This window comes from Streptomyces agglomeratus, assembly GCF_001746415.1.
Taxonomy (GTDB): domain Bacteria; phylum Actinomycetota; class Actinomycetes; order Streptomycetales; family Streptomycetaceae; genus Streptomyces; species Streptomyces agglomeratus.
The window spans coordinates 7,518,003-7,575,055 of the sequence record NZ_MEHJ01000001.1 but is presented as its reverse complement, the minus strand read 5'-3'; the positions used below and the strand labels follow the sequence as shown (position 1 = coordinate 7,575,055).

At 70.9% G+C, this 57,053-nt stretch carries 51 protein-coding genes and 2 pseudogenes (1 of these 53 only partly in view); 22 read left to right on the top strand and 31 right to left on the bottom strand.

Annotated elements, in window-relative coordinates; genetic code table 11:
• Positions 1 to 91 precede the first annotated feature (91 nt).
• The 5 genes from AS594_RS44860 (at position 92) to AS594_RS33135 (ending at position 5,091) form a co-directional block, all read left to right on the top strand.
• Positions 92 to 229, top strand: a complete 138-nt coding sequence (locus AS594_RS44860; RefSeq protein ID WP_167368067.1) for a hypothetical protein — start codon at positions 92 to 94, stop codon at positions 227 to 229.
• Positions 230 to 404: 175 nt separating this feature from the next.
• Entirely contained in the window at positions 405 to 1,583 is a 1,179-nt protein-coding gene (locus AS594_RS33150) for a polyprenyl synthetase family protein (protein ID WP_069774937.1), read from the top strand.
• Entirely contained in the window at positions 1,580 to 3,061 is a 1,482-nt protein-coding gene (locus tag AS594_RS33145; protein WP_069931972.1) for a phytoene desaturase, read from the top strand. The genes AS594_RS33150 and AS594_RS33145 overlap by 4 nt, the downstream gene beginning before the upstream one ends.
• Before the next feature lie 13 nt (positions 3,062 to 3,074).
• A complete protein-coding gene (locus AS594_RS33140) occupies positions 3,075 to 4,073 on the top strand; it encodes a phytoene/squalene synthase family protein (RefSeq protein ID WP_069775045.1) in 999 nt (332 codons plus the stop codon).
• 13 nt (positions 4,074 to 4,086) lie between these two features.
• Positions 4,087 to 5,091, top strand: a complete 1,005-nt coding sequence (locus AS594_RS33135) for a DUF5914 domain-containing protein (protein ID WP_069775046.1) — start codon at positions 4,087 to 4,089, stop codon at positions 5,089 to 5,091.
• 54 nt (positions 5,092 to 5,145) lie between these two features.
• Here AS594_RS33135 and AS594_RS33130 read toward each other — a convergent pair whose 3' ends face one another.
• The 6 genes from AS594_RS33130 to AS594_RS33110 form a co-directional block, all read right to left on the bottom strand.
• Positions 5,146 to 6,645, bottom strand: a complete 1,500-nt coding sequence (locus tag AS594_RS33130; RefSeq protein ID WP_069936030.1) for an FAD-dependent oxidoreductase — start codon at positions 6,643 to 6,645, stop codon at positions 5,146 to 5,148.
• A gap of 56 nt (positions 6,646 to 6,701) precedes the next feature.
• A complete protein-coding gene (locus tag AS594_RS33125; protein WP_069774942.1) occupies positions 6,702 to 7,436 on the bottom strand; it encodes a class I SAM-dependent methyltransferase in 735 nt (244 codons plus the stop codon).
• Positions 7,433 to 8,620: a lycopene cyclase family protein gene (locus AS594_RS33120; RefSeq protein ID WP_069930954.1), complete on the bottom strand. Its 1,188-nt coding sequence runs from the start codon at positions 8,618 to 8,620 to the stop codon at positions 7,433 to 7,435. The genes AS594_RS33125 and AS594_RS33120 overlap by 4 nt, the downstream gene beginning before the upstream one ends.
• Positions 8,621 to 8,703: 83 nt before the next feature.
• Entirely contained in the window at positions 8,704 to 9,006 is a 303-nt protein-coding gene (locus tag AS594_RS44020) for a hypothetical protein (RefSeq protein ID WP_141746816.1), read from the bottom strand.
• 170 nt (positions 9,007 to 9,176) lie between these two features.
• Positions 9,177 to 9,521 carry a DUF3140 domain-containing protein gene (locus AS594_RS33115; protein ID WP_069774943.1) on the bottom strand — a complete coding sequence of 115 codons (345 nt, stop codon included), beginning with the start codon at positions 9,519 to 9,521 and terminating at the stop codon, positions 9,177 to 9,179.
• On the bottom strand, positions 9,518 to 9,745 hold the full coding sequence (locus AS594_RS33110; RefSeq protein WP_069774944.1) for a hypervirulence associated TUDOR domain-containing protein: 228 nt from the start codon (positions 9,743 to 9,745) through the stop codon (positions 9,518 to 9,520). The genes AS594_RS33115 and AS594_RS33110 overlap by 4 nt, the downstream gene beginning before the upstream one ends.
• Before the next feature lie 349 nt (positions 9,746 to 10,094).
• Between AS594_RS33110 and AS594_RS33105 the strand changes: the two genes are divergently transcribed.
• The 3 genes from AS594_RS33105 (at position 10,095) to AS594_RS33095 (ending at position 12,946) form a co-directional block, all read left to right on the top strand.
• Positions 10,095 to 10,631, top strand: a complete 537-nt coding sequence (locus AS594_RS33105) for a Dps family protein (RefSeq protein ID WP_420877909.1) — start codon at positions 10,095 to 10,097, stop codon at positions 10,629 to 10,631.
• On the top strand, positions 10,628 to 11,503 hold the full coding sequence (locus AS594_RS33100; protein WP_069775052.1) for an SDR family oxidoreductase: 876 nt from the start codon (positions 10,628 to 10,630) through the stop codon (positions 11,501 to 11,503). Before AS594_RS33105 ends, AS594_RS33100 begins: the two co-directional genes overlap by 4 nt.
• Positions 11,504 to 11,761: 258 nt before the next feature.
• Entirely contained in the window at positions 11,762 to 12,946 is a 1,185-nt protein-coding gene (locus AS594_RS33095; protein ID WP_069936029.1) for a spore photoproduct lyase family protein, read from the top strand.
• A 187-nt stretch (positions 12,947 to 13,133) separates the two neighbouring features.
• On the opposite strand, the gene AS594_RS33090 is transcribed toward AS594_RS33095, so the two are convergent.
• Positions 13,134 to 14,708 (bottom strand): carbohydrate-binding protein, encoded by a 1,575-nt coding sequence (locus AS594_RS33090; protein WP_069935695.1) that lies wholly within the window; start codon positions 14,706 to 14,708, stop codon positions 13,134 to 13,136.
• Between the two features lie 294 nt (positions 14,709 to 15,002).
• Here AS594_RS33090 and AS594_RS33085 point away from each other — a divergent pair, with 294 nt between their 5' ends.
• Positions 15,003 to 15,644, top strand: a complete 642-nt coding sequence (locus tag AS594_RS33085) for a hypothetical protein (RefSeq protein ID WP_069775056.1) — start codon at positions 15,003 to 15,005, stop codon at positions 15,642 to 15,644.
• Between the two features lie 102 nt (positions 15,645 to 15,746).
• On the opposite strand, the gene AS594_RS33080 is transcribed toward AS594_RS33085, so the two are convergent.
• Entirely contained in the window at positions 15,747 to 16,718 is a 972-nt protein-coding gene (locus AS594_RS33080) for a TauD/TfdA family dioxygenase (RefSeq protein WP_069775058.1), read from the bottom strand.
• Between the two features lie 305 nt (positions 16,719 to 17,023).
• A complete protein-coding gene (locus AS594_RS46450; protein ID WP_240509138.1) occupies positions 17,024 to 17,647 on the bottom strand; it encodes a GDSL-type esterase/lipase family protein in 624 nt (207 codons plus the stop codon).
• Positions 17,648 to 18,320: 673 nt separating this feature from the next.
• On the opposite strand from AS594_RS46450, the gene AS594_RS33070 reads away from it, so the two are divergent.
• From AS594_RS33070 to AS594_RS33050, 5 genes and pseudogenes are all read left to right on the top strand, one after another.
• Positions 18,321 to 19,004, top strand: coding sequence for a TetR/AcrR family transcriptional regulator (locus AS594_RS33070; protein ID WP_069935694.1), 684 nt, complete (start codon positions 18,321 to 18,323; stop codon positions 19,002 to 19,004).
• Between the two features lie 208 nt (positions 19,005 to 19,212).
• A complete protein-coding gene (locus AS594_RS33065) occupies positions 19,213 to 19,731 on the top strand; it encodes a hypothetical protein (protein WP_069935693.1) in 519 nt (172 codons plus the stop codon).
• 244 nt (positions 19,732 to 19,975) lie between these two features.
• Positions 19,976 to 20,227 (top strand): annotated as a pseudogene (locus tag AS594_RS48020) (peptidase inhibitor family I36 protein); the annotation flags it as partial.
• Between the two features lie 421 nt (positions 20,228 to 20,648).
• On the top strand, positions 20,649 to 21,188 hold the full coding sequence (locus AS594_RS46445) for a hypothetical protein (RefSeq protein ID WP_069774977.1): 540 nt from the start codon (positions 20,649 to 20,651) through the stop codon (positions 21,186 to 21,188).
• A 189-nt stretch (positions 21,189 to 21,377) separates the two neighbouring features.
• Positions 21,378 to 21,794, top strand: coding sequence for an ATP-binding protein (locus AS594_RS33050; protein WP_069774983.1), 417 nt, complete (start codon positions 21,378 to 21,380; stop codon positions 21,792 to 21,794).
• Between the two features lie 106 nt (positions 21,795 to 21,900).
• On the opposite strand, the gene AS594_RS33045 is transcribed toward AS594_RS33050, so the two are convergent.
• From AS594_RS33045 to AS594_RS33030, 4 genes and pseudogenes are all read right to left on the bottom strand, one after another.
• On the bottom strand, positions 21,901 to 23,346 hold the full coding sequence (locus AS594_RS33045) for an FG-GAP-like repeat-containing protein (RefSeq protein WP_069933756.1): 1,446 nt from the start codon (positions 23,344 to 23,346) through the stop codon (positions 21,901 to 21,903).
• 304 nt (positions 23,347 to 23,650) lie between these two features.
• A pseudogene (locus AS594_RS33040) lies at positions 23,651 to 24,601 on the bottom strand (IS481 family transposase).
• Positions 24,602 to 24,724: 123 nt separating this feature from the next.
• A complete protein-coding gene (locus AS594_RS33035; RefSeq protein WP_069933757.1) occupies positions 24,725 to 27,529 on the bottom strand; it encodes an alpha/beta hydrolase in 2,805 nt (934 codons plus the stop codon).
• Positions 27,530 to 27,736: 207 nt separating this feature from the next.
• Positions 27,737 to 29,122, bottom strand: a complete 1,386-nt coding sequence (locus AS594_RS33030; protein WP_240509137.1) for a pyridoxal phosphate-dependent aminotransferase — start codon at positions 29,120 to 29,122, stop codon at positions 27,737 to 27,739.
• A 305-nt stretch (positions 29,123 to 29,427) separates the two neighbouring features.
• Here AS594_RS33030 and AS594_RS33025 point away from each other — a divergent pair, with 305 nt between their 5' ends.
• Positions 29,428 to 30,768 (top strand): S1 family peptidase, encoded by a 1,341-nt coding sequence (locus AS594_RS33025; protein ID WP_069774989.1) that lies wholly within the window; start codon positions 29,428 to 29,430, stop codon positions 30,766 to 30,768.
• A 133-nt stretch (positions 30,769 to 30,901) separates the two neighbouring features.
• Here AS594_RS33025 and AS594_RS33020 read toward each other — a convergent pair whose 3' ends face one another.
• The 5 genes from AS594_RS33020 to AS594_RS33000 all read right to left on the bottom strand — a co-directional run bounded on the left by AS594_RS33020 (position 30,902) and on the right by AS594_RS33000 (position 38,345).
• Positions 30,902 to 32,734: an urease accessory protein UreH domain-containing protein gene (locus tag AS594_RS33020; RefSeq protein WP_069935692.1), complete on the bottom strand. Its 1,833-nt coding sequence runs from the start codon at positions 32,732 to 32,734 to the stop codon at positions 30,902 to 30,904.
• On the bottom strand, positions 32,731 to 34,143 hold the full coding sequence (locus AS594_RS33015) for a tetratricopeptide repeat protein (protein WP_079148071.1): 1,413 nt from the start codon (positions 34,141 to 34,143) through the stop codon (positions 32,731 to 32,733). The genes AS594_RS33020 and AS594_RS33015 overlap by 4 nt, the downstream gene beginning before the upstream one ends.
• An 83-nt stretch (positions 34,144 to 34,226) precedes the next feature.
• Positions 34,227 to 35,777 carry a DUF4331 domain-containing protein gene (locus tag AS594_RS33010; protein ID WP_069774996.1) on the bottom strand — a complete coding sequence of 517 codons (1,551 nt, stop codon included), beginning with the start codon at positions 35,775 to 35,777 and terminating at the stop codon, positions 34,227 to 34,229.
• A gap of 385 nt (positions 35,778 to 36,162) precedes the next feature.
• Positions 36,163 to 37,152, bottom strand: a complete 990-nt coding sequence (locus tag AS594_RS33005; RefSeq protein ID WP_069930947.1) for a BtrH N-terminal domain-containing protein — start codon at positions 37,150 to 37,152, stop codon at positions 36,163 to 36,165.
• A 209-nt stretch (positions 37,153 to 37,361) separates the two neighbouring features.
• A complete protein-coding gene (locus AS594_RS33000) occupies positions 37,362 to 38,345 on the bottom strand; it encodes an aldo/keto reductase (protein WP_069931981.1) in 984 nt (327 codons plus the stop codon).
• 99 nt (positions 38,346 to 38,444) lie between these two features.
• Here AS594_RS33000 and AS594_RS32995 point away from each other — a divergent pair, with 99 nt between their 5' ends.
• The 4 genes from AS594_RS32995 (at position 38,445) to AS594_RS32980 (ending at position 42,010) form a co-directional block, all read left to right on the top strand.
• Positions 38,445 to 39,047, top strand: coding sequence for a TetR family transcriptional regulator (locus AS594_RS32995; RefSeq protein ID WP_069931982.1), 603 nt, complete (start codon positions 38,445 to 38,447; stop codon positions 39,045 to 39,047).
• A 161-nt stretch (positions 39,048 to 39,208) separates the two neighbouring features.
• A complete protein-coding gene (locus AS594_RS32990; protein WP_079148792.1) occupies positions 39,209 to 40,105 on the top strand; it encodes a DUF817 domain-containing protein in 897 nt (298 codons plus the stop codon).
• A 204-nt stretch (positions 40,106 to 40,309) separates the two neighbouring features.
• The gene (locus tag AS594_RS32985; RefSeq protein ID WP_069775088.1) at positions 40,310 to 40,768 is read left to right on the top strand and encodes a nuclear transport factor 2 family protein; all 459 of its coding nucleotides are present in this window, start codon (positions 40,310 to 40,312) and stop codon (positions 40,766 to 40,768) included.
• A 324-nt stretch (positions 40,769 to 41,092) separates the two neighbouring features.
• The gene (locus AS594_RS32980) at positions 41,093 to 42,010 is read left to right on the top strand and encodes an NADP-dependent oxidoreductase (RefSeq protein ID WP_069933760.1); all 918 of its coding nucleotides are present in this window, start codon (positions 41,093 to 41,095) and stop codon (positions 42,008 to 42,010) included.
• 257 nt (positions 42,011 to 42,267) lie between these two features.
• Here the strand turns inward: AS594_RS32980 and AS594_RS32975 are convergent, their stop codons facing one another.
• The 8 genes from AS594_RS32975 to AS594_RS32940 all read right to left on the bottom strand — a co-directional run bounded on the left by AS594_RS32975 (position 42,268) and on the right by AS594_RS32940 (position 51,308).
• Positions 42,268 to 42,930 carry an HAD family hydrolase gene (locus AS594_RS32975; RefSeq protein WP_069931983.1) on the bottom strand — a complete coding sequence of 221 codons (663 nt, stop codon included), beginning with the start codon at positions 42,928 to 42,930 and terminating at the stop codon, positions 42,268 to 42,270.
• Positions 42,931 to 42,995: 65 nt separating this feature from the next.
• Positions 42,996 to 43,700 (bottom strand): GntR family transcriptional regulator, encoded by a 705-nt coding sequence (locus AS594_RS32970; RefSeq protein WP_069775011.1) that lies wholly within the window; start codon positions 43,698 to 43,700, stop codon positions 42,996 to 42,998.
• 135 nt (positions 43,701 to 43,835) lie between these two features.
• Complete coding sequence (locus AS594_RS32965; RefSeq protein ID WP_069931984.1) at positions 43,836 to 44,837, bottom strand: proline racemase family protein; 1,002 nt, start codon at positions 44,835 to 44,837, stop codon at positions 43,836 to 43,838.
• A 36-nt stretch (positions 44,838 to 44,873) separates the two neighbouring features.
• Positions 44,874 to 45,785, bottom strand: a complete 912-nt coding sequence (locus AS594_RS32960) for a dihydrodipicolinate synthase family protein (protein ID WP_069931985.1) — start codon at positions 45,783 to 45,785, stop codon at positions 44,874 to 44,876.
• Between the two features lie 87 nt (positions 45,786 to 45,872).
• Positions 45,873 to 47,333 carry an FAD/NAD(P)-dependent oxidoreductase gene (locus AS594_RS32955; protein WP_069935691.1) on the bottom strand — a complete coding sequence of 487 codons (1,461 nt, stop codon included), beginning with the start codon at positions 47,331 to 47,333 and terminating at the stop codon, positions 45,873 to 45,875.
• Positions 47,317 to 47,646 (bottom strand): (2Fe-2S)-binding protein, encoded by a 330-nt coding sequence (locus AS594_RS32950; RefSeq protein WP_069933761.1) that lies wholly within the window; start codon positions 47,644 to 47,646, stop codon positions 47,317 to 47,319. The genes AS594_RS32955 and AS594_RS32950 overlap by 17 nt, the downstream gene beginning before the upstream one ends.
• Positions 47,647 to 47,723: 77 nt before the next feature.
• The gene (locus AS594_RS32945) at positions 47,724 to 48,899 is read right to left on the bottom strand and encodes an NAD(P)/FAD-dependent oxidoreductase (protein WP_069931987.1); all 1,176 of its coding nucleotides are present in this window, start codon (positions 48,897 to 48,899) and stop codon (positions 47,724 to 47,726) included.
• A gap of 57 nt (positions 48,900 to 48,956) precedes the next feature.
• Positions 48,957 to 51,308, bottom strand: coding sequence for a collagenase (locus AS594_RS32940; protein ID WP_069935690.1), 2,352 nt, complete (start codon positions 51,306 to 51,308; stop codon positions 48,957 to 48,959).
• 484 nt (positions 51,309 to 51,792) lie between these two features.
• On the opposite strand from AS594_RS32940, the gene AS594_RS32935 reads away from it, so the two are divergent.
• Positions 51,793 to 52,473, top strand: coding sequence for an HAD family acid phosphatase (locus AS594_RS32935; RefSeq protein ID WP_069931989.1), 681 nt, complete (start codon positions 51,793 to 51,795; stop codon positions 52,471 to 52,473).
• Between the two features lie 309 nt (positions 52,474 to 52,782).
• Here the strand turns inward: AS594_RS32935 and AS594_RS32930 are convergent, their stop codons facing one another.
• The 4 genes from AS594_RS32930 to AS594_RS32915 form a co-directional block, all read right to left on the bottom strand.
• On the bottom strand, positions 52,783 to 53,709 hold the full coding sequence (locus AS594_RS32930) for an anti-sigma factor RsbA family regulatory protein (protein ID WP_069935689.1): 927 nt from the start codon (positions 53,707 to 53,709) through the stop codon (positions 52,783 to 52,785).
• A complete protein-coding gene (locus tag AS594_RS32925) occupies positions 53,709 to 54,002 on the bottom strand; it encodes an STAS domain-containing protein (protein WP_079144278.1) in 294 nt (97 codons plus the stop codon). Before AS594_RS32925 ends, AS594_RS32930 begins: the two co-directional genes overlap by 1 nt.
• A gap of 203 nt (positions 54,003 to 54,205) precedes the next feature.
• Complete coding sequence (locus AS594_RS32920; protein ID WP_167368064.1) at positions 54,206 to 54,583, bottom strand: STAS domain-containing protein; 378 nt, start codon at positions 54,581 to 54,583, stop codon at positions 54,206 to 54,208.
• A 194-nt stretch (positions 54,584 to 54,777) separates the two neighbouring features.
• On the bottom strand, positions 54,778 to 55,203 hold the full coding sequence (locus AS594_RS32915; protein WP_069775095.1) for a contact-dependent growth inhibition system immunity protein: 426 nt from the start codon (positions 55,201 to 55,203) through the stop codon (positions 54,778 to 54,780).
• 285 nt (positions 55,204 to 55,488) lie between these two features.
• Between AS594_RS32915 and AS594_RS32910 the strand changes: the two genes are divergently transcribed.
• Positions 55,489 to 56,085, top strand: coding sequence for an RNA polymerase sigma factor (locus tag AS594_RS32910; protein ID WP_069775024.1), 597 nt, complete (start codon positions 55,489 to 55,491; stop codon positions 56,083 to 56,085).
• Complete coding sequence (locus tag AS594_RS32905) at positions 56,066 to 56,365, top strand: hypothetical protein (protein ID WP_069775025.1); 300 nt, start codon at positions 56,066 to 56,068, stop codon at positions 56,363 to 56,365. Before AS594_RS32910 ends, AS594_RS32905 begins: the two co-directional genes overlap by 20 nt.
• Positions 56,366 to 56,447: 82 nt before the next feature.
• Here AS594_RS32905 and AS594_RS32900 read toward each other — a convergent pair whose 3' ends face one another.
• Positions 56,448 to 57,053, bottom strand: the 3' portion of a protein-coding gene (locus AS594_RS32900) for an inositol monophosphatase family protein (protein WP_079144280.1). 246 nt of this gene lie beyond the right edge of the window; only the last 606 of its 852 coding nucleotides appear in the window; its start codon lies off the right edge, out of view; its stop codon occupies positions 56,448 to 56,450.

Here is a 57,053-nt window from a genome sequence, read left to right as displayed (position 1 = left end):
GGTTCGGAGTACGGTTCGCGGGCTCTGGCCGGGCGCGACCCCGCCACCGGTGGTTGCCTGACATCAGTAACCCGCCGCGCGAGGAGCGACCGTGACCCACCAGCTTGTGACGCACCGGACCATGACGCCCCGGACCGTGACGCCCCGGACCATGACACGGCAGGCCGCGAAGCCCCGGACCGTGGGAACGTCCGCTCCCTTGAGCGGCTCGGCGGACGCGGGCGGCTGAGCACAGCGGTACCTCGTGCGGACCGGACAGCCGAGCAGGCACGCGGCAAACCCCGACACATCGGTGTGCAACCCCTCATGACATCGGTGTGCAACGCCTCAGGCGCATCCGGAAGCGCCTTCCGAACGGAAGAAGCGGTGTCCGGTGACGCGGTCGGAAAATCGGAAGGGGGCTCATGCTCGGCATTCAGGCGACCGAAGACGACCCGCCCACGGCGGTCGGCGGAAGGCAGGCAGGTGAGTTCATCTCCACGGGACGGGTCGACCATGACGTGACCGGCGCGGTGGAAGACGTACTGCGCGCGTATCTGGGCGAACGGCTGGCGGAAGCCGCCCGGACGGACGCGGTGGCCGCCGACGAGCTGGCCGGCCGGCTGCGCGACATGGCCCTGCGCGGCGGCAAACGGCTCAGGGCCCGGTTCCTCTGGTGGGGCTGGCGGGCCTGCGGCGGCGACGCCCGGGGCAGCGAGGCGGAGCAGGTGCTGAGTGTCGCGGCGGCGCTCGAACTGATCCAGACCTGCGCCGTGGTCCACGACGACGTCATGGACCGCTCGTCGGTGCGCCGCGGGGCCGCGGCCGTACACGAGGACTTCGCACGACAGCACGCCCGGGCGGGGATGCGCGGCTCGCCGGCGTCCCACGGCACCGCCGGAGCCATTCTCGTCGGCGACCTGGCCCTCGCGTGGGCCGACGATCTCCTTGCCTCCACTGCCCTGTCCTCGCCGCGGGGTGCGCCGCTGCACCGCGAATGGCGTGCCATGCGGTGGGAGATGGTGGCCGGCCAGTACCTCGACGTACGAGCGGCGGCCACGGGTGCGACGACGCTCGACGAGGCCGTTCGCATCGCCCACCTCAAGAGCGCGCTGTACACCGTCGAGCGTCCGCTCGCGCTCGGCGCCGCGCTGGCGGGCGCCGCTGACCGCACCCTGGGCGTACTGCGGTCGGCGGGCCGGTGCGCCGGTATGGCGTTCCAGCTCAGGGACGATCTCCTGGGCGTGTTCGGTGATCCGGGGCGTACGGGCAAGCCCGCCGACGACGACCTGCGCGACGGGAAGCTGACGTACCTGCGCGCGATCGCGCTGCGGCTGGCCGACGAGTCGGGCGACGTACCGGCCGGTGAGGCGCTGAGGGTGGCCGACCCGCCGCTGACCGATGAGCAGGTGAGGCGGGCGCGGGCGGCTGTGGAGGGCACCGGTGCCCGGCGGGTCGTCGAAGCCGAGATCAGCCGGTTGGTCCGGCTCAGTGAACGCCACTTGGCCGCACTGCCCGGCGAGGCGGCAGCGGTCGCAGCGCTCGGCAGTCTGTTCCGTACCGCGGCGGGTCTGCACCCGTCGGGCGAGGAGGGCTCCCGATGAGAACCGTTCCCGGCCGTACGGACCATGTGGTCGTCGTGGGCGCCGGGCTGTCCGGGCTCGCCGCCACGCTGCATCTGCTGGGCAGCGGCCGCCGGGTGACCGTGGTGGAGAGAGGGGACCGGCCGGGCGGCCGCGCGGGACGCACCCGTTTGGGCGGCTACCTCCTCGACACCGGCCCGACCGTGCTCACCATGCCCCACCTCGCCGACGAGGCGTTCGCCGCGGTGGGCGACTCGCTGGCCGGGCGGGTCGACCTCGTCGAGCTGCATCCCGCGTACCGGGCGCGGTTCGCCGACGGTTCCGGCCTCGACGTGCACACCGACGGCGAGGCGATGGCCGAGGAGGTCCGGGCCTTCGCCGGTCCGCGGGAGGCGGAGGGCTACCGCAGGCTGCGGCAGTGGCTGCGGTCGCTCTACGAAGCGCAGATGCGGCGGTTCATCGACACGAACTTCGACTCACCCTTCCAGCTCCTGCACCGCGATCTGGCCCGGCTCGCCGCGCTGCGGGGATTCGGCCGGCTGGACGCGCAGATCGGACGGTACATCAAGGACCCCCGGCTGCGGCGGGTGTTCTCCTTCCAGTCGCTGTACGCGGGTGTCCCGCCGGCCCGGGCGCTCGCCGCCTACGCCGTCATCGCGTACATGGACACCGTGGCCGGCGTGTACTTCCCCAAAGGCGGGATGCACGCGCTGCCCGAGGCGATGGCGGACGCCGCCCAGGACGCCGGGGCGGAGTTCCGTTACGGCAGCGAGGTCAGCGGACTCAGGCTCTCGGGAGGCCGCGTCACCGCGGTGCGGCTCGCCGGTTCGCCGGACCTGGCGTGCGACGCGGCGGTCCTCACGCCCGATCTCCCGGTCGTCTACCGCCTGCTGGGCCGCACGCCGCGCCGCCCGGTCCGCCTGACGCACTCGCCGTCGGCGGTCATCCTCCACGCGGGTACGCGCCGCACGTGGCCGCAGCTCGGCCACCACACCATCTCCTTCGGGCACGCGTGGGAACGCACCTTCGACGAGATCACCCGTACCGGGCAGCTGATGAGCGATCCGTCGCTGCTCGTCTCCCGGCCCACGGCTCACGACCCGGCGCTGGCACCGGAGGGCAGGCACCTTCACTACGTCCTCGCTCCCTGCCCGAACACGGCGGTCGGCCCGTCGGCCGCCGCATGGGGAGAACTCGCCCCCCGCTACCGCGACAGCCTCGTTCAAGAGCTGGAGAAACGCGGGCTGGACGGATTCGGTGACGCCATCGAGGAGGAACAGCTCATCACCCCCGCCGACTGGACAGCCCAGGGGCACGCGGCCGGCACCCCGTTCTCCGCGGCCCACACCTTCGCGCAGACCGGCCCGTTCCGGCCGCGCAACCTCGTCGCGGGCATCGACAACGCCGTACTGGCCGGCTGCGGAACGACTCCGGGCGTGGGCGTACCCACCGTGCTCATCAGCGGAAAGCTGGCGGCGGCCCGCATCACCGGATTCTGAGAGGCGTGCGTTCATGACACGACGGGAACTCGACTCCGCACGTATCGCGGACCCCGGCCTGCGCGCGGCGTACGCCCACTGCCGGCGGCTCAACGCCCGGCACGGCAGGACGTACTTCCTCGCCACGCGCCTGCTGCCCGCCCGCCGGCGGCCGGCGGTCCACGCGCTGTACGGTTTCGCGCGCTGGGCCGACGACATCGTGGACGACCTGGCGTCGGAGCAGGCGCCCGGAGTACGCGACAAGCGGCTCACGGAGCTGGAGGGAGAGCTCGGCGCCGGGCTGCGTACCGGCCGGAGCGCGGAGCCCGTGGTGCGGGCCCTGGCCGACACGGCACGGACCTACGGCATCCCGCACGAGCACTTCGCCGACTTCATGACCTCCATGCGCGACGACCTCACCATCACGGACTACGCGACGTACGACGATCTCAGGGCGTACATGCACGGGTCCGCCGCGGTCATCGGCCTCCAGATGCTGCCGGTGCTCGGCACGGTGGTGCCCCGGGACGTGGCGGCACCGCACGCCGCCGCCCTGGGCGTCGCGTTCCAGCTCACGAACTTCCTGCGCGATGTCGGAGAGGACCTCGACCGGGGGCGGGTGTATCTGCCCGCCGACCTGCTCGCGGCGCACGGAGCGCACCGTGACCTGCTGGAGTGGAGCCGCGCCACAGGCCGGACGGACCCACGGATCCGCGCCGCGCTCGAAGCCGCGGCGGCCCTCACGCGGAGCGTCTACCGGGAAGCCGAACCGGGCATCGCCATGCTCGAACCCCGCGTCCGCCCCTGCATCCGGACGGCGTTCACGCTGTACGGCGGCATCCTCGACGCCATCGCGGGCGACGGTTACGCCGTCGTCCAGCGGCGGTCGGTGGTGCCGCGGCGCCGGCGGGCGGCCGTGGCACTCACCGGGCTCGCCGGCATCCTCTGCGCGCGCCTGCGCCCGCCGCCGCTCCGCTCCCCCAGGGCCGCCCCGGAAGGCCACCGCCGGCAACTCACCCATCGCAGGCCGTAGGAGGCAGGTACACATGACGGACAGTCCGAGGCAGCGGCGCCGTGCGCTGCCGTTGCGGTCGGCGCGCCCGGTCCGCTGGGAGCACCAGACGCCCACCTGGCGTGACGCCAGACCGTCGATCATCGCGGACGCCCTCAAGCGCTCGGCGGCACGGCCGTCGGGCAACTGGTACGTGCTCGGGGCCTCGCGCGACATCGGTCGCGGCGGGCGGCCGTTCGGGCGGACCGTCGGAGGGGTGGAGGTCATCGCCTGGCGCACCGAGGCGGGCGAGCTGAGGGCGGGGCCGGGAGCGTGCCCCCACCTGGGGGCGCCCCTGCGGGACGCGCGGGTCGTGTGCGGCACCGTCGTGTGTCACTGGCACGGGCTGTCCCTGGACGGTGGGCCCTTCGCGGGCTGGGACCCGCTGCCCGCCCACGACGACGGCGTACTCGCCTGGGTGCGCCTCGACGCGCTCGGCGGGGAGCCGCCGCTGGAGCGTCCCGTCGTCCCGGAACGTCCGCGTGAGGGGGCCGTGGACGCCGTGTTCGCGACCGTGGGCCGCTGCGAACCGGAGGACGTGGTGGCCAACCGCCTGGACCCGTGGCACGGTTCGTGGTTCCACCCGTACTCCTTCGTCGGTCTGACCGTCGCGAAGGCGCCGGACGACGACGGCGACGACGCGTTCACCGTCGACGTGTCCTTCAAGGTCGCGGGGCGGCTGGTCGTCCCCGTTCGGGCCGTGTTCACCGCGCCCGGCCCACGCACGGTGGTCATGCGCATCACCGAGGGCGAGGGTGTGGCGTCTGTCGTGGAGACCCATGCCACGCCGGTCGGCCCCGGCCCGGACGGCGCGCCCCGCACTGCGGTGACGGAAGCGGTCCTCGCCGTCTCCGACCGGCGTGGGTTCGCCGTGGCGCGGGCGGCGGCTCCGGCCCTTCGGCCGCTGATGCGGTGGGCGGCAGGACGCCTGTGGCGTGACGACCTCGCGTACGCGCAGCGGCGCTGGCTGCTGCGCAGCACCGGCCGCTTCCCCGGCTGAGGGCGTACGCGGCCGGGGCGCAGGGCGGCAGCGGCCCTGCGCCCCGGCTCGGTTTCAGGACCGGTTCGAGGACAGCGCGGCGATGCCGCGAAGCACCGGCGAGCGCCCCTTGCGGGGGACCGTCCACAGCAGGTGGCCGCGTACGCCCCAGCGCCGCAGCAGCGCGTTGGCGGCGAGGAACCCGGTGGTGGCCGCGCGTTCCATGAGCGCCACAGGAAGATCGCTGCGGACCAGGTCGCCGGCCATCATGAGGGTGGGGTGGGGGGTACGTACCCCGGGGCGGGACGCGTATCCCCCGACGGGGAACAGGGGGCAGTCCGCTCGCCACTCGTGGCGGGCGTCGACGATGCGCGCGGCCCTGGTCTCGGGGTAGAGGCCGTGGAGCTGCCGCAGCAGGGTGTGTTCGACCTCCTGGCGGGCGGTTTGTCCGTCGACCGCGTACGCGTGCAGTTCGACGACGCTGCCGCCGGTCTTCTGCGCCCACCTGGCCGCTTCGCCCTCCCAGCGGTCCAGGACGCTGACGTTGTCGAGGCCGTCGAAACCGCTGGTGCCGAGGAACCCGGCCCGGTGCGGGGCGACGGGCCGGTCGAGCCACAGCCGGGAGACAAGGAAGGGCGGCGCGGTGCGCTGGGCGGCGATGTCCGCGCGCCACGCCGGGTCGCCCAACTGCGGTGAGGAGGCGACGAGGCGCCGCAGTCCGCCCACGTCAAGAGCGAGAACGACGGCGTCGTAGTCGGTGGACGTGCCCCCGGTCTCGACACTCAGAGTCGTAGCGTCGACGGTGCGTACGCGGTCCACGGGGGTGCGGATGCGGATGCGTACGCCCAACCGCTCCAGATAGCGGCCCAGGGGCTCCCACAGTGCCAGCGGGAAGGGCTCGTCGGGTACGTCGAACAGCAGCCCCTCGGACGAACCGAGGAAGTAGATGTGGAACATCAGCAGGAGCTCGGCCGCCGACAGTTCGTCCGGGTCCGAGAAGAAGCTGCGGGAGAACACCTCGAACGCCAGGTGGTGGGCGGCTTCGGGGAAGTTCACCGCACGCAGGAAGGTTTGCGCACTGACGGAGTCGAAGCGCTCGTACACCTCGGGAACGCGGACGTCGAAGAGCGGGAGAGCCGCTCCCGGGCTCATGGCGGCGAGGTCGCGCCAGCCGAAGGTGGGGCTGAGTGCCGCGAAGCCCATCGCGCTCCAAGGCGGCGTGCGGGGCACGTGGGCGAAGCTGTCGGTGAGGCCGTTGCGGTGGCGCAGCGGGTAGTCGGGCAGCGGGCGCAGAGCGGACAGAGTGGGGTCGGCGCGACGCAGCAGCCCGCGCAGGTTGTAGTACTGGCGGAAGAAGGCGTGGAAGCCCCGGCTCATCGTCACCTGTGTGCCGTCGGCGAGTTCCGTACGCCGGCCCGCCAGGCGGCCGCCGAGACCGGCTTCGCGCTCGTGGAGCGTGACCTGTACGCCGCGTTCGGCCAGCGCCGTGGCGGCGGCCAGACCGGCGATACCGCCGCCGACGACCGCTGCCCTCGGGCCCGGACCGTGGAAGCGGTCACGGCCCCGGGTGGGCATCACGACCTGCGCCTTGCGGTCCCTGCCCCTGCGCGGAACGTTTCCCCTCGTACCGGTCACAGCGTGGCTTCCTTCGCTCCGCCCTCGGCGCGACGGCCCAGGAATGTATGGACGATGCCCGTCTGCCATCCCGGTACAGGCAGGACGCGTGTGCCGGTGAAACCAGCGGCGGCGAGCCGTGCCGCGAACCGGGGCGCGGTGTCGAAGTCGAGCACGCTCCGACGGAGGTAGCGGTAGAGGCCGGTGTCACCGGTGACCGTGCCCGCCGGGATGATGACGGCCCCGCACACGGCGGACCACAGCGCCCGGTGCGCCGCCGAACCGCTGAGGGAGTACTCGTGCACGGCGAGTCTGCCGCCGGGGCGCAGCAGCGCGTGGACTGCGGCCAGCACCGCGTCCAGGTCCGCCACGTTACGGAAGAGGTAGCCGGCGAAGACGGCGTCGAAGGGCCCGGTGACACCCGCGGCGGCCAGGCGCTCCACGGGCGAGTGCACGAACCGGACGTCCGCGGGCCAGGACTTGGCCGCCGCCCGCTCCAGCATGCCGGCCGAGGCGTCGACGGCGGTGATCCGGGCGAGGGGCGCGGCCCGCAGCAGCGCCGCGGTCGAGGCGCCCGTACCGCACCCGATGTCGAGGATGTGCCGGCCCGCGCCGCCGGCGGGCAGCCGCAGTCGGCGTGCCGAGCGTCTCAGGTCGGCGTGGTACCCGGCGTTGAGGCCGACGAGACGGTCGTACCGGGGGGCGGCGTGGTCGAAGGCTTCTGCCAGGTCCGTGTCTCGCATCAGCGTCATGCGGTGCCCTGTCCACGGGTCGGGGGGAACGGTCTGCGCGGCAGGAAGGGGAGTTCCGCCACTGTACGGAGCATGGGGCGGACCGGTGTGGAGAATCCGATGGAGATGTCCTCCCACACGTGGCTGCCACCGTCGAGGAACCGCAGTACCCGGTCGGCCGGCACGCGCTCGAACAGCCGGGCGAAGAAGTCGGGTCCGTTGATGCGACCGGTGTCCAGGGCGCGCAGCATGACGGAGTCCATGGCCAGCGCCCGCCTCCCGTGCGGCGGTGGAAGCCTCACCGGCCTGCCCGCGCGCAGGGTCGCGGCAACGGCCCTGCTCTGGCGCTGCACGGCGGAGAAGGTGTACCCGGTCGCCGGCCTGGTGGCGCCGCCGACCGCACCGATGCGGTGAACGGCGGCGCCGATCCGGCGTGGGAAGCGCGCGTCGGTCATGGGGATGACACCCGCTTCGGTGGCACACACGTCGAACCGTCCCAGGCCGAGGACGTCGCGGGTGTAGTGCCGCAGCGCCGTCTCGTACTCCTGGCGGCTCAGTGGAGTCCGGGAGAACTGCGTGTACTCGACCAGCGCCTCCCTCGGCCCCAGGGGGAGGACGTATCCGAAGGCGAGGCCGTGGGGCGGTTGCGGAACCCGGAAGTCCATCAGCTCCACGACGTCCTCGTCGAAGGCGGGGGCCTCGGTACGGACGAACCAGCCCCGGAAGTGTTGCAGCAGCGTGCTGCGGGCCGGCGGCAGTGTGCGGGCGGGACGCGAGTCGAACAGGTGCCGGCCACGCAGCGTGAGGCGGCCGCCGGTGCGGGTGGTGCACAGGGCTTCGGCGCCACCGCGCACGTTGCGTACCGTCTCGGCCGTGGCCTCCACCAGGCGTACCTCGGGCAGTGTCGCCAGACGTGTCCTCACCAGGGCTTCGAACGCGCCCGAGCGGAGCATCTTGTAGCGCAGCGTCCGGAGTTCACGCTCGGCGAGGACGCCGTCGCGTCCGCGTACGCGCAGCCGCCTCCAGGACATGGCCACGGCATCGTCGAAAGCGCCTCCGCCCTCTTCCCAGAAGCACCAGGTGCGCTCCCCGGGCCGCAGAGAAGGCCGCGGGGTCTCCACCAGCGTCACGGACAGGGGCCTGGCGGCGCCCGGAGCGGTCAGCGCGTGAGCAAGCGAGAGACCTGCCGCCCCGCCGCCCACGATGACTACGTCGGCTTCGGTGACGGCCTTGGCGTCGGCCTTGGCGTCGACATCGGCATCGGCATCGGCATCGGTCCGCTGCTGACTCAAACGCCCTCCTCGTGCAGGACGCGGGTTTCTTCGCCCCTTGGGACGACCAATGGCGCGTCGCACGCGAATCCCGCGAATCCCGCGTGCGCCGCTGCGCCGAGTCTGCCCGCTCCCGGCATCAGGGGCGGGTTTCCCCGCACCGCCCGCGTGGCGGAGCCCGTCGCCGCTTGCCCGAGCCGTGCCGTGCCACGCGGTGACCGGGCCACGACCGGCCCGGTCACCGCGACGACCGCTACCCCGGCCTCGACGCACGAGACGGCCGGACGGATCACCAGCATCGGCGCCGGCGCACCAACCATGATCTTCGCTCCCTCACCGACGCTCGCTGTGCTGTCGGCTACCGCTACTTCCCGGACGGTGGCGGTAGCGGATGCAGCCGGGTGGGAGAAATTCCGCGGGCCTCGGGGAAGGCTCGGCGGGAGACCCGTCGCCGTACCGGCAGACGTCCGTGGCCCACGGATCGAACCGCTCAGCGCTCGGGGTCGTGGCCCCAGTTCATGAGGGAGTAGCGCCAGCGCGTGTCGGTGACGTCGCCGCTCGGGCGCTGCTTGAGGTGCCGGTGGACGTATCCGACGACTTTGCGCATGTGGGCAAGGTCGTCGTCGGTGAGGTCGGCCTTCTTGGTGCGCAGCAGTTCGACGATGCGCCGGCCGGAGGCGTGGCCGACGCTCTCGCCGTCGTTCTCCCGCTGCCCCACGCTCTGGGACTCATCGCTCCTGAGCCACTTGTCAAGTTCGGCCGGCGGCAGGTTGACGGCTTCCTTGAACTGCTCGACGATCTCGTCGCGTTCGCCCGCCGCGTGGGACGCTGTCACGACTTGCCGCCCTTCCTGCGCAGGGCGGACGGCTTGTGAACGGCCGAGCGCCCCGACTTGTCGCTTTCCACCTCGTACTGCGGGTCCTGATCCGAGGCGTCGACCGTGCGGCCCGCGGCGCTGGTCCGCTCGGAGATCTTCCGCTTCACCTTGCCGGTGACGGTCTTCCCGTGGCTCTTCCAGGCGACCTTGTCCCCCTTGTCCAGCCTGTCCTTCTTCGCCATACGGCCCCTCGCCTTCGCGGGTCGTCTCTCGCGGGTCGTCTCTCGGCACTCTCGTGTGCGCCGGACGCCGGACAGCGCCGGACACACCTTCATGCTCGCCCCGGCGGCGGTTACCCGCAGGCCGGACAGCCACCGCCGGTACGCGCGGCGGCGCGGCAGCGCAGCCCCGTCGGCCCGTGGCACCGTCACGGCGCACCTCCGAACGGGTGGAGTGCCGGAGCCGGGCTGCACGGAAGGCGGTCCCGGCATGCGGGAAGGCGACCCGGATGGTCGCCTGAACGCACCCCCGCGTGGACAAGGAGCGATCGTGACCTCAGAGGCATCCGGCCCGAACTACACAGTCCCCGGCATGAAGGCCCAGAACAGCGCCGAGATCATCAAGCTGTTGCAGATGCGGCTGCACGCCCTCAACGACGTGGCCCTCACCCTCAAACACATCCACTGGAACGTCGTCGGTCCTCACTTCATCGCGGTGCACGAGATGCTGGATCCCCAGGTAGAGCAGGTCCGGTCGATGACCGACGACCTGGCCGAGCGGATCTCCACTCTCGGCGGCGAGCCCAAGGGGACGCCCGGAGCGCTGGTCGCGGAGCGCCACTGGAACGACTACTCCCTCGGCCGGGCCGAAGCCCTCGGGCACCTGGGCGCCCTCGACCTCGTCTACACGTCGGTCATCGAGGAGCACCGCGCGGCCATGCAGGCCACCGAGCAGTCGGACCCGGTGACCCAGGACATGCTCATCGAACAGCTGCGCGGCCTGGAACTCTTCCAGTGGTTCGTCCGTGCCCACCTGGAGAACAGCGGCGGACGCCTGTCCACCGCCGGGGCCTCGACGGAGACCGGCGCCGCCTCGCAGGCCGCCGAGCAAGCGCGCAACCAGCCGTGACGCCCCTCAGGGGCCGCACGGCGGTGGTCACCGGCGCCGCCCGTGGAGTCGGCGCCGGTCTGGCGCGCGCACTGGCCGACCGGGGCATGCGTGTCGCCCTGCTGGGCCGGGAGGAGGCCGGGCTCGCGCGGATCGCGGAGTCGCTGCCGACGGAGGCGCACTGCTGGGAAGTCGACGTAACGGACGACCGTGCGATGGCCCGCGTGGCGGAGCAGGTCGCGGACCGCTTCGGCGCCGCTTCCGTCGTCGTCGCCAACGCCGGTATCGCCGAGGGCGGCCCCTTCGGACAGTCCGACCCGGCGACCTGGCGCCGGGTGGTCGAGGTGAACCTCATCGGCAGCTCCATCACGGCCCGGGCCTTTCTCCCCCACCTGTTGACCACCCACGGCTACTACCTCCAGATCGCCTCGCTCGCGTCGATGGGCACCTCACCGCTCATGAGTGCGTACTGCGCCTCCAAGGCGGGTGTGGAGGCCTTCGCCCACTCGCTGCGGGCGGAGTACGCGCACGCGGGGGTCGGCGTCGGCATCGCCTACCTGAACTGGACCGACACAGACATGACGCACGACGCGGACGAGTACGCGGTCCTGCGCGAACTGCGTGCTCACATGCCCAGGCCCGCGCGCAAGGTGTTCGCCGTCGAGATCGTTGCCGCCCGACTGACGCGGGCGATCGAGCGACGCGGCGCGGCGGTGTACGTACCGTCGTGGCTGCGCTGCGTCCAGGTGGTGCGCGCCGCCCTGCCGCCGGTGGTGACGTGGATTGCGCGCAGGGAGATGCCCCGGCTGGCTGCGCGGGGCGACCTGGAGGCGACGGGCGTGCTCGGGGCCGGGGGCCGCGCCGACCTGTACGGCCGTGGCGCCGAGACCTAGCCGCCGGAGCGCTTGAGCAGTGCCGCCGTCCGGATCCTCGTCCGTCGTCCGGTCAGCAGCCGGGCCGCCGTCCGTCGTCCGGGCCGCCGTCCGGGTCCGGGCACCGGGACGGCGGCCTCGGTACAGTGGAAGAGCCGCGCCGCTTCCACCGCCGCCTACGTCCGGCCCCTTCCGGCCCGGTCCGAGCGGCGAGCGCGGTCCGCGGAGCGGCGTGAGGCCGGCGCCCGGACGGCGCGGAGGACGCTACCCGGAGTGATCATGCGAGATGCCCGCAGCAGCGCCGACGACGACGCGTTGTTCAGCCTCGACGACCTGGCGGCGAGCACGGGTGCGGGTACCGATCCCCGCCCCGGTCCCGGTCCGCTCTTCCGCGAGTCGGCCGAGGCCCGGAGGCTTCTCGCCGTACGGGAGATCCACGCGGAGCCGGGAGCCGCGGCCTCACTGCGGGGCCGGCAGATCCTCGCCCTCTTCCCGGGCGCCCGCCTGGTGGAGACGGACTCGCACTGGCGTATCCCCCAGTTGCACGGCAACGAGGGCAACGTCGAGCGCTGGGTGCGGGTGAAGAGCGAGACGCTGGTCCTCGGAGAGCGCAAGACCCTCACGACACGGCCCAACGGGCGGTCTGCCGACTGGATCGCTCCCGGCGCGTCCAACGGCTGCGCCATGGCCTGTGCCTACTGCTACGTGCCGCGCCGCAAGGGGTACGCCAACCCCATCACCGTATTCACCAACATCGACCGGATCATCGCCCACATCGGCCGCCACGTCGCTCAGCTGGGCCCCAAGCCGGAAGCCAACCAGTGCGACCCGCACGCCTGGGTCTACGACATCGGGGAGAACGGCGACTGTTCGGTCGACGCGCTGATCAGCGACAACACCGCCGATCTGGTCCGCGCCTTCCGGAAGTGGCCGACCGCCAAGGCGTCGTTCGCCACCAAGTTCGTCAACCCGGACCTGCTGCACCTGGACCCCCAGGGCCGTACTCGCGTCCGCTTCTCCGTGATGCCCGCGGACGACTCACGGCTGCTCGACATCCGGACCAGCCCCGTCGACCGGCGCATCGACGCGGCGGCCGACTTCTTGGAGGCGGGGTACGAGGTGCACTTCAACCTCTCCCCCGTCGTCATTCGGCCGGGCTGGGAGGACGCGTGGGCCGAGCTGCTGCGCCGTATGGACGACGTTCTGCCGTCAGCGGTCAAGGAGCAGGCGGCCGCCGAGGTCATCATGCTGACCCACAACCGGGATCTGCACGACGTCAACCTCGCCTGGCACCCCCAGGCCGAGGACCTGCTGTGGCGCCCGGACCTCCAGCAGCCCAAGCGCTCCGAGAACGGAAGCTGGAACGTCCGATACCGCAACGGGGAGAAGGCCGCCGCGGTGGAGACCCTGCGCCGCCTCGTCGCGACGCACGCGCCCTGGCTGCGGATCCGCTACGCCTTCTAGCGGAAGCGGACGGCCGCCGCCCGGCACCTGGCCGGCCCGTCCGGAGTAACCGGACGGGCCGGCAGGGCCGTTCGCCGTACACGTTGCCGCCTGGAAGCCGTCGGTGAGGAGCTGGAGACGGCTGGGCGGCATGGCCGGGCCGGGCGGCGGGTCCGGAGTTACGGCGTGGTCGTGCTGCCGCCGAAGGTCACGGCGTGGTCGTGGCGCCGCCGAAGGTCACGGCCAGGCGGCCGTCCGCGGCGAAGGACCACCGCAGGGCACCGCTGTACGAGGAGCACCGGGACCCGTTCGAGCCGGACCAGAACTGGTTCGAGCTGTCGGCGTTGCCGACGGTCTTGTCGTTGGTCCCGCTTGCGCTGCGGCACGAGACGTTGTTGCGGAACACCGATGTGCCGGCGTCGAACGAGAAGTTGCGCTCGGCATTGTCGATGCTCAGGTTGTCCGACACCGACATCGTGCCGGGGTTCCTGTTGTAGGTGAACCCGTGCTTGCCGTTGTCGTAGGCGATGCTGCGCCGGATGACGTGGTCGACCCCGATGTCCTCGCCGCCGAGTTTGTAGCCGTTACGGTCACCGTTCCCGGCCTGGGAGCCGTCGCTCAGGGTGCCGTTCTCGTAGGCGAGGGAGTCCTCGATGGTCACCGGGCCGATGGGTCCCGTGTCCGTCTTGGTGTAGAGGTCCCAGCCGTCGTCGATGTTGTTGTGCGCCACGGCGTAGCGGAACACGTTCCCGGAGCCGACGGTGAGCTTCGCGGCGAAGCCGTCGGCGTCCTCACCGTCGGAGTCGGCGTTGTCGTGCGACTCCGCGCTCAGCACAAGGTTGTTGGACGGCCACTGGTCGCGGGGGGTGCTGGAGAGCATGCGCGAGAGCTGAAGCCCGGTATCGCGGTTGAAGCGCGTCACTGTGCGCTCGAAGACGTTGTTGCTGCCGCCGACGAATATCCCGTTGTCTCCGGCGTGCTCGACGACGAGGCCCTTGACGTGCCAGAACGACCCGTTCACGGCGAGCCCGCGGTTCGCCGGGTCCTCGCTCTGGGCCGCGAAGTTCAGTACGGGCGTCTCGCCCGGATAGGCGGACAGTTCCGTGCGGTCGCCCGAAGTGCCGTTGTTGCCCGCCGGGATGGTGACCGTCTGCGAGAAGCGGTAGTCCCCGCCGCGCATGTGGATCGTCCCGCCGGGAGTGACGCGGTTGATCGCCGAGGCGAGTGTCGTCGGGGCCGACACCGTGCCGGCCGCACCTTCGCTGCCGTTCGGCGCCACGTACAGCGCGGAGCCCGAGGGTGGCGGTGCAGTACCGCCCACCTCGGCATCGAGGTGGTCGACGTTGGGCAGGCCGGCGGAGGCGGTCGGGCTGAGCCTGATGGTGTTGCTGCCCGACCTCACCGGCACCGTGAGCGTCTTGGTCACCCAGGTCCCCCACGTACCGGTGGTCTCGAACGACGCCGACGTGGCCGCCGAACCGTTCACCGAGACGTTCGCGGGTCGCGCCGCGCTGGTTCCGTTGGTGAAGCGGACCTTCAGCGTCGCGGTGCCCGCGGCCGGGGCGTCCACCGTGAACTGTGCGTAGGCGCCGACCGCGTTGGCACCGTTGCAGAATCCGCTGCCGGAGTAGCCGGCCCAGTCGGATTCGACGGCGCCGGTGCAGACCGCCGGGGCGGCTTCCGCCTCGTAACGGGTGGACGCGGCCTGGGCCGTATTGCCGGACAGCGCGACCAGTGCGCCGGCCAGCAGGCCGGCGCACGCGATGACGGGTCTTAACTCCATGGTTCGTCTCCAGTTCATTGGCTCGTCTGACCAGGGATTGGGGTGAACGCGCAGTGACCGGGCCCGGCACCGGCGAAGAGCGGCACGCGATCGGTTCAGCAAAATGAACGGAGCCGGACAGTCCGGCAGCGCACGCGAAGGTAGAAAGCGCTTTCTCGGAAGCTAGGCGCTCACCCCAGGCGCGTCAATAGACGTGTACTTGATCATTATTCGTATACTTGAACTTCCGCGGGGGGGAGCTCCGACGGCAGCCGGAAGCCGTGCGGATTGGCGACGGGCGCGGGAGGGAACTCCGTGGCTGTGAACGGTCACCCGAAGAGGGCTCGTCTGCGGTTCGAGGGGTGGATCGCGGGGCTTGGTACGTCCTCCGGTACGCGCGTGGTGCTCGGGCACTGGACGCGCTCGCCGTTCGGGCCCTTCAGCGACGTGATGATCGAACGCCCGGACGGCGAACGCCTGCTGCTCGCACCGGACCAGCGGCTCGCGACGTTCGTCGCCGACACCTACGGCTTCGACGCCGTCCAGGTCGTTCCGGTGGCGGTGAACGTGGAGGGCAGGGCCTGGACCGTCGAAGCCGGTTCGCTGCACCTGCGCTTCACCGTCGGCAGCCGCGGCCCGGTCGGTCTGTTGCTGCGCGCCGTACCCCGCACCCTCGCCGCGCGGCCGTCCTGGGCGGCGCTTGTCGACCTGCCCGCCAGGCTGCTTCCCGGCGTACGCACACGGGGCAGCGCCGGCCACGGGCGGCGGGAATGGTACGGGGCACACGATCTCCGGCCGGTGACCACCGCCGTGGCCGCCTTCGAAGGCGTCAGCCTCGGCACGCTCGCCCCCATCGATCCCCCCGTACGCTTCGGTTTCGGCTCGGCCCCCCGGCGACCGTCTCTCGTACGCGTCACCACGACGGTGGAGCTGAGCAGGGGCGGCCCTCCGGCATGAGGCCCTTGCAGGGCGTGCTTGGCGTGACTCCTGTCAGCTGCTTGAGTGCTGACGCGGGTACAAGGGGTGCCGGTTACCCGGCAGTGGTGCGCCCGTACCCGTTCAGCCGGCGGCATGGTGCGCGTAGCAGCGCCGCAGCCAGCGCGCGCGGCCCTGCGCCGCCGGTTCGAACGGCACTCTGCGGTGCATCACCCGGCGGTTGTCGAACAGGTGGAACCCTCCTTCCTCCACGAGGACCGGGAAGCCCGGCAGGGCGGCCGCTCGGTCCTCGAAACGCTCCAGCGCCTCACGCGCCCCCGGGGTGAGACCGGCCGTCCTGCCGGGGCCGTACCGCAGAGCGTTGCTGCCGTCGGGCAGCGTCCAGAGCATCGGTACGCCGCTCCTGCTCAGCGGCTTGCCGCTGTCCGCGGTGGTGTAGGACTCGGGGGCGGTGACGGCGAATTCCGGGCGGCGCAGCGCCTCGGCGGTCGCCGCCGACAGGGTCTCCAGTACGGTGTCGACGGGCAGCAGGTCGGTGGGGACCCGTTCCTCGTTGCGCATGCCGAAGAAGGACAGGCAGTGCGGGATGGACCGGGCGGGGTCGGCATCCGCCCTGTGATCGAGTATCGAGTCGTCGGTGTGCCAGTCGAGCTGCTGCCCGTAACCCCACGAGGTGAGAGCGCGAGCCGCCGCGGCACGCGGGGCCACGTTCCTGATCAAGCGCCCTTCGTTCTCCCACTGGTAGGCGACGGGGGTGAGGCCGAGGAGCCGCAACAGGCCGAAGTGCACCAGGTTGGGCACCCGCAGGAGCGATTCGTCGCAGAACCCGTCCGTGGGGGTGGGCACGGGACGCGTGGGGCCGGGCAAATTGGTGAGCGTGAGCCAGGAGGTGGGCCGGTGCCGCCACTGGGCGAGTGCGCCGAGAACAGCGGCCGGCAGGTGGTTGCGCAGATGCTTCGCGCCGTACTCCCCGTACAGGCCGGGGGCGTTGTCGGGCAGTAAGCCGTCGAGTTCGGTCGACGCGTCCAGGGCGGCCCCCGCGGCGGCCTTCGACGAGTCGGGGATGTGCAGGGTGTGGAAACCGCTGGTGGTCATGATCCCGACCCTACGAATGCGCCGATCCCCTGTTCGTGTTCCCCAGAAGATTTGAGCAGCTTCTGAGCTTGATCCCTCGGATCCCTCGCCTGTTGCGTCTGCGGCAGCGCCTCGCACAGGGGCCGGCCACAGCGCACTGGCACGCACCAGCTCCCACGGGGCCGTACGCGATCGCGGCCGGCCGGGGCCGCGTTCCTGCGCGAGGCGGCCCCGGCTCCCCGGAACTCCCTCGCACAGGACGTCCGTTGGCGACTGGGCGTTCCGGCGGACGACCGGCCGGTTCTCGACGTGGGCGACGTCGAGGGTCAGCGTTCGAGCAGTGCGAGGCGGATGACTCGCTCGACATGCTGGGCGATGGCGGTGTGGCCCTGGGTGTTGGGGTGGAAGAACGTCTGGCGGTGCTCCGGGCCGAGGCCGGCGCATTGCCCGGCCGGCCAGTTGCTCTCAGGTGCCACGGTGCCGCAGAACCCTTCCATCCACTTCTCTTCGCCGGGTTGGCACGCGTCGTGGCCCTGGCTGGACGCGTACGTGTCGACGTAGCGGTCACCGAAGAAGTTGGTGAGGTTCCGGATGGTCTGATTGAGGCGCTCCTCCATGTCGCGCAGCCAGGGGATGTCTCCGGGGGCGATGGTGAAGGTCTCGGTGGGGTCCGTGTAGCCGCAGGCGCCGGCCTCAGCCGGCAGCAGTGACGGGTAACCGACTGTGATCACCTTGGCGTTCGGGGCTTTCTCATGGACGTCGGCGAGCATCGTGATGTACTCGTCCTGGATCCGTGAGAGGCGTTCGTCCAGGGTTTCCACGCCGCGCTTCGGGTCCTCGTAGTAGTCCCGGCACGGGCGGCCACTGCCGTTGTCGGCGCCCAGAGTGAGGCACCGGCTGAAGATCTCGCCGAACGGCAGGCTGTTTCCGCCGACTCCGATCGTGATCACATCGGTCTGCTCGCCGGCCTGTGCCCGTTCGATCTGGGGGGCTACGGGAGCCCATCCCCCGGACGGTTTCGAGGGGTCGGCCAATGACCCGCGCCGATGGGGGTCTGCGATTCCCTCGTGATGTGAGGGATCGCGGCATTGCCGCAGCTGACGTCACGCAGTTGAACGGCCTGCCCCGGGGGAAATTCCGTGAGCTCCTGGTTCACCAGGTCGGGGTAGGCGTTCGGGGTCCGCTCACACCCGTCCGGCCGTTCGCCGCGCGCCCCGGTGAAGATGCCGGCCGTATAGGAGTCACCCAGCGCCACCCATTCGTAGTGATCAGCGGCTGGGGCAGCCGCGAGGGCGGGCGGGGGCACGGCCAGAGAGGCGAGTGCGGCAGCGGTCGCCGCGACTGCCGGCCAGAACCTCATGAGTCGCATGTCTTCCCTTCTTGCCCGGCGGAACAGCGCACGCGCGCAGGCACGCCGCTGCCTTACTCAGTGACTTCGCCCCGGATTCGCTACTCTCCGCTGCGGATCAAGCACGCAACGTTGACTCCCCACGGGTGGCGGGCGCGCAAACGGCGCGCGCGGCGGCGCGAGAAGCCGACGGGTCCCCACGCGTCCCCCTGCGGGCGCCCCCGACGACTTGCACTATGTGCAGGCGGCGAAGTGCGGCGGTCTACCGTGGGGCCATGCCACGTGACACGCTGACCCGCGAACAGATCGTCCGCACCGCCGTCGAGCTGCTCGACACCGACGGCCTCGAGGGCCTCAACATGCGCGCCCTGGGCAAGCGGCTGAACTCCGCCGCCACCGCCGTCTACTGGCACGTCAAGAACAAGGACGACCTCCTCACACTTGCCGGGGACCAGGTGTGGGACGAGATCCGCCTGCCCGACCTGGATGCGGTCGACTGGCGCGCCGCCGCCACCGCCATGGCCCGCGACCTGTACGCGATGTTCACCCGCCACCCCTGGCTGGTGCAGGCCCTTGCCACCCACCTTTTCCACGGCACCGGCAAGGCCCGCCACGACGACCACACACTCGCCGTCTACGAGAAGGCCGGCTTCATCGGACCGCAGGCCGACCGGGCGGCCGGCGCCGTCTTCACCTACGTCCTCGGCAACGCCACAGGTCCCGCCGCCACCACTTCGCTCATCCGCAGGATCGAGCGTGAAGGCGGTGACGCCGACGAGGCGTTCGGCGCCGTAATGAAGGACGCCGTGGAGGCCGCGTCCGGGTTCCCCCGCCTGCGGGATCGGATCGGCTCCTACGCCGGTACGGACTACGCCGAAGCCCCGGACGCGACCTTCGATTTCGGCCTGGAGTCCCTCCTGGACGGCCTTGAGGCGCGCGCGCGTCGCAGGGCGGCCTGACGCACGCTCAAGCGGCAGCCGAGGCCCGGGTCGGCGACCCGGGCCTCGGCTTCGGCCGTTTCGGATGCCGCGGACGCCCAGGACGCTGAGTACGACTGGCCTCTTGCGCAAACTCCGGCTCTAGAGTTCTCGACGTCGGAACTTGAACTAAGTGCAAGTCCGAGGGGTGGCGAGACCGTCGCTCCCGAGCTCCCAGAAGGAGACACTCGTGAACACCGTCGCCGCCGTCGCCCAGACCCTCGTCGCCGCCGCCTTCGTCAGCATCCCGGTGCTGCGCCACCGATTCGGCGCTGTCGCCAAGGCCGCGGCCGTCACCGAACTGCGGCGCCAGGGCGTGCGGCCGGCCGTCCTGGAGGAGAACAAGCTGCGCTTCGACGCGAGCGGCCACGAGTGGTGGGCACCCGGCTCCTTCGCCGCCGCGAGCCTGGCCGCCGCCGCCCTCAACCTGGCCGGCAGCCCGCTGGGCACCACCCTGACGTGGATCTTCTCCTCGATCGCCTTCGTCGCCAACGTCCTCATACTGCAAAGCCAGCTGGGAGCCGTGAAGTCCGTGCGCGACGCCTTCCGCCGCAAGGGCGACCCGGAGCTCCTGAACATCGACGTCCCCGCCTTCCTCAACGCGGCCGAGGGCGCCTTCCCCGCGTGGACGCGCACCCTTCAGAACGCCCGCCACACCGTGGTCTTCGCCGGTTCCGCCCTCGCCCTGACCGCCGCAGCCCTCGCCTGACACTCCGCCGCGCCGCCGCCCGGTGCGACGGGGGTGCCCAGCGGGTGTTGTCCCCGGCCCGGCAGGGCGCGAAGAAGTCGGAACGGGAGAGGGGCACGCAGACGGTGGGCGTGCGGTCCGTCCTCGGCAAACGGAGGGGACGGTCAGCCGTACGGCTGAAAGTTGGTTCCGCCCGATATCGCGATGGAATGGGTGGCCTTGTCGATGCCGCTGCGCCTGGCAGGCCGGCGGCCCCCAACACGTGATGGGAAGGTCAACGCCCGTGACAGTCAAGGTGAACGAAGGCATCGGGGAGGAGCAGTGTCCCTCCGGGCACTACGCCCTGTTCGAGCACGTCGGTTTCAACACCAACCCGCGCGGAGGAAGGGTCCTGACCGCCGATGAACCGGTTACCGACCTGCATGCGGACGGGTACCGCTTCTCGGACGCGACGAGCTCCGTGATCAACAACACCGAGTTCACCCTGGAGCTGTACCGAGACGCCGGGGCGAACGGTTCGTGCGTCAAGGTTCCGCCGCGCTCCAAGCGGACCATGATGCCGGGCTTCAACGACACGGTGACCTCTACCCGCCTCACCTCGGCGACCACCGCCGTGCGCGTGATCGAGGCCCAGGGTGCGGAACAGTGCCCCGCGGACCATTACGCCCTGTTCGAGCACTCCGCGTTCAACACCACGCAGCCGGGGCGCATCCTCATCTCCGACGGGCCGATCGAAGACCTGCGCGAGCACGAGCGGCTCTCGGACACGTTCAGCTCCCAGTTTCAACGACGCAGTCAGCTCCACCCGGCTCTCCGGCGACCTGCGCCACTTCGTCGGCGAAGTTGTCACCACCGGAGCCAAAGCGGGAGGCACGGTCGTCGACCACGCGCGGGACACCGCGGGCGGCATCATGCGCGGCAAAACGGGAACCGCCGACATGTTGTTCCCGAAGAACCAGAAGTGGCGCAAGATCAAACTGGAGCGCATCCGGATCTACGACATCGACGGCGGGATCGACGGACCGGGCGTCCGCACCCTCGCCATCTCCGGCCATGTCACCATCCGCCGCGGGCGAGACACGCATGTCGTGTGGCAGCGGGACGCCAAAAACCCGGAGACCGTCACGGAGTCCTTCACCGAGGGCGCCAACACCGTCGAGTGCGTCGACCTCACAGCGACCGGCAGCATGGAACGCACCGACGACTTCACCACCGATCACGCCCCCTACATCGTCGAGGCCCACATCACCGCCCACACCCGGTACAAGGGCACCTACGACATCATCAGGAAGTCCAGCCGTGAGTACCACCCGGACGGGACCCCCACTTCGAGCATCCTGGCCTCGGAAGACTCCGACGGCGAAGCCAGGGTCGCCATCCCCGTCTGGTACGGCCCCGGTCTCAGCCCGGCCCAGGAGAAGTTCGTCAGTATGATCCCCGCAGGGGGCTACAGGCACATGCGCCCCACGCCGTACTGACCCAAGGCCGCCTCGTGGCTCCGCGCCCTCGTCCGAGGCGTGCTGTACCTGGAATCGTCCGGAGCGTCATGGCGGTGCGACGGTCACTCGGCCTGGTTCTGTACGTCCTGCGCCTTACGGAGGTGATTGCGGGCCGGAGAGGGTACCCGTCGTGCAGCCACTGATGGACGAGATTCCGGGAGCATGCCAATGAGCGTCAAGGCGACAGGGTGGGCCCACACCTTTCCGGCGGGCCAAGGTGTGCGCGCGGGCCGGGACTGGACGCGCCGTCAGCTGAGCTCACTCCCCTGGGCCGCCGAGGCACCCGAGACGGTGGACGAAATCGTCCTCGCGGTGTCCGAGCTGCTCACCAACGCGCACGTACACGCGCACAGTGACGCGCAGCTCGTGCTGACCTGGGACAACAGCTGCCTTCATGTGAGTGTCCATGACGAGGCAGCCACCATGCCCGCGCCCAGGGCCCCGGATCCGGGCGCCGTTTCGGGCAGGGGGGTCAGCATCGTGCAGTCTCTCGCCGACAGCTGGCAGACGCACGCGCAGCAGCACGGGAAGACCGTCACCGCCTGCTTCAAGCCCCACCTGCCCGAACGGACAGCGCGCCCCTGACCATTGGCGGGGCGCGCTGTCCGGCACGCGGGCGCGCGGTTCACGCGGACGTGCCGGTCACGCGGGCGTCCGGTCAGTTGGCGTGCCCGTCGCGCGGGCGTGCCGGTCAGTTGGCGAAACGGTCGCCGAAGTACGACAGGCCGGTGGGGCCGCCGACAGACGCCGCGCCGAAGCTCGTCGAACCGGTAGCGGTGATTCCACTCGTACCGGCCTTGAAGAGCCAGACCGCACCCGCGCCGGCGTTCTCGGCGAAGGCGCCGGCGGTCAGTTCGGCGCGGCCGTCGGCGTTGCTGTCCGTGAGGTGCACGGAGCCGCCGAACTGGTCGTGCGACTCGGCCGCCCCGGGCACCCCGGCCGTGTCCTGGGAGAAGCTCTTGGAGCCGGTGCCGGTCAGTCCCGTGGCGGAACCCCGCAGGACGGTGACGGTGCCGGCCGCCGTCTTGCCTCCGAGCGCCTCCGACGACGCGCCGACCGCGATGTCCGCGTAGCTGTCACGGTTGGTGTCACCGGCGGACAGGCTCCAGCCGAAGCGGTCGCCCTTCTCGGCCGTTCCGGGAACATTGGCGGTGTCCTGGGTGATACGGACCGGAGTACGCGTGGACAGGCCGGTGGCGCTGCCGTACGTCACGGTGAGCGCGCCACCGAGACCGCCGTTCGGCTCGCCGGTGGACTTCTCCATGAAGTTGCCGGTGACGATGTCGCCGAATCCGTCCTTGTCGACGTCGGCCACGGCCGCCGCGTAACCGCCGGCGAGCTTGCCGGAAGCCTTGAGGCCGGTGGCCCCGCCCTTGTAGAGGACGCTGCGGGTGATGTAGTCGTCGCCGCTCTCCTGCTGGCCCATCACCACCAGGTCGGCGGCGCCGTCGCCGGTGACGTTGCCGGCGACGATGCGGTCCGCGTAGATGCCGGTCTGGCTCTGGGTGTCGATGCCGGTCAGCGCCGCCGCCTTGCCGGTGCGCGTGAAGGGCCCCTTGAAGACGTTCAGCCCGGGACCGGCCATGTTGGCGGCGGCGAGGTCGGCCTTGCCGTCTCCGTCGAAGTCGCCAGCCGCCACGTCCCAGCCGAACTCGTACCGGTTCTCGGGCAGCGGCGACGAGATGTCGGTGCCCGAGGTGAGACCGTTCGCGCCACCCCAGACGACGGTGACGACACCGTAGTCGTCGGTGCTGCCGATCCGCTCGGCGTGCACGCCGATCACGAGGTCGGTGTAGCTGTCACCGTCCAGGTCACCCGCGGTGATGCGGTCGCCGAACGTGTCGCCCGTCTCCGGCACGCCGGGAATCCCGGGGCTGGCCTGGCTGATCAGGGTGCGCTTCGACGTGTCGAGACCGCTGCTGGTGCCGTAGACGACGGCGACGTACCCGGCATTGGACTTGCCGTCGACCTTGGCGATGGGTGCCGCTATCGCCAGGTCGCGGTAGCCGTCACCGTTGAAATCGCCTTGGAGACCGGAGGGCGCTGCGGCGGCGCTGCCGGCTCCGGCGACGATCAGGCTGCCGGTGAGGGCTGCCGCGACGGCGGTGGCGAGGGTGGTACGGAGTTGGTTGCGCATGCGGGTCTTCTTCTCCTGCGGCATGCCGGACGCCGGGCGGCATCCGAATGTTGATGGATCGGTCCGGCCGTGTTTTTCGGGCGCTGCTGCCCTGAAGAAACGTTTCGACCGGTGCAGAGGGGACCACTGGAGGAGCATGAAGGTTGTACGGGTTCCATAAGCAGCCCGCGCCTCTTCGCGCCGTCCCCGGCAAACGCCGGACACCGGCCCCTTGTCGGAGGCCGGTGTCGTGTCGGTCGGTTCGGTCGGTGTCGGTCGGTGCCGTGTCCGCGGGTGCGCTGTTGGTCGGTGCCGCTCGGGCGCGCTAGGTGTATTGCCCTGTGAGGTTGGGGACGCGGCTGGCGGGTGGTTTGCCTGCGAGCGCGGTGTGTCCGCGGTGGTGTGTAGGTGTGGAGCCAGTGTGGGAAGGCGTCGCGTCGTTCTTGTTCTGATCGGTAGGGGCGGGCGTAGGCCCATTCGTCGAGCAGGGTGCGGTTGAGGCGTTCGACCTTGCCGTTGGTCTGCGGCCGGTAGGGCCGGGTTCGCTTGTGGGCGATCCCGGCCGCCGCCAGGGCATCGTGCCAGTCGCGTGAGCGGTAGCAGGAGCCGTTGTCGGTCAGGACGCGCTCGACGGTGATCCCGGCGGTGGTGAAGAACGCGTTCGCCCGGGTCCAGAAGGCGGTCGCGGTTTCCTTCTTCTCGTCGTCGTGGATCTCGCTGTAGGCGAGGCGGGAGTGGTCGTCGACGGCGGTGTGGATGTAGCTGTAGCCGGCGCCGGACCGTGTCTTGCGGCCGGCCTGGCGGCCGAGCGCCTTGTGGCCTCCGCCATCGGGGATGTTGCCGAGTTTCTTGATGTCCACGTGTACCAACTCGCCTGGTGTGGAGCGTTCGTAGCGGCGCACTGCCCGGCCGGTGGCCCGGTCCAGGTGGGTCAGGCGGGCCAGTTTGAAGCGGGTCAGGACACGGTGCACGGTCGAGGGACCAGGCCGAGCAGGTGAGCGATCCGGGCCGGTCCCCAGCGACGCAGGAGGCGCACCTTGATGATCCGGCGTTCGGTGCGGGTCGGGGTTCGCCGGGGGCTGTGATGCGGGCGGGAGGAAAGGTCCGCCATCCCGGCCTCGCCCAGAACTCGGTAGCGGCCGGCCCACCGCTGGGCGGTGGTTGTCGAGACCTGGAAGCGTTCGGCGGCCCGGCGCAGGGGCCATCCGTCCTCGACCACGCAGCGGGCGAGCCGCAGTCGTCCGGTCTCGGTCAGGGGTGCATTACGGTGGGGCATGAGGGCCTTTCGTCGTTCGGTGGAGATGTCGCAATCCACACCGAACCCGGAAGGCCCTTACTCGTTCAAGATCCCTCAGCCTAGAGCTGCATCACCCGTACACAACCTCCCGGGGCAATACATCTAGGGCGCGTTCCGTACCGAGCCGGTGACCACCGGGCCCGGCCGGGGTCCCCAGGACTCGTCGTACGTCATCATCCGGGCTTTCAGCCACTCCTTGGGCTCGTTCACGCGGTCCGTGACGGTGGGCACGGTCACCTCGGTGCTCAGCTCGCCGGCCGGAATGGTGACCGGCAGGTACGGCTCTTCCACGGCCTTGGAGAGCGGTTTGGCCGGAGTCGGCGACGCGCCGAGGGATTCCTCCAGCCAGCGGCGCTCGACGTCCAGGGTGGACAGCTCCGTGCCGCGGTCGACGGGCAGGAACGTGAGCTCGCCCATGACGTCCGCGTCGGCGACCGCCGAAAGCGTCACCCGCCAGGTCAGGCTCCGACCCTCGGTCACGTCGTCCGCGACCGGCTTGACCCTGACCGTGGGCATCGCGTCGTCGTTCCGTGCGGTCACCCCGCCCCGGTGGGAGCCGACCGCCGCACTGCGCACCGCCTTGACGAACACGTCGTGCGCGATGTCGTTGCCGTACCGGGTGTTGCCGCGCACCGGCACCGGTACGCGGATGGTGTCGCTTCCCGGGCTCACCGTCACCGTCCGGGGCGTGATCTCCTCCGTGCCGGGCCTGGCGACGAACACCCGGACCTGGCCGCTGCCCTGCCCGGTGACCCGCACCGGGACACGGTAGATCCGTACGCCGGAGTTTCCTTCCCTGACCGACAGCCGGCCGATGTCGACGCGCGCCACCACGGCCGGGCGCACCGCCGGTGTGCCGGGGCTCCAGCCCCAGGCGTCCATCAGCCAGGCCCGGCCGGAACGGCTGCGCGGGGTCAGTTCCAGGGCCTTCACGCGCTTCAGGTCGAGCCCGGACCGGACGGCGGCGGACAGGGGTACGCGTATCTCGCGCCCCCAGTGCGAGGCCGTACGCTCGCTGCCCGGCAGTCCGTCGACACGTGCCCGGCCGAGGGTGGACCGCCGGCCCGAGGCATCGACGAGAGTGACGTCCAGCTGTGTGCCCGTGGTGTTGGGCGGGACGATCATCCTGATCGCCAGCGCCTTGGATCCCGCCAGCGAGACCGGCCGTACAGGGCGCACCGACACCGCGGATCCCGGGCGCGACCACCGCATCGCGACGGCGTCGCGGCCCGGTTCCGGAGACGTCTCCCAGGAGGCGAAGTGCGGCGACCGCCCTCCCGCGCCGCCGGGGGGCAGACAGGCGCGGGCCGGGTCGGGGTCGGTCTGTGCGCAGAGCCGGCCCCCGGACACGGTCGTCGAGGGGCCCGGCAGGAAGGCCCTCGTACGGTTCGCGCCGACGGCGTGGGTAAGGACGCGCGCGGGGTCCGCCGAGGGAGCTCGGCGGTCGCTGCCGTCCAGCAGGGGACGCACGCGGTCGTCGGCCGCGACGAACAGCCGGGCCGCCGCCGCGATGTACGTGGCGCCCGCCGCCTGCTGCTGGGTGGCGGTCAGGCGGGTCCTGGTGCCCGGAGTGCAGACCGGGTCCGGCGTCTCGCCGGTCCAGAAGTCGTCGTCGGCGGGTGCCTCCGCCTGCCCCGGCGTCCATTCGCTGTTGAAGAAGTTGTGGTTGGCGCCCACCATGTACACGGCACTGTGCAGTGCCGCGCCGCGGCTGACGCCGCGCGTTCCGTCGACGTAGAGCTCGCCCTGGAGGTCGGAGACGTCACCGTCGCAGCCGGGCAGGATGGTCATGGAGGGCACCTCGGGGGCGGGGTTGTGCCCGAAGATGGTGGGCCCTATCAGGACGGTGCCGCGGATGTTCCACCGCACCTTGCCACGATGTCCGTCCTGGCCGGCGGGCGGCCGGTAGAGGCTGTCGAGCGCGGCCCTGTTGACGCCCTCTCCGCCACGCGAGTGACCGATCAGCAGCACGCGGGAGAGGTCGGCGGGCGAGGCGGCCCGCACGGCGGCCGGCGCGCCGGCCGGGCCGGCCGCCCAGTCCGCCCAGCGGGCCAGGTGCTGCCGCACCAGGGACGAGCGGGCCTGTGCGCCGCCGTCCTCCGCGAAATGGTCCTGCCCGTTGATGCCGTTGGCCGAGATGGAGAACGTCACGTACCCCTGCGAGGCCAGGAGCTTCTGGGCCCGCAAGTAGCCCCGGTGGCTCGGCACCGGCTGGGTGCCGGCCTTGCAGGGCCAGTCGCCGGCCGGACCGTCGCCGCCGGGTTTGAAGCACGTGTTGTGGCGGCCGTGCAGGAACAGCGCCACCGGCCGCTTCCCCGGGGCGTCGGCCGGTCCCACCACCGCGGCACGCATCTCCACCGGGGCAGGAAAACCGGGCAATCGCACCGATCTCAGGGCGTATTCGCCGCTGACGGTCCGGTAGCGGCCCGGGACTCCCGGGTCGACCCCGTTGGCGGGGAAGGGGGCGGCTGCCCGCTGCTCGGAGGGCGGGGAGCCGGTCCAGGGGGCCGGGTCCTTACCGGCCGCGTCCAGCCGGCGTCCGCCGGCCATTACGCGCAACTCCTTCGCCTGGCCGATCCGTGCGCCGACGAAGTCCAGCCGGAACGAGCGCCCGTCCTTCGCGGGGACGGGCCGGCCGAGCAGCCGGTCGCCGGCGTAGAACTCGACCCGGGCGTCACCCATGGGCACGTGTTCGCGTGACGTCCAGACGAGTTGCTTCCCGGCACCGGTGTCGGTGAGTTCCCAGCCCGGTGGGAGCTTGCCGGCGGTCCGCTCCGGAGGTGCGTCCGACAGTGAAGCGGCGGACGGCAGCGCGTGCGCCGGTCGCGGTGACGCCGCCGCCGGTGACGCCGCCGCCAGCGCGAGTAACACCGTCGCGGCGGTCACCGCACGTGTGACACGTATCAAGGTGGTCTTCCTCAGCATCGGTCTCGTCGGGACGCCCCAGGGATCCCCGGCGCCTCCCTCGCCCCGGGAGGACGACAACTGATGGCCGTGGGTTGCCTCGTGGGGGGCACGGGATCGCCGAGGGGCCGGCCGTGCGGGCGGCGGACCTGGCGCGGCGGCGCGCGGTGCCGACCCCCACCGTGTGCCGACCGGTCGGCAAGATCCCCGTCATGCCCCGCCGATGAGGCGGTCCACCGCCGCGATGCCCGAGGTGTAGTCCCGCTCTCCCCGCGCCCGTACCGGTCCCAGGCCCCGGGCGGACGCCGTCTCCTGGTAGCCCCGGGTGAGCATCGCCGTCGGGGCGTACCGCGGTTGGTCCGTGAGTTCGGGAAGCGCCGGCGGAGCCGCGGGTGCCGGTACGAACTGCCGCGGCCGCGGCGCCCACGCCGCCTCCGTGGCCTCCGGTGTCTCCGGTACCTCCACGACCTCCTGTTGCTGCCCGTACAACACCTGCCCCAGCGCCCCGATGAGCCGGTCGACGTCCTGCTGCGGGCGCACCACGAGGCGCAGGAAGCGGCTGGAGCTGCCGACCTTGTTGGAGCAGTCACGCACCAGCACACCGTGCTCGGACAGCAGCCGGTCGCGCAGCACGATCCCGTCCGCGCCCTGCGGCAGCCGTACGTACACGAAGTTGCCCTGCGAGGGGTACACGGTGAGGCCCGGCAGCCGCGAGAGGCGCCAGGTCATCTCCTCCCGGTCGCGGCGCGAGCGCGCGATGCTGTCCGCGTACTCCTGGCGGTGCTCCTTGAGCATGAACACCACCGTCTCCGCGAAGGAGTTGAGGTTCCACTTGGGCAGAGCCCTGCGCACCTTTCCCGCGAGCCCCGGATTCGAGACCAGGTAGCCGAAGCGGACGCCGTGCAGCCCGAAGTTCTTGCCGAGGCTGCGCAGCACGATGACGTTCGTACGCAGCACCGCCTCGGCCGCGACGCTCGGTTCGGGTTCCGCGTCGGCGAACTCCAGGAAGGACTCGTCGACGACCACCAGGTCGAGGTCCTGAAGTGCGTCGAGGAGCGCCAGGACCTGCTGTTTGGGCAGGAAGCCGCCGTCGGGGTTGTTGGGGTTGCAAATGACGGCCACGCGGGAACCTCTGGAGCGGATGAACCGTACGAACGCTTCCGGGTCCAGCCCGAAGCCGTGCGCCTCGGGCAGCAGGAGCATGTCGACGCGCTTCCCGGTCTCCATCGGCTGGTCGGTCCACCGCCCGAAGGTGGGAACGGGCACGGCCAGCGACTCGTGGACGAGCAAGTGGTCGATCCAGGTGATGAGTTCGGTGGAGCCGTTCCCCATGGCGACTGTCTGCGGGTTGAGTCCGAGCACCTGGCACAGTTCGGCGGTGATGGTGTCGGCGCCGCTCGGGTAGTACGTCAGGATGTCGCGGAGCCGGCTGCCCAGCTCGTCGAACATCGCGGGGGTGGGGAAGTACGGGTTGCAGGGGATGCAGAAGTCGGTGATTCCGCCGGCCGCGCCCGCCCCCGCCCGGTTCAGAGTGAAGTACGAGGGGCTGTGCGCGGTGGACGCGCGAAAGAGCTGCGTGATGTTGCTGCCGGCCATGAGTGCCTCCCCTGCCTGCGGGGCCCGTACCTGGACTGGACGAACCGCCCGGATATACGAGCGGCGGCGCGGCACCGTTCAACGTCTGAGGTGTGTGCGGCCCGAGGGGCCTCAGCGACTCGTGCGGGCCGTGCAGCCTGTGTTGGCTTGTGGGCCTGTGGCACTTGTGGGACTTGTGGCGCTTATGGGGTGAACAGAGCGAGCGCGTCGGTGAACGTGCCCGCACGACGGCCCGTATGGAAGGGGGACCGCTCTCTGCGGCCCCGACGTTGGTGACGTCGTGTCGGAACTGCTGTGAGGTACGGATGAGGCACGCGCGACGCAGATTGCAGAGGCTGGCGCAGGTGGCCGCCACGGGCGGCATACTCTGCGGCGGCCTGATGATCACGACCGCGACGGCGGGCGAGCCGACCGCCCCCGCCGGCCGCGAAGCGACCGGGGGCGGCGCCACCGCCCGGCCGGACGAGTTGGGCGCGAGCCTGGTGGCGCGCCTCGGCACCTCTCGTACGGCGGGCACCTGGATCGGTTCCGACGGGCTCCCGGTCGTCGCGGTGACCGACGCGGAAGCGGCGGCGGAGGTCGGACGCGCGGGAGCCCGCGCCAAGGTAGTTCCCCACAGCATGCGGCAACTGCGCTCGGCCACGGACGCGCTGCGTTCCGCACCCCGGGTGCCCGGCACCGCGTGGGTGATGGACTACGCGTCCAACAAGGTCGTGGTGCACGCCGACAGCACCGTCTCGTCCGACGACTGGTCGCGCATGTCCGGGCTCGCCGAGGATATCGGCGGGTACGTGGAGATGCAGCGCACAAAAGGGTCCTTCACGACCCGAGTGAGCGGCGGGGCCCCGGTCTTCGCCGGAAACGGGCGCTGCTCGGCCGGCTTCGACGTCACCGACGGCCGTAAGAAGTACATCCTGACGGCAGGGCACTGCGGTGCCGTCGGCACGACCTGGTTCCAGGACGCGCAGGGCGCGGGGCGCGTCGGCACGACGACCGCGAGTAGCTTTCCCGGCAGCGACTTCTCCCTGGTCGAGTACGAGAACGGCGAGGCGTCCAGTGGCGGCAGCGCGGTGGCGATCGGCGGTGGCCGCGAGGTGCGCATCACCGGGGCCGCCGATCCGTTCGTCGGCCAGCAGGTATTCCGCAGCGGCAGTACGACGGGCGTGCGGGCGGGCCGGGTGACCGCGTTGAACGCGACGGTGAACTTCCCCGAGGGCACAGTGACCGGGCTGATCGAGACGACGGTGTGCGCCGAGCCGGGCGACAGCGGTGGCCCACTGTTCGCGCGGGGGGTTGCGCTCGGCGTCACGTCGGGCGGCAATGGCGACTGCACCACCGGAGGTCTCACGTACTTCCAGCCGGTGACCACGGCGACGGCTGCTCTCGGGGTGCGTGTCATCGGCGCCACCACGGCGGCCGAAGACGGCCGGGGCGTCGCGGCGCCGCCGCCGGGCGCCGGCGCCACCGCCCTGCCGGAGGCGACGGGAGGTGTACGACTGCCTGCTTGGACCGGCGTCCCGCGCGGCTACGTGCCGGGGCTGCTCGTCGCGGCCGTGAGCCTCGTGGGTCTGGTGGCGACCCGGTGGATCCGGTCGGCTCACGACCGCAGGAGCTACCGTCGGCAGTACTCCCAGGCTTGGGGCTGATTCCCGGCCGGGGGTTCGCCTGCCCCGTCTTCAGCGAAACAGGGCTACCGGCACGCATTCGCGGCCGGTAGCCCTGTTTCGCTGTCTGCCCTGCCCGCCGTACGGGAGCGTCTCTGCCGAGTACGGGGGCTTCTCAGCCGAGCGCTGTCGCAGCACCTCGGAGCAGTAGTCCGCATCCCAGCACGAACACCACGGCAGCCGTGCCGAGCGGGGCGGCACGCTGAGCCCGCACGAGGAACCGGCCCCGCGGCCGCCGCGTCAGCCTGCGCGCCGTCGTCTCCCTCAGCCGCACGGCCGCGAACCCGGCGCCCGTCAGCGTGAGGGCCAGGCCGGCTCCGTAGGCCAGGACCAGCAGAAACCCGAACCATGCCTGGCCGAGGGCAGCCGCGCCGACCAGGACGACGACGGCCGACGGGCTCGGGACCAGCCCGCCGGCGAACCCGAGGAGTACGACTCCGCGCAGGCCGGGGGCGGGAGGGAGGTGGGAGTGCGTGTGGGAATGGGGATGCGGGTGGGAGTGGTGCGGGTGGCTGTGCCCGGGGGAAGCCACCGGAACGGGTTCGTCGACGTCTGCACTCCCCCGGTCGTGCTCCTGCTCCTGCTCGTGCCCGTGCCCGTGCCCGTGCTCGTGCCCGTGCTCGTGCTTGTGACTGGGCTTCGCCGGCGGCTGTACGTCGGCGGCGAGACCGGGCACGGCGGACGTGGAGGAAGCCACCGAGACAAGCGTCCGTTCCTCGGCGTGGACAGGAACGGCGTCGGCGTCGTGGCTGTGCGCGGGGCCCTGCCCGTGCGGGTGCCCGTGCCCCTGCGTATGGACGTGGGTATGCCCATGCCCATGGCTGTGGCCGTGGGTGTGTGGCCTGTGGCGCTGTCTCCACGCCCTGCGCAGCAGCAGCGCGCCCGCCACCGCGACCAGGGCGCCGCTCGCGATGCCCAGCCACGAGACGACGGTGGGCGCCGCGGCCGACCCCGCCGTGATCAGGGCGCCCAACGCGAAGACGCCCAGGGTGTGGGTCATCGTCACCGACAGCCCCAGGCCGACCATGTCGCGCACCGAGCTGCGGCCGCCCGCGGCGGCCGCGGCCGCCATCATCGTCTTGCCGTGGCCCGGTGCCAGAGCGTGCATGGCTCCCAGGAACAGGGACATGCCGAGTGCGAGCGCCGCGAAACCGGCGGTCAGTTCGTGCCGGGCGACGAGGCCGGTCAGCGCCTGCGCCCAGCGGTCCGCCCCGCGCGGCAGTACGCCCGCTGCCGGGGAACCTCCGCCGTCGTCCCCGCCCGAGACCAGCGCCGGTCCCCCTGCTCGTACCGTGAGGGCGGCCGACCGTACTTCGGGCGGCGTGGAGAGCACGTCGCCGGGATACGCGGTCAGCCGGCGCGAGAGGGACTTCCCCGGCACGTCCGACGCGGAAAGCGTCATGCGGTCACCCCGCGCGGTGATCTCCCGCCACCCCGCCGTCGTGGTGACACTCGCCGGGCGGTACGCCAGTCGTACGCCTCCCTCACGCGGCAGCGGCGCCGTCAGCGCGCACGTCACGCGCAGTGTCTTCAACCCGGCCTGCCCAGGTTGTACTTGAGCCTTCGCGCTGCCCGCCGAGACGGGTACGGTTCCACCGCCCGCCGGACCGCCCCCCGTGACCGAGCCCTTGCCCTTGCCCTTGACCGTGAGCCGGGCGTCCCGGGCCGCCGCCTCGCACCGCGTCCGGGCCCAGGCGGACAGCTCGGCCGACCCGAGATCGTCGTCTCCGTCGGCGTCGATTCGGCCGCGTTCGCGGGCGGCCGGGATCTCCGCCAGGTCCTCGACGTGGTCCACCGCGAGCTTCCCCGGCGCGACGACGAGGCCGTCGTACTGGCTGACGGTGAAGTTCCCCAGCGGGTGCGCTTGAGCCGCCCCGGCGGGCAGGACGGCGAGTGCCGCTCCCGCCGTCAGCGTGACGAGGGCGGAAGCGGCGGTGCGGCGCTTCACGACGTCCCCCCGATCCGCTTCAGCGCGGATCGCGCCTCGCGTGCCCCCGTGGGTGAGAAGCCGGGGTTCAGGTCGAGCGCGGCGCGCAGATGCCGCCGCGCGGCCTTGTCGTCTCCGAGGGCGTGCTCGATCATCCCCCGATGGAAGAGGAAGGAAGCGTTCCGATACCCGGGCTTCGAGTCTGTCGCCTTCTGGGCGTAGGTCAGCGCCTGCCTGTCCTTGCCGTTCACGTGCAGCGCCCAGCCGAGCGCGTCCGCCGTGTGGACACTCTCCCGGCGCGACCATTCGGCGCGCGCCGCCTTCAGCGCCCCGGCGGCGTCGCCGTGGTCCGCCTCCACGAGTGCGGACTCCAGATCGGTGGCGACGCCCTGGGCGCGGGCCAGTCGGGTCCACGTACGGACGAGCCCGTACTGTTCCCCGGCGCGCTCGCGCCGCCCGGCCGCCTCGTGCAGTTCGCCGAGCGCGGCCAGTTGTCCGGGCAGCGGGTAGCGCCGTACGACCTCTTCGAGATCGCCGAGGGCCCGCTTCGTGTCGCCCTCGGCGGCGTACGCGCGCCCCCGCCCCTCCCGCGCCGGTACGTACCCCGGATCGGCGCGCAGCGCTGTCGCGTAGTGGGACCGTGCTCGCCCGTACTGGCCCTGGGACGAGGCGAGTTGTCCGAGCGAAGTGGCCACGTACGCGACATCGGGCGGTGCGGACGCGGACTCCAGCGCGCGCAGCAGCACCCGGCGCGCTCCCTTCGTGTCGCCGAGCAGTTCCCGTACGTACGCGTACCGGGTGAAGACGGGGATGCCCGGCCGGCGCCGGTCGGCGAGCTCGACCGCGCGCCACGCCTCGTCGTACCGGCCGAGCTCGACCAGGGCGTCGACCCTGCTGCACAACGCCCGTTCGCTGTACGGGTTCACCCGCAGCGCCCGGTCCGCCTCGTCCAGCGCGGCGGTGAAGTCGTGCCGGGCGGCGGCGAGCGCCGCCCGGCCGGCGAGGGCCGCGTCGTTGTCGGCGGCCGGGCGCAGCTTCAGCGACCGGCCGAACGCCTTCTCCGCCCGTGGGTACAGCGTCGGGTCGCCGCTGGTCCGCGCCTGTTCGACGTACGCCGCACCCAGGGTGGCCCAGCCGCCTGCGTCCTTGGGCTGTCTGCGCAGGTGCCGGTGGAGGGCGTCGACCCCGCGCCCGAGGTCGCCGGCCGCCAGCCGCTCGACGGACACGTCCGCCGCGAGGACCGGCGTGTCCCGGCCGGTCCGGTCCGGGCCACCGTCGGCCCCGATCGCCACCGAGGTGGCGGTGAGGCCCACGGCCATCGCCAGGAGCGCCGCGATCCGCCACCGCCGTGGTCCACGCCGGCCCTCGGGCGGTCGCTCCTGACCTGGCTCATGCCGTCGCGGCACGAACTGCGGCTTCCGTACGGGCATCTGTCTCGCCTTCCTCGGCCTTCAGGGGGATGTTCTCCGCGGGGCGGCCCCGGACCGTGCCGGCGCCGCCCCGCGGACGGGGTTCAGCCGAGCCAGGACCGGCGTGCGGGCCGGCGCCGGGAGCGCACGTACGACATGCCGAAGCCGACGAGCAGCACCCCGACGGCCCCCGTCAGGGCCGAGGCGAGCATCACCGTGTTCTCGCCCCACGAGGACGTGAGGGCGGCCGCGCCGCCGGTCAGGCCAGTGGCGTCGGTCTTGGTGTCGACGTCCGCGCCCTTGCGGGTGTCGGAGCCGGCGGTGGGCAGGGCGACGTACGGGAAGGTGTCGCCGAACTTCTTGTCGTTGGCGTCGACCGCGTCGCCCAGGTCGTTCTTGGCACCGACGAGTTCGCCCTCGACGGTTTGCAGCGCGATGTCGAGAACGTCGTCGGTGAGCCGGCGTCCGTTCGGGAAGCCCGCGTTGTCGCCGTCCAGTACGCCGAGCCGCTTCGGCTCCGCCACCGGCTTGACGGAGGTGTTGAGGCGCAGCATCTCCGACGGGGTGACGTTGGGCGGCTGGTTGAGGTCCTTGACTCCGGTCAGGAACACCGAGACGAGGTCGTCGCGGGGCTCGGCGGGAGCCTTGATCTTGTGGATGGCCTCGACGAGCTTCGGCAGCTCCGGTTCGGTCACGTTTTTGAGGAAGTCACCGTCGTTCTCCGGCGAGGAGGCGTTGAACTTGTCCTTGTCCTTGACCGGGTTGACGACCTCGTTGACCAGCGGCATGCCGAGCCGCGACACGCGCGTCCAGTGGCCGGAGGCGCTCTTGCGTTCGGTCGTCGCGTAGATGCCGACGACCGGCTGCTCCTCGGACTCGCGGATGTACGAGGTCGGCACCTGGAGGGCGATCGTGTTGACGTTGTAGCCCTTGAGCGTGTCGTTGCCGACCTCCGACAGGTCACCGCCGTACAGCAGGTCGAAGACCCGCAGGTCGAGGAAGAACGGGTCGTCGGCCTGGCCCGCGAATGCCTTCAGGCCGCCGGGGACCTTCCGCACCGCTTGGTCACGCAGCTTCTGGTAGTCGGGCATCGACGCCTTGCCGACGTTCGAGGGGGCGACGGGGAGGTTCTTCGCGACCTTGTGACGCGAGACGGCCTTCCCCTTCTCCATGCGGAGCAGCTCGATGTCGTACGTCTGCGTGAAGTTGAGGTCCGGATCGTCCAGGCTCTCCACGGCGCCCGTGTTGTAGAGGAAGGTGTTCTCGTTCTTGCGGTGGTCCTTGAACGTGAAGCGGTACAGCAGTTCGTCCTGCGCGTCACCGTCGCTGTCGATGTGGAGGTCGTAGCGCGCGTCGGTGGCGAAGGGGTAGAAGTTCGGGCCGCCCGCCGGTTCCTGGAACGGCAGCAGGTTCGCCACCAGCGTGGTCGAGTCGGGGTGGTCGGGGCTCACGAACGCGTACACGTCCGTGGTGTCGAACTGTGGCTGTCCCGAGATCAGCGGCGCCTCCCGGTGGCTGGAGGCGGTCGCCGTCCGTGGCTCCAGTACCGCCACGCCGGCCGCCGCGAGACCTCCGCCGGCCAGCGCGCCACAGGCGAGCAGCGCGACGCTCCCCCGCTTGCGCCACGTCCACACGCTTCTCCTGATTACGCCCATCTCGCCCGTCCTTCATCCGTCGTCTCATCCGTCCCGGCTTGCTTGTACGTCCAGTACGTGCGGGGCGGCCGTCTTGTTCGGTCTCGACGGCTGAAAGATCGACGGGTTTCTCTGACGGCATGTCACCCAAGGCTCGCCGGGGCGCTCGACGGCCCCCCGTCGCACCCCCACTGACCAGCCGGTTACGGCCTTCGGCGGTCCCCGGTCCCGCCTCGCGGCGTGTCGGCCGGCGATCCGTCCGGCGGGCGAGACACGGTGGACGTCGTGCACGTTCCGGGCGGGTCCTGAGATCACACTGCCAGCTCGGCGAGTCGCACGCCGCGGTAGGCCCACGGCGACTGCCCTCCTCGGCCCGGTCCGCTGCCTCACGTACCGCCAAATCGGCTTATTGCGGCAGCTGACTCAGCGTTTGCATCGCGTCGCGCTCGATGCGCGCGAGCGTCCGAAGAACCGTGCCGGCCTGCGCGAGAGGCGCCGCTTCGCCGGACTCGCCCGCTGTGGTGATCAGCGCGGCCACTTCCGTCCAGAGGGTCGCGGCCTCGGTGTAGAGCGCGTGACCGGTGCGCAGGCGACCGTCGTCGACCAGCTCGGCGCACTCCCCGAGGAAGTCCCGGTAGAGGTTACGGAACAGGGCGCCGCCCGTACCGGCCCTCTCCATGAGGAGGGCGGCCTGCGGTAGATCGTTTTGCGGGCGATCGGTGCGTTGCAGCCATTTCGGCACCTGTTCGGCGGCCTTCTCGATGCCTCGGTAACCGAGGTTCGCGATGGGCGGATTGAGGAAATCGTCGGCACAGGCTTTGATCGCGGGAACGATCCGGTCCTCGGTGCGGGGCAGTTCGCCCGGTCCGGTGATGGTGAAGGACCGGTTCTTCGCGGTCATCGGGCCGCGCTCGGCCCTGGCCTTGGCCAGGCTCGTGAGGCTGGTGGTCACCGCTCCACCCTGCTGGCCGGTATCCACCAGGTAGGCGTCCTGTTCGTCGTAGCCGTACATGGCCACGACATGGCCGCCGAAATGCACCTTGGACCCGAAGTACTCCAGGTGGTAGCTGTCCAGCTGAATGCCGGCCGGCCGACCCGCGTCGATGGGGGCCGCCACGTTCTCCCAGGCTTTGCGCGGGCTGGTGGTCTCCTTGACCAGCAGCTCCAGCCCGAGCGCGGTGGTCAGATTCCTGGTGAGTTCGAACGGCTTGACCCGGCCCCCGAGGAAAGGAAAGCCCATGGCTGCGCTGTCCCAGTAGATGAAGGACAGACCGGAGCCGAGCCCGAACATCATGGGCTCCGACAGGTCGAGTCCTTCGTGCCGCAGCAGCACCCCGAGGGCTGTCGTCTCACAGTGCTGCATGCCACGAGCCTCGATGTCCTTCACCATGGTCACCATGGTCATACCGCTCTCTCCTCGACAGTAGGGACGATCAACCGGGTCAATGGTTTCACCCGCCGCGTCCCAACGGATCCGGCCGAGGAAGCAGGGCGGCCGGGGCCCTGCTCAGGCGGAAGCGACTGCGGTCGGCGCTCACCCTCGGGCCGAGCAGGTCGTCCAGCGGTTCGTCCTGGTGGCGGACGGGTCCGGCCACCGCAGACGGATCAGCCGTTCAGTGCCTTCATCAGCTCGGGGGCGTAGCGGTCGCCCGAGGCCACTCCGTGCGGGGCCACGGCGTCGATGGCGGCCAGGTCCGCGTCGGTGATCGTCACAGCCGTGGCGGCGACGTTCTCCTCCAGGTAGCGGCGGCGCTTGGTGCCCGGGATGGGCACCGCTCCCTGGCGCAGGGTCCAGGCCAGGGCGAGCTGCGAGGGCGTGACGCCCTTGTCGGCGGCGAGGCGGCGCACCCGGTCGACGACGGCCAGGTTGCGGTGGAAGTTCTCGCCCTGGAAGCGGGGGTCGGTGCGGCGGAAGTCGTCGGCGGCGAAGTCGTCGAAGGTGGTGATGGCGCCGGAGAGGAATCCCCGGCCGAGCGGCGAGTAGGCGACGAGCCCGATGCCGAGCTGACGCAAGGTGTCGAGAACACCGTCGTGCTCGATCCCGCGCTCGAAGAGGCTGTACTCGGTCTGTACGGCGGCCAGCGGATGTACGGCGTGCGCCCGGGCGATCGTCGAGGGGGCGGCCTCGCACAGGCCGATGTGGCCGACCTTGCCGGCGGCGACGAGCTCGGCCATGGCGCCCACACTCTCCTCGACGGGCACGTTCGGATCGATGCGGTGCAGGTAGTAGAGGTCGATGTGGTCGGTGCCCAGATGACGCAGGGAACGGTCGGCGGAGCGACGGATGTAGTCGGGCGTCGCGTTGTGGCCGCGGAAGTCGCCTTCGTCGGTGAATTCGACACCGGTCTTCGTGGCGATCACGGCGGACGCGCGGCGGCCGGCCAGCGCCTTGCCGAGAAGCTGCTCGTTACGGAAGGGACCGTAGCCCTCGGCGGTGTCCAGGAGGGTGACGCCCAGCTCCAGGGCGCGGTCAATGGTGGCGAGCGACTCGGTCTCGTCGGTGGCTCCGTAATGAGCGCTCATGCCCATCAGGCCGAGGCCCTCGGCGCCGACCTTCAGTCCCTGGGTGCCCAGTGCGCGGATCTCCATCGCGTTCTCCTCAATAAGTAACTAACTGGATAGTTAGAGCATGCACCACAGCTCCGCTCGATGTCAATAACCAGATAGTTACTTGCTAGGCTGCGGCGCATGGCACGGGATTCCAGCGCAACCAAGGCCCGCCTGCTCGACGCGGCCTTCTTCGAGTTCGCGACGTACGGCATCGCCGGTGCGCGGGTGGACCGCATCGCCGATGCGGCGCAGGCGAACAAGCGGCTCATCTACGTCTACTACGGGAACAAGGAGCAGCTCTTCGACGCCGTGCTCCAGCGGGCGCTGGAGACGGGCTCGGAGTCCGTACCCTTCGACGTGGATGATCTGCCCGGCTACGCGGGGGCCGTCTTCGACCACCTCGTCGAGCGGCCTTCGCTGATGCGCCTGGTGCTGTGGAAGCAGCTGGAGCGTCCGACGCCCACGGACACGGAGGCCACCTCCTACCAGGGCAAGATCGCTGCCGTGAGGCAGGCGCAGGAGGCGGGCCGGATCGACGCCGGGTTGGACGCCACGGACGTGCTGACGCTGGTGATGGGGCTGTCGCAGGCGTGGTTCAGCGCGGTGGGCGGCCCTGCGGCGGGCGAGACGGGCAGCGCCGACTGGCCACCCGAGCAGCTCGTCCGCCATCGGACGGCAGTGGTGGAGTCCGTACGCCGGATCACCGCACCGCAGGCGAACGGTGAGACACGGACCGGCTGATACCGGGTGTTTCTGCTCGACATGCGCCGTCGTTGCGGGCGCCGTCGCCGGCACGATGCTGGCGGTACAGGGCGCGCCGGGGCCGTCGGAACCGGTGTGTGCTTCGTGTCTCGCCGTGCAACCACGCTCCCCCGGTCGGGCGTCTCGTCGGTGTGACATCCATGCAACACGCGTTTCGGCAGGTTTTCCTTTTCGGGTGGCAGCAGGCGCGCTGCTGCGCCTTCGCGGTGGCGCTCGTCGGTGGTGTGGCCGTTTCGGGTCTGTTGCCGGAACTTCCCGTAGCGCGCTACGACCTGCTGCTCGGTTACGGCGTGCTGCTGACGGTGCTGGCCCGCCGGCTGGGATGGGACACCGCCCGGGACACCGCGGTGATCGCCGCCTGCCACCTCATCGGGTTGCTGTTCGAGCTGGTCAAGGTGCACCTGGGTTCCTGGAGCTACCCCGAGGACGCCGTCACCAAGTTCGCGGGTGTGCCGCTGTACGGAGGATTCCTGTACTCCGCCGTCGGCAGCTACGTCTGCCGGGCCTGGCGGCTGATGTCGGTCGAGCTCACCGGTTACCGGCCGCGCGTGATGGTGCCACTGGCCGCTGCCGTCTACGTCAACTTCTTCAGCCACCACTGGCTGCCCGACGCCCGTTGGGTTCTCGCCGGTCTCATCCTGCTCGCCACCATCGGGACCTCGGTCAGTTACGCGGTGGGGCAGCGGCGATACCGTATGCCGCTCGCCCTGAGTTTCGTACTGATCGGTTTCTTCCTCTGGATCGCGGAGAACGCCGCCACCTACGTCGGAGCATGGAGCTACCCCGATCAGCTCCATGGATGGCAGCCGGTCTCCCCCATGAAGATCGGTGCCTGGGCGCTGCTGATCAGCGTCACCTTCGTCCTGGTCGCCGGACGCCGCCGCGCGGCCCAAGGCACCGCTTCGCCACCTCGTCCGGCTCTCCCCCGCTCGGAGGCCGCACCCGGCGTTCCCCGTAGCCTGCCCGCACACCCACAGACCGCTCCGCCCGGTCTTCGGCACGAACCGTCACGCACCCCGGAGTCACGCAGCCACTGATCCCGTCGGCCAGAGTGTGCGGGGTGGTCGCGCGCACTCGGGGCCGCGAGTCCGGACGCTGGGTCGCCTTCTTTCAAAACCTGCGCGCAGTCGCTCGCCCGCACTACCTCCGAGGTAATCGACCGCCCTCCCCATCCCCGGCAGTATCAAGCACATCGACGGGAACCCCCGCCGGGATCCGGCCGCAGCCGCGAGGAGAGCGCCATGTCCGTCAAGCCCACCGCCACCACGGCGAGTTCAGCCACCACCGATGGTTCCGACGCCGACGCCACCCGGGCCGTCGTGCAGGAGTTCCTTGCCGCCCGGGTGGCCGGGGACACCGGGCGGCTCGTCGAGATCTTCGCCGACAAGGTCGACTGGCTGCTCGCCGAGAACCCCGCCGTCCCGTGGATCCGGCCCCGGTCCACCGCTGCCGAATGCGCCGCACAGTTCACGGAGTTGATGGAGTACACCGTGCCCGACGACGCGCGCGCCTCCGTCGACACCTTCCTCGTGGACGGAACAGACGCCGTCCTGACGGGGCACCTTTCAGGGACCGTACGCGCGACGGGAAAGACTTTCGAGGGCCCGTTCGCTCTGCACCTCACCGTCGAGGACGGCCGTATCACCCGGCACCACCTCTATGAGAACAGCTTGTCGATCGCCGAGGCGTGCGCCCCGTGAGGACGCGGGCGGCCGGTCCCCGAGGACTGCTCGGCGCGGCCGGCGTCGCGGGCCGCGCACGCGGGTCCCGGCAGGACTGCCGGGTCGCCCCAGCAGCAGCACGGGCGAGTCACACAAGTCCTGACGGTCCTCCCGAGGCACGCTGTCCCCGGCCGTGGTCCGTCCTCCGCACCGCCCGTTTCGCCGTCGCCCTCCCCGGCAACCCATAAGCAACGATCACCGGGCCGGGCCCGGAGAACCACTGACGAAAGGCGCACCATGGGACACGACGACGCGGGTACCCCCGACAGCGGCAGTGGCAGCAGCAGCGGCAGCGGCAGCGACATGAGGGCGATGACGTACTCGGCCTTCGGCGGTCCGGAAGTTCTCGCAGAGACCCGGCAGCCGCGCCCCAAATGCGGACCCGGTGAGATCCTCGTGCGTGTCCGGCGTGCGGCGGTCAATCCGGTCGACTGGAAGATCATGGCCGGGGGGCTGAAGGACCTGATGGAAGCGTTCTTCCCCGTGGTGCCCGGCTGGGACGTCGCTGGAGTCGTCGAGCAAGTGGGTATCGACGCGTCCGAGTTCTCGGTGGGGGACGAGGTCATCGCCTATGCGCGCAAGGACTACGTGCACGGCGGGACTTTCGCCGAGTTCGTCACCGTCCCCGTGCGCGCCCTCGCCCGCCGGCCCGCGTCCCTGACCTGGGACCAGGCCGCGGGCCTGCCGCTGGCCGGTCTCACGGCGTACCAGGTGCTGACGCGCCTGGGAACCGGTCCGGGTGACACCGTACTCATCCATGGCGCCGCCGGCGGAGTGGGATCCCTGGGGGTGCAGATCGCACGTACGCGCGGCGCCCGGGTGATCGGTACCGCCTCCCCCGCCAACCACGAGCGGATCCGGGAGCTCGGCGGGGAGCCTGTGGCGTACGGCGAGGGAGTCGTCGAACGTGTCCGGGCACTGGCGCCGGACGGAGTCGATGTCGCCGCCGACTTCGTCGGCGGGGTCCTGGACACCACACTGGCCGTCCTGCGCGAGGGCGGCCGGCACGCGTCGATCGCGGACGGCTCCGTCATCGACTCCGGCGGGCAGTGGATGTGGGTACGGCCGAGCGGCGCCGACCTGGCCGAACTGGGAGCTCTCGCGGACGCGGGGAAGCTGACGGTGCCGGTGGCGCGGACCTTCCCCCTGGAAGAGCTGGCGGACGCCTTCGCGTTGAGCCAGTCAGGGCATGTCCACGGGAAAGTCGTCGTAGCCGTCTGACCCCGCATCCCGCATCCCGCATCCCGCAGATGTCCCCGCAACCCCGAGACCCACACCGTCTGCGGGCCCTGCGGGCTCGGTTCGACGCCGATGCGGCCGACAGCATGCCCGGACCCGGGACCCCTGTTTCGCCGCCGGCAACGCAACGGCACCTGGCAGCGCCTCTTCGTCCAGCTCCAGGCAAAGGCACCGAGCTGTGGCCACGAGGTACGACAGGCTCGCGGTCCGCCACGAGGCGACCGTCGTCGTCGCTGCCGTCAACGAGTGGCTGTGACCAAGCGGCTCAAGGCGGGGAGCACGCCGCGCAGGTCGCCGCCGTCCACGGTGAGGGTCGCGGCCGCCCGCGCTCCCGCCGAGGCGTTGAACGCCACGCTCAGCGCGACGGAGGCGAACAGGGGAAGGTCGGAGCGGCTGTCTCCGACGGCCCCACACGAGCGGGGAGCCAACCCCAGCTCCCGGGCTTGCGCGAGGGCGAAATCCCGTTTGTCGTACTCGTCGAAGTGGCGGGCGACGCGACCCGTGAACCGGTTGTCGACGGTTTCCAGCCGAGGCCCGCTGAACGCGTGGAAACCGAAGCGGTCGGTCAGGTAGCTGCCAACGGGCGACCAGGCCAGAGTTGCCAGCACGGGCACCAACCCGTTCCGCCGGCACCAGCCCACGGTCTCCGTGATGCCCGAAACCAGGGGAAGCCCGTCGAGCCAGCCAGAGACTCGTTCTTCGGGCACGCCCACCCAGCCCTTGGCATCCAGCTCGGAGACTTGTCGATTGTTCAGGTCACCGGAGGCGTAGGCATCCTCGGCCTTTGTCAACTCGTCCCGGTGACCGAGGAATCCAGACAGAAAGGCCGACGAACTCGTGCCCGGGACCAGGGTGCCGTCGACATCGAAGAACACGGCACCCACATGATCGGATGAGAACATCGGCCAAGGATCCCACCGCCAGCGAGACTGGATCGAGGGTGCCCCGCATACTTCCGATACGCGGCTTAAATGCCGCCGAGGCGGCGCTTCGGGCGCGGTTCGACCGGTTCGTCGCGGGCCTGCGCCCACAGGGACCGGACATGGCCGAGATGACGTGCCATGCACGCCTCGGCGCCCACCTCGTCACCGGCCGTCATCAGATCGAGCAACTCGTGATGCTCCTCGGCGGAGGAGACCAGCAGCCCTCGCTCGTCGAGTCCCGTGAGGCCGTACAGCCGGGAGCGCTTCCGCAGATCGCCCACGGTCTCCACCAGCCGGTCGTTGCCGGCCAGACCCAGGAGCGTGAGATGGAAGCGACGGTCGGCGTCCAGGTAGCCGATGAGATCGTGGTTGCGGGCACTGGTGACGATCTCCTCCGCGATCGGCCGCAGTTCCTCCAACCGCTCGGGGGTCGCGATTTGCGTGACCTTGCCGACGGTCGGGATTTCGATCATGGCGCGCAGTTCCGTGTACTGGTCGAGGTCGCGCTCACTGACCTCGGTGATGCGAAAGCCCTTGTTGCGTACGGGTTCGACCAGACCTTCACGGGCGAGATCGAGCATCGCTTCGCGCACGGGGGTGGCGGAGATGCCGAAGTCGGCGGCGAGAACGGGAGCGGAGTAGATGGTGCCGGGGCGCAGTTCACCCGCTACGAGAGCGGCTCGCAGGGCGTGGGCCACTTGATCGCGCAGGCGATCCTGGGCGGTGATGAGATGTTTCAGGTCCCCCATGGCACTTCCTCCGTGGTTCCGCGAGGTGCCAGCGTACAATGTCACGTTTCGCAGTCCGGTGCGATCGTGTGACGCGGGGGGCACGACGGGTCATTGACACGTCGGCAGGTTGACACGCGGTGGCGCGTACGAGGGTCACAGGAGGAAACCTCCCGGGAACGGGTCCGTGGGGTCGAGGAAGTACTGGGCGGTGCCGGTGATCCAGGCCCGCCCGGTGACGGTCGGGATGACCGCGGGCAGGCCGGCGACAGTCGTCTCCCCGATGAGCCTGCCGGTGAACCGGGTACCGATGAACGAGTCGTTGACGAAGTCCTGGTCGAGTGGGAGCTCGCCGCGGGCGTGCAGTTGCGCCATCCGCGCGCTCGTCCCCGTACCGCAGGGGGATCGGTCGAACCAGCCGGGGTGGATGGCCATCGCATGCCGGGACAGGGAGGCGTCAGAGCCGGGAGCGGCGAGGTAGACGTGCTTGATGCCGGTGATCTCGAAGTTCTCGGGGTGGACGGGCCGGTCGGCGGCGTTGATGGCATCCATGATCGCGAGCCCGGCGGTGAGCAGGTCGTCCTTGCGTGCGCGGTCGAAGGGCAGCGCGAGGGCGTCCAGCGGCACGAAGGCGTAGAAGTTGCCGCCGAATGCGATGTCATACGTGACGGTGCCGTATGCGGGTACATCGACCTTGCGATCGAGCGCGACGGAGAAGGACGGCACGTTGGTGAGGGTGACGGTCTTCGCCGCCCCGTCCTCGACCCGCACGTCCACGCTCACCAGACCGGCGGGGGTGTCCAGCCGCACCGTGGTGACCGGTTCGACGACCGGCACCATTCCGGTCTCGATGAGAACGGTGGCGACCCCGATCGTGCCGTGCCCGCACATCGGCAACAGCCCGGACACCTCGATGTAGAGAACCCCGTAGTCGGCGTCCGGCCGGGTGGGCGGCTGGAGGATCGCCCCGCTCATCGCGGAGTGGCCGCGCGGCTCGTACATCAGCAGGGTCCGGATGTGGTCGAGGTGCTCGATGAAGTACTGCCGGCGCTCGGCCATGGTGGCACCGGGGATGACGCCGACACCCCCGGTGATCACACGGGTCGGCATGCCCTCCGTGTGCGAATCGACCGCATGGTAGATGTGACGGGTACGCATGGGGTTCCTTTCTCCGGTCCCGTTCGCCGGTGCCGGTCAGTTGTGGCCTTCGGCCAGCGCCTTCTCGGTGGCGGCGCGGACCGCGGCCGCGGTGTCGGCCGGCAGCGGGAAGCGCGGCGGCCGTACCGGGCCGCCGGGGCGCCCCGCGAGGTCCATGGAGAGTTTGATTGCCTGGACGAACTCGGTCTTCGAATCCCAGCGCAGCAGCGGATGCAGTGACGTGTAGAGCGGCAGGGCGGTGGCCAGGTCCCCGGCCGCCGCGGCTCGGTAAAGGGTGACGCAGGCGGACGGAAGGGCGTTGGGGTAACCCGCGATCCAGCCGACAGCACCCGCAATGGCGAGTTCGAGCAGGACGTCGTCCGCACCGATCAGGAGGTCGAGGTCCGGGGCCAGTTCAGCGATCTCGTAGGCGCGCCGGACGTCGCCGCTGAATTCCTTCACCGCCACGATGCTGCCCTCTTGGTGGAGCCGCATGAGGGCCGCGGGACTCAGATCGACCTTCGTGTCGTGCGGATTGTTGTACGCGACGACGGGCAGGCCGGTCCTGGCCACCTCGGCGTAGTGGGCGCGGACGGCGGGTTCGTCGGCCCGGTAGGCGTTGGGGGGCAGCAGCAGGACGGAACCGGCGCCCGCGTCAGCGGCCTGCTCGCTCCAGCGCCGGGCCTCGGCGCTGCCGTACGCGGAGACACCGGGCATGACACGCCCGCCGTCGCCGGCCGCCTCGACGGCCGTACGGACCACGCGGGCGCGCTCCTCGTCGGTCAGTGTCTGGTACTCGCCGAGGGAGCCGTTGGGCACGACGCCGTCGCAGCCGTTGGCGATCAGCCAGGCGACGTGTTCGGCGTACGCGTCGTAGTCCACGGAGTGGTCGTCGCGCAGGGGAAGGGTGGTGGCGACCATGATCCCGTGCCAGGGGCGAGCGCGGTGGTCGGCAGACTCAGCGGTCATGACATGACTCCCTAGTGTGAGGTGTGACATTTTACTGAGGGGTGTGCCCAGCCCACAAGGCCGCCGCCGGTCCGCGGGCACTGTTGATTATTCGTCAGGAGGCAGCTGTGCCAGGGCCTTGAGAGGAACGGGGCAGGAAAGCGGGCGGCGGTCCGCCAGCAGTGCTCCGCCTGCCAGACAGGCCACAGCGGGCCCGCACATGCGGCCCTGGCACCAGCCCATTCCGGCGCGCGTCAGCAGTTTCACGCTGCGGGCGTCCCGCGCTCCCAGCTCCGCCACGGCCTCCCGGATGCGCGCCGCCGGGACCTCCTCGCAGCGGCACACGTCGGTGTCGTCGTCCAGCCAGTCGGTCCACCCGGTTCCGGGGCGGTGCGCGGCCGCCATCGCATCGGCGAAGGCCCGCAGCCGTTCCCGGCGGCGGACGAGCGCGGTGCGCCGGCCGCGAGGTGTTGCGGTCAGCTCGTACGCGACGGACGCCGCTGCCAGTTCGCCCTCTACGAGCGCCAGTTCCGCCCCGCCGATGCCACCGGCCTCCCCCGCCGCCCAGATCCCCGGCACGGAGGTGCGCTGGTCGGCGTCGAGGTCAAGGGCCGGCGTGCCGTCGGGGCAGCTGCGGACGGCGCATCCGAGGGCGGTCGCGAGTTCCAGCTGGGGCACAAGACCGTGCCCCACGGCCACCGCGTCGCAGGGGACGCGCCGTCCCGAGCCCGGAACGGGCCGCCAGTCGTGGTCGAGGCGCGAGACGGTTACGGCCCGGACCCGGTCGGCGCCGTGGGCCTCGGTGACCGCGTGCCGGGACAGCAGCCGTACGGACCGGCGGAGCAGGCCCGCACCGAAGGCGGCTCCTTGCGCGAGCTTGCCGGGATTGCGTACGAGAGCGGGGAGTTCACGCGCGTAGGCGAGATAGCCGGACGCCTCGACGACGGCCGGGACCCGCGCCCCCGCAGCGGCGAGCGATCCTGCGACCGCGAGAAGCAAGGGACCGCTGCCCGCCACGACGACCCGCCGTCCGGGCAGCACCAGTCCGGATTTGAGCATGGCCTGCGCGCCGCCGGCTCCGATCACTCCGGGGAGTGTCCAGCCGGGGAAAGGCAGTTGGCGCTCGTAGGCACCGGTGGCGAGCAGCACGGCGGACGCCCGGACCATGGCCGGGGCTTCCTCCGGGCCGACGACGGCATGCAGCCGCCAGGCCCATCGGCCTCCGGGCCCGTCAGCCTCCCCTTTCCCCTCTCCCTGCCCGTCTGCCTCCGCGTCGCGTACGACGGTCCACACATGGTGCGAGGCCAAGTAGGTGACACGTCCGGCGCGTTCGTGCTTTCGCAGGCGTGCGGCGCGCCCGGCGAACAAGCGCCAGCCGTGGTGCAGGGCCTCGGGCCTGGCGGCCCCCAGTCCGGGGGCCGGATGGCGGTAGTACTGCCCGCCGGGCCGCTCGCCGGCGTCCAGCAGCGTCACGTGGAGACCGAGGTCCGCGGCGGCAACGGCGGCGGCGAGCCCGGCGGGCCCGGCCCCGACGACGGCGAGGTCGAACCGATCAGACGCCGAGGTCACCGTGGCCCGTCCCTTCCTGGGTGGTGATGACGTCGCCGGGGCGGGCGGGGAGCAGACAAGCCCGCTGGTTCGGCCGGTTGTTGACGGTCGCCAGACAGTCGTAGCAGGAGCCGATCCCGCAGAAGGCGCCGCGCGGGGAGCCGCCTTCGCGCGTCGTGCGCCAGGCGAGGATGCCTGCCGCCCACAGCGCGGCGGCGACGCTCTGCCCGGGCAGAGCGGTGAGCGGCCGGCCGTCGAAGGAGATCTCGTACGCGGGCCCGGGAACGGCCCGTACGAGGGCGGCGGGCGAGCGTCCGCCTCCGCGTCGGAACACACCGCGCGGTACGGGTGCGCCGGGGCCGGGAGTCACGGTGAGGCCGGATGGCCCGGTGCGGCCGGGCGGCTCGGTGGTCAACGGTCGGCTCCTTGCCGGTCGGGTCCCGGGAAGCGCTCCGGGCGGAACGGATGCAGGTCCAGCACCGGCGGCTCCCCACGCAGCGCGGCAGCGATCAGCAGTCCGGTGGCCGGGGCAAGCCCGATGCCGGCCCCCTCGTGGCCGCATGCGTGGAAGAGCCCCGGCACGCGCGGGTCGGGGCCGATGGCCGGGAGGTGGTCGGGAAGGTAGGGCCGGAATCCGTGGTACGCGCGCATCACCCGGACATCCGCGAGAACGGGGAAGAGTGCTGCGGCCTGGGCCGCGAGGCGGCGCAGCCCCTCGGTGGACAGCGTGCGGTCGAAGCCGACGCGCTCGCGGGTGGCGCCGATGAGAACGGGTCCCGCCGGGGTGCCCTCCACCACCGCCGAGGACTGGAGTGCGGCCGAACCGGAGGCGACGTCAGCGATGTAGTCGGCGGCGTACACCTTGTGGCGCACCACGCGGGGCAGGGGTTCGGTGACCAGGACGAAACCGCGGCGGGGCAGGACGGGCAGTTCGGTGCCGGCCAGTCCGGCGATGCGCCCGCCCCATGCTCCCGCGGCGTTGACCACGGCGGGGGCGAGCAGGTCACCGGCGGGGGTACGGACGCCGCGGACTTCGCCGCGCGGACCGGTGAGAATCGCCGTGACGTCCTCGCCGAGCCGGATTTCGGCGCCGGACCCGGCGGCGGAGCGGAGCAGTTGGGCGGTGGCCCGGGCGGGCTGGACCTGGGCGTCCTGGGGGTAGTGGAGGCCGCCGGCGAGGCCCGGGGCCAAGTGGGGTTCGAGGTCCTGGAGGCGGTCGGCGGGGATCTCGCACGCCTCGACGCCCGCCGCGCGCTGGCCGTTCGCGAAGGTGCGCAGGGCGGCGAAGGCGGCCTCGTCGGGTGTGACGACGAGGCCGCCCTTGGGCTCGTACTCGGTCTCCGGTGGGAGAACCTGGGCTAGTTCGCGCCAGAGCCGGGTCGACAGCAGCGCGAGGTCGAGCTCGGGGCCCGCCCCCTTGTCGGAGACGAGGAGATTCCCTTCCCCGGCGCCGGTGGTGCCGCCGGCTACGGGGCCGCGGTCGACGACGGTTACGGCGAGTCCTGAGCGGCTCGCGTAGTAGGCGCAAGCCGCTCCGACGATGCCGGCGCCGATGACGACGACGTCCGGGAAGTGTCTCGTGGGCACAGCAGTAATATGTCACATTGCTCTTTGCCCGCCAAGGGCTTCGGAGCGAATGGGATCTCAGCTGCGCAGCGGCCCTTCGCAGGCGTAAGGAGACGTGCCCGCACGGCCGTTGGACCAGATCGCGACAGCCCCGAAGGAACAGTTCATGTCCTCGAAGTTGTCCCCGCCGCTCTCACTCCGCTCCAGGACGAAGTAGTCGACGGTCTCCGACATGTCCTTGAAGACGAGATCAGGGCTGGTGGCGTCGCTGAGGTTGGCGGTGATGCGACCGGTGCACACGAATCGGCGCTTGCCGGTGGTGTCCGCCGTGTCCTTGCACTCCGGCGTGGACTGGGTGGCGGAGGCGAAGGCCGACCGGATCTGCTCGGCCGTCGTATGCCGAAGTGAAGCGGTCGGCAGGAACGAGGTGTTGGGTACGAACAGCTCGTCCACCTTGGCGATCTGGGCGTCGAGGAACGCGTCGTACGCCCGCTGCAACGCGGCGTCCGAGCCCAGCCGGTCCCGCCAGGCGTCGAAGGCCGTCGGATCGTCGGCGCGCAGGTGCCGGTACATCTCCTGGAGCAGCGCGGGCCGGTCGCGCCACAGGAACTCGAAGAAGGTGCCCGCGTAGGAGTAGAAGCGGAAGCCGTCTCCGTCGTACGTGGCGTGCAGCAGCTGATCGACGGTCATCCGGGGGCCGCCGCCGGCCGTGTCGTTGATGACGCCGCGGACCAGCGACTTGCGGACCGCGACGCCGTCGTCCCGCGTCGCGCCGTCGAAGAACTCGGCCGTGCCTTCGTCCATCGCGGTCGTACGGTCACCGGTGTACCAGGCGCCCTCACCGAAGTAACCGGGGACGGCGAACCGGCCGTTGAGGTAATGCACGTACTCGTGCCGGAACAGTTCCTCCAGCGTGAGGGAAGAGTCCTGCGGCACCCGGCGCTGGTAGGTGTAGAACGTCGCACCGCGTTCGATGTAGACGCCGCCGTTCTCCGTGCCCATACCGGTGAGGATCGGGTGGTAGATCTCGTAGTCCTTGCGGGACGCGTAGAGCACGATGTTGAGCGACGTGTTCGTGTCGCCGGTCAGCGGCTGCTCCGTGCCGAGCACCCGGTGGAACTGCGCCTTGACCTGTTTGCTCGCGTAGTAGAGCTGGTCGACGGTGGCGCGGTCGAGAGCGGTGCGGACCTTGATGGCGCCGTTGTCGTAGGTGTACGTGTTCGGGAAGATCCGCCGCTCGATGTCCTCCGTGCACACCTTGTACGGCGCGCACGCCTCGTAGTAGTTGAGCCAGGAGACGGTCTTCCCCCAGGCCTCGCTGCCCAGGCCGAAGTTGCGCTCGGTCGTGTCCAGGAGCGCGCCGAGGTCGGGCACGATCGCGGTCTTGAGCGCCGCTATCTGCCCGAAGCGGCCGAACTCGCCCACGGCGTCGCGCACGACCCACTCGTTCACGGTGCCCTTGAGATGGACGTGACCGGCGAAGGCCTTGAAGGCGTCGCGGTACGAGGCGTTCTGTGTGACCACCGTGTGGAAGGCGGTGTCCTTGTTGCCGGGGTAGACCCCCAGGTAGTTCACGGAGAGCGCGGCCAGAGCCGCGTTGCCCCAGGCGGAGTCCTTGTTGGTGTCCGGGTGGTACCGGTCCATCGTCGCCAGCACCTTCTTGATCAGCCCCAGCTGCGAGTGACGCAGGCCGGGGGCGCTGGCGGCGTAGAGCGCCTCGCGCAGGGTGTCGGCGTTGGCGCGGGTGACGTGGAAGGTACGGGCGGCCGTACCGAAGGCGTTGACGGCGCGGCGTATCGCTTCGACGGTCGGTGTGTCGGTGAGGTCGATCTCCTCACGCGAGAAGTCGTGGTACGCCACGGCGTGCAGGTAGGTGAACATCTCGTACAGGTGGGCGGTGTTCTTCCCGTCGTGCGACGCGGCCAGCGCGGATACTCGGCGGGCGACGGCTTGGACGTGGGCGTCCGACATGACCCGGGCGAGCCTGGCGTCCCAGGTCCAGATGAGCGTGCGCAGGCAGCCGTCGGCGGTCACCGCCGGGTCCGCGAGGAAGTCGGTGAAGCCCTCGGGGTTCAGGCCGGCGACACCGTCGAGCGTGCAGGGCACTCCGGCGGCAGTGGCGGCGGTGCGGGACGCGGCGCCCGGGGCGGTCTGTGGTCCCGGGACGCGGCCCGACACGATGCGGCCGTCGCCGGGGGCCGGGGCGGGGCGCGCGACGGCCTTCGGGGCCCTGGCCAGCCGCTGTACCTCGTCGAACGGGTTGTCGCCATGAGTGACGGGAGCGGCCGCCGCGGCAGGCCGGCCGCCGAATGCGGCGGAGGCGTCCTGCGGGTCTTCGGACGCCTGGACGGTCTGCGCGGCTGTGGCGAGGAGCGTCGTCGCGATGGCGCCGGCGAGCAGAGAGGTGCGCACGCTTCTGAGCTGGAACACCGGTGACTCCTGTGTGGGAGGTGAGAGAAGGGGGGTGACAGCGGTGCTGAGCGATGAACGGCCGTGCTGTACACGGGAGTTGACGGATCAACTCGCTGCGATGTGACCCGTAACATAGTAATGTGAAATTGCACTGACAACCCTTGTGCACCCCTGAATCTCGGCAAGCCCGCCTCCCGGGACTCCGAACCGGCCCCGGCGCAGGCGGATTTGCGGCTCGTGAACGATGCCTGGGAGATGGGCAGTTGCAGCTCACGCCGATGGGCCATACCACCACCGGCTTCACGGACGCAGCACGCGCCCCGGCACCTTGGCACACCAGCATGGCGAGCGGCTGGGCGAGGATGCGAAGAATCTTGCTACCGACCAGTAGAAAGAAGGTCGCCGACCACTCATCCTGGGGCGTGGACATGTCACTTCAGGGCTCGCCCGCCATCGGGGGGTGAGCCTCCCGTGAACGGTGATCCAAAGGAGCGAACCCCCCATGCGTGTACGCAGATGGAGAACCAGAGCAGCCGCGTCCCTGTCCGCAGCGGCTCTCACAGCCGCCACAGTGGTCGCGTCCGCCACAGCCTCCGCCGCTTCGGCTCCCGCCCAGGAAGCCGCGGTGCTCAGCCCCGCAGCCGCCGCCCCTTCCCAGCACCTGGACACCGCGGCGCGGTTGTCGGACGTGGACTACGCGACCTGGCAGCGCGATGTGGCCGCGGTTGTCGCCAAGGCCCGTCCGTACATCGAGCAGCGCACCTCGGCCCCCTCCAGCGAGAATCACGCCCTCGTCCTGGACATCGACAACACGTCCCTGGAGACGGAGTTCCACGACTTCTGGAAGTACCCGACGCCGGCGGTGAAGCCGATCCTCGATCTCAGCCGTTTCGCGGACTCGCGCGACGTGGACGTGTTCTTCGTAACCGCCCGGCCCGGGATCATCGAGTCGCTGACCGAGTACAACCTGCGGAAAGTCGGCTATCCGGTCTCGGGGGTCCACACGCGCAGCCTCCCCGACCTCTTCGAAGAGGTCAGCGCGTACAAGACCGACATGCGGTCGGACATCGAGGACGACGGCTACACCATCATCGCCAACATCGGCAACCGCGACAGCGACCTGGTGGGCGGACACGCCGAGAGGACGTTCAAACTGCCCGACTACGGCGGCCAGTTGTCCTGACCTCACCGCACAGTGGTGGCCCCACTCCATGACCGGCCTGCCGGGTCCGTCTGCGCAAAAGCGCGGGCGGGCCCGTCTCCGTGCAAGCGCGGGCGGGCCGGTGACGACGTCTGCGTGTCCGGCGAATTCGTCAGCCAGCCGGATGACGGCCGTCTAAGTCCAGGCTCCGATGATGCGTTCGGTGGGGTCCACGACGCCATAGTGCAACGGGGAGCGCTGACAGACCGGCGGGGCAGCCCTTCCCGGGCCCGCCGCTGCCGCGGTTGCCGCCTTGTCGCCTGAGCAGCCTTACTCAGGAGTCGTCAGCGGTCAGCGGCTGATGTAGCAGCGGATCGCCGTACCGTCGGGGCCGGTGTGGATGCGTACGAGATCGGACAAGTAGTGCACCAGCAGCAGGCCACGGCCGCCCTGCTGGTCCCGCGTGGCTGGGCGGCGCCCGGCCAGCGGATCGCTCAGGTAACCGTGGTCACGGACCTCAAGGACTACTTGGTCGGCGTCGGACCATACCCGTATGGTGCCCGAACCCCCGCCATGGACGACGCTGTTGGTCGTCAACTCGGCCACGATCAGGGCAACGTCCTCCAGCCGGATACCGGACAGGCCGAGCTCTGCCGCCCGCTCGACCGCGAAGTGCCGGGCACTCGGCAGCCGGTCGGCGTCATAGCCGAGTTCCTCGCTCGCCGCCGCTTGCGCCAAGGGCTGGTTGTAGTGCGCCACCACACGCGCGGGTGCGTAGGCGGTGCTGCGCCGCTCCTGGCCGCCGGAAATGACGACGGGGTGGGTGGCGTACGCGTCGGCGAGTACCTGCTCGTCGAGGCGTGCGGCGTCGTAGGGGCACAGGATGGTGACTTCCCGGCCTTCGAACGCAGGGTTGATCAGCGCCTCGTGCTGGACGCACGCCGGATACTCCACGCTGCTGCGGCCGACCCAGATCGGCTCACCGATGATCCGTACCCGCGTATCGCGATGGGCGTCCGCGAAAGCGCGCAGCACCTTCGGGATGATTCGTCCGGGGTTGCGTCCCGCCTCGGTCATGTCGAGGAACCGTACGTCCGCGGCGTCGTCGCCCAGGGCCGTCTTGAGGATCGCCAGATTCGGGCCGGGCACGGCGACCGCCACCGGCTCACCGGCTCGCAGACCGTCCTGGATGAAGGGCACCGTACCGTGCAGGTACTCCTTCTCGCCCCGGTAGAACAAGGCGGGATGAACGAACGGTTCGGCGGTCTGCGCAGTCATCACGCCACCACCTCGACGGTGGGCAGGTCCGGCCAGAACATGTCCAGCACGCGCCGCAAGGCGGCAGGCGGCTCTTCAAGCACGATACGTCGACCCTCCGGAAGGCCCTGGGCGGCCGCCGCCAGAGCAGAGACACCAGCCACGTCGACGAAGGTGATCGCGGAAAGCTCCAAGTGACATGCCTCTTCGTCGCTCAGGGCAAGCTGGTGCAGCGCCTGTTCCCAGGCCGGGCGTGTGATCAGACTGATCTCGCCGACCGCTTGCCAGCCTGGCCGGTCCGCCAGCGGATGCACGCGCAAAGCCCCTGTGGACCGGGCCGACGACGCTGCCCACGCATCCGCCTCCCCTGACCTGTCCACACCATCGCCCCTTGATTACCTGATGTCCGAGTCCCCAGTATCCCCCACCCGCGAAGTCGCGTGGACGGGGCCACCACGAAACGGCAGCGAAACCTGCACCTTTGACCACGCTCGGTCCGGTGTACGCGTGGGCTGTGTCAGCTCGGCCGGGGGGCGGCAGGGGTACCGGCGAGCAGCAGGCGCGCCTGCTCGACGGTGGAGGCGATGGTGAAGATCTCCTGTGCGCCGACCAGTGTCAGCAGGCTGTCGAGACGTTCCGGGACCGCGGCGAGCGCCAAAGCCCCTTCGGCATCCTGGATGGCCTGCCGGGCCACGAGCAGCGCGCTGAACCCGCGTGAGTCGCAGAACGAAACGTCCGCACAGTCCAGCACCACCCGCCGACGGCCGGATTCGAGCGTTTCACCGACCGCTTCGGCCAGCAGCGCTTCGCCGCCCATGTCCAGCTCACCGGCCAGTGCCAGCACCGCATCCCGCTCCACCACCGATCGTGTGATCACGAGCCTCTCCACCGGCACCCCACCACTCCTCTTCCTCAGTACGTCTGTCGGTCCCGTAACCGTACGAAACAGCCCCCCGGGCACTGCCCAGACAGCGGGCACATCATGTCAGCTGTAACGCAGCGAAATGCCTTGGCCATACTCTCGATCGGGCAAAACGGACCGATCGCCCGGCCCGGGGGTTCGTTTCTCGCACCCGCGCCCTCACCGGGTCAGCGAAGCGATTCGGGCCGCGCGACGAACCGGGCGAGCTCCTCGGCGGCGCCACGGGGCAGGTCGGCGACGGCCGCCTCCGGCAGGGTCGTGATCACTGCGCGCAGTCGCGCGCCGAGGTCCGGCAGCAGGGCCCAGGCGGAAGCCGGGGCACTGACGGCGGCCAGCAGCATGTCTCCCTCGTGGAAGTAGGCGTCCAGCAGCGGCTCGTCGAGCAGCAGGCTCACCGCGAGTGGAAGGACATACGGCAGGGCTACCTGCTGCGAGAGGAGAGTGCGCAGATCAGCCGGACCGAGTTCGCTCAGCGGAACGCGCCGCAATTCATGCACTTTACGGACCAAATGGGTCGCATCGGCGTCAGGAGGCGTCCAGCGGGGCGGGTCCAGCTCGTCGAGCGAACGGTCGAGGTGCAGCAGACGGTCCATTCGTTCATTCTCTTCGCGAATTCCGCGACCGACCGACCGGCCGACCGGCCGACCGGCCGACCGGCCGACCAACCAACCGGCCACCCGCCCGCGGCTGCGCTACCGCTGCTGCTACTGGTACTGCTGCTGAATCCTTTTGGGGGCCCAGCGCCTCTTATACCTGTGCCCGCAGAACGCCGGCACAGGAACCGGAGGTTGTCGTGATCATTGGAATCGCTGGCGTCGTCGGAGTGGTGCTTCTCTGCACGTGCGGTTTCGTCGCGCTGCGCAAGCGAGGTCGGGCACGTGGCTGAGTCGACCTGGCCCGGTGAACAGCTGGTGGTCGCCGCGCAGCACGGTGACGTCGATTCGATCGCCGCTTTGGTGGCGGGCTCACACCCGAACGTCCAGCGGTTCGCCCGCTCCCTCTGCGTCACTCCCGAGGACGCGGAGGACGCCGCCCAGGAGGCGTTGATCATCCTGTACCGCAGGATCGGAATGCTGCGGGCGTCCGGTGCTCTGGCGTCGTGGATGTTCCGTATCGTCCGCAACGAGTGCCTGCGGCGCGCGCGGACGATGCTGCGGGACCAGGCACCGCTGCGGGAAGGCCAAGCACCGCCGCGGGACGTCGCCGCACCTTCGGCCGAGGACGAGGTTCTGCACCGGATGGAAGCGGGCCGGGTGGGGGCGGCCGTCGCCGCTCTGCCCGCCGACCAACGACGCGTACTGATCATGCGAGACATCCAGGGCTACAGCGGACAGATGGTGGCCGATGCCCTGGGGCTCAGTACGGCCGCGATGAAGTCGCGTCTGCACCGGGCCCGCGCGGCCGTTCGGCACACGCTGCGTGTCACACCCGGCTCGGCTCCCGGAGGGAATGCCCATGAGAACCAGGACAACTGAGGCGGCCGACTTCGCGAGTACGTCCCTGCCCCGGCACCTGGCCCGTGGCGTCGTGGGGTTCGGCGGGCTCATCGGCTCGTTCGCGCTGATGCCGGTGGTCGGACCGGTCAGCTTGCTGATGTTGCCGGTGGGCGCGGTGGCGCTGCGCGGGTGCCCGCTGTGCTGGACGATCGGACTGGTGCAGACCCTCTCGAAGGGCCGTCTGCGGCGATCCTGCGAGGACGGTCAGTGCAAGCTGACGGCCGTCGGCCGCGAGAAACACGCCCGTGACCCCGGCTGAGCTTCTCCCGTGATCCCGGCTGAGCTTCTACGGCACCGGCACCGGCCGGTGGCTGCCCGGCCGTCGTACGGGAGCGGCCTCCTCACGGAGCGCCGCGCCCGTTGCGGTCGGATCGCGGCGACTCGCCGCTGCCGTTCCAGCCGGGGCTGTGGATCAGCGACATCAGCAACTGGTGGGTTTCGGCGTCGGCGGCCACGACAAGTCCGCGGGCTCCCTGGCCTGTCGGTGAGCCGTCGATCCCGGTGACGACGCAGCCCGCGGCGCGGCACAAAGCGATGCCTGCGGCGAAGTGCACGCTCCCGGTCAGGTCGCCGCCATCCGTGACGTACGCGGCGCGCTTGCCGGCCGCGACCCAGGCCAGCGCGAGCGTCGTGGAGACGACACGCGGCCGGAACCGCTCGGCGAACCGTGGTTCGGCCAGCAGGTTCACGGCCCGGAATCCGGGTGCGCTCGGGAACGGCGGGTCGAGATTGACGTCCACCAGCCGGGTGGCGGGCGTGGGTGTCAGCCGCGCATCGCACCCGTCGTGCCGCACCCGGGCCGTCTCACCGTCGGTGAAGAAGATTTCGCCGCTGAACGGATCGGCCACGGCCGCCGCCCCGTTGACGAGCGCCACGTTGACGGCGACCAGCATGTTGCCGACGGCGTAGTTCAACGTGCCGCACAGGGGATCCACCAGCCACTGTCG

Coding starts and splice junctions, on each gene's coding strand:
- AS594_RS33095 (WP_069936029.1), top strand. CDS start 11,762: ATGCGAGATGCCCGCAGCAGCGCCGACGACGACGCGTTGTTCAGCCTC.
- AS594_RS33090 (WP_069935695.1), bottom strand. CDS start 14,708: ATGGAGTTAAGACCCGTCATCGCGTGCGCCGGCCTGCTGGCCGGCGCA.
- AS594_RS32935 (WP_069931989.1), top strand. CDS start 51,793: ATGCGTGTACGCAGATGGAGAACCAGAGCAGCCGCGTCCCTGTCCGCA.
- AS594_RS32930 (WP_069935689.1), bottom strand. CDS start 53,709: ATGACTGCGCAGACCGCCGAACCGTTCGTTCATCCCGCCTTGTTCTAC.
- AS594_RS33140 (WP_069775045.1), top strand. CDS start 3,075: ATGACACGACGGGAACTCGACTCCGCACGTATCGCGGACCCCGGCCTG.
- AS594_RS33080 (WP_069775058.1), bottom strand. CDS start 16,718: ATGACCACCAGCGGTTTCCACACCCTGCACATCCCCGACTCGTCGAAG.
- AS594_RS32905 (WP_069775025.1), top strand. CDS start 56,066: ATGAGAACCAGGACAACTGAGGCGGCCGACTTCGCGAGTACGTCCCTG.
- AS594_RS33105 (WP_420877909.1), top strand. CDS start 10,095: ATGAAGGCCCAGAACAGCGCCGAGATCATCAAGCTGTTGCAGATGCGG.
- AS594_RS33000 (WP_069931981.1), bottom strand. CDS start 38,345: ATGGAGATCCGCGCACTGGGCACCCAGGGACTGAAGGTCGGCGCCGAG.
- AS594_RS33015 (WP_079148071.1), bottom strand. CDS start 34,143: ATGCCCGTACGGAAGCCGCAGTTCGTGCCGCGACGGCATGAGCCAGGT.
- AS594_RS33045 (WP_069933756.1), bottom strand. CDS start 23,346: ATGCGCAACCAACTCCGTACCACCCTCGCCACCGCCGTCGCGGCAGCC.
- AS594_RS33010 (WP_069774996.1), bottom strand. CDS start 35,777: ATGGGCGTAATCAGGAGAAGCGTGTGGACGTGGCGCAAGCGGGGGAGC.
- AS594_RS33125 (WP_069774942.1), bottom strand. CDS start 7,436: ATGACGCTGATGCGAGACACGGACCTGGCAGAAGCCTTCGACCACGCC.
- AS594_RS32960 (WP_069931985.1), bottom strand. CDS start 45,785: ATGACCGCTGAGTCTGCCGACCACCGCGCTCGCCCCTGGCACGGGATC.
- AS594_RS33070 (WP_069935694.1), top strand. CDS start 18,321: ATGCCACGTGACACGCTGACCCGCGAACAGATCGTCCGCACCGCCGTC.
- AS594_RS32970 (WP_069775011.1), bottom strand. CDS start 43,700: ATGGGGGACCTGAAACATCTCATCACCGCCCAGGATCGCCTGCGCGAT.
- AS594_RS32980 (WP_069933760.1), top strand. CDS start 41,093: ATGAGGGCGATGACGTACTCGGCCTTCGGCGGTCCGGAAGTTCTCGCA.
- AS594_RS32915 (WP_069775095.1), bottom strand. CDS start 55,203: ATGGACCGTCTGCTGCACCTCGACCGTTCGCTCGACGAGCTGGACCCG.
- AS594_RS32990 (WP_079148792.1), top strand. CDS start 39,209: ATGCAACACGCGTTTCGGCAGGTTTTCCTTTTCGGGTGGCAGCAGGCG.
- AS594_RS33030 (WP_240509137.1), bottom strand. CDS start 29,122: ATGGCCGGCAGCAACATCACGCAGCTCTTTCGCGCGTCCACCGCGCAC.
- AS594_RS46445 (WP_069774977.1), top strand. CDS start 20,649: ATGTTGTTCCCGAAGAACCAGAAGTGGCGCAAGATCAAACTGGAGCGC.
- AS594_RS33145 (WP_069931972.1), top strand. CDS start 1,580: ATGAGAACCGTTCCCGGCCGTACGGACCATGTGGTCGTCGTGGGCGCC.
- AS594_RS33135 (WP_069775046.1), top strand. CDS start 4,087: ATGACGGACAGTCCGAGGCAGCGGCGCCGTGCGCTGCCGTTGCGGTCG.
- AS594_RS32995 (WP_069931982.1), top strand. CDS start 38,445: ATGGCACGGGATTCCAGCGCAACCAAGGCCCGCCTGCTCGACGCGGCC.
- AS594_RS33110 (WP_069774944.1), bottom strand. CDS start 9,745: ATGGCGAAGAAGGACAGGCTGGACAAGGGGGACAAGGTCGCCTGGAAG.
- AS594_RS33025 (WP_069774989.1), top strand. CDS start 29,428: ATGAGGCACGCGCGACGCAGATTGCAGAGGCTGGCGCAGGTGGCCGCC.
- AS594_RS32975 (WP_069931983.1), bottom strand. CDS start 42,930: ATGTTCTCATCCGATCATGTGGGTGCCGTGTTCTTCGATGTCGACGGC.
- AS594_RS33150 (WP_069774937.1), top strand. CDS start 405: ATGCTCGGCATTCAGGCGACCGAAGACGACCCGCCCACGGCGGTCGGC.
- AS594_RS44020 (WP_141746816.1), bottom strand. CDS start 9,006: ATGGTTGGTGCGCCGGCGCCGATGCTGGTGATCCGTCCGGCCGTCTCG.
- AS594_RS33130 (WP_069936030.1), bottom strand. CDS start 6,645: ATGCCCACCCGGGGCCGTGACCGCTTCCACGGTCCGGGCCCGAGGGCA.
- AS594_RS33050 (WP_069774983.1), top strand. CDS start 21,378: ATGAGCGTCAAGGCGACAGGGTGGGCCCACACCTTTCCGGCGGGCCAA.
- AS594_RS32965 (WP_069931984.1), bottom strand. CDS start 44,837: ATGCGTACCCGTCACATCTACCATGCGGTCGATTCGCACACGGAGGGC.
- AS594_RS32985 (WP_069775088.1), top strand. CDS start 40,310: ATGTCCGTCAAGCCCACCGCCACCACGGCGAGTTCAGCCACCACCGAT.